The organism is Pseudomonas sp. FSL R10-1350 (assembly GCF_009600525.1).
GTDB lineage: Bacteria > Pseudomonadota > Gammaproteobacteria > Pseudomonadales > Pseudomonadaceae > Aquipseudomonas > Aquipseudomonas helleri.
This window is the reverse complement of the sequence record NZ_WIVR01000017.1, coordinates 1-56,346: the sequence shown is the minus strand read 5'-3', so window position 1 is coordinate 56,346 and position 56,346 is coordinate 1. Positions and strand designations below refer to the sequence as shown.

Here is a 56,346-nt window from a genome sequence, read left to right as displayed (position 1 = left end):
CAGATTGGAGGCCAGGTAACGCTTGAGCAGCCAAAACCACATCAGGTAGCTGAAAAAAGACACCACCAGGCCCTGAAACAAGACGCTGCCAATGGCCAGCCCGGTGAAGCTGAAGTGGGTGATCTGCCCTGTGGCAAGCGCAATCACCAGCAGGCCGATAAAGCCCACGATCAACTGGTAAAACAGGGTCAGCGTGACCGGTGCCTCAGAGAGCCTGGAGCCACGCACCACCACAGTGGTGACGCCCCAGGCCATGCCCGCCAGCACGCCGTAGGCATCGCCAAGCAAGACGTCGGGGTCCATGTCCGCGAACGACATGCCGCCGGCAAAGGAGAATGCAATGCCCAGGAATGCGAGAAAGATCCCCAGCCACTGCAGCGGCCGCAGACGCTCACTGGGCAACAGCCAGTTCACCCCCAGCGCAGTAAAGATCGGCGCGGTATAGAGGAACACCGACATGTGCGCCGCGCTGGTCAGGTGCAGCCCCTGCGCAATAAAGAAAAACTCCAGGCCAAACAGGCTGCCTGCGAGCAAGCCGCCGCGCCAGGTGTACGGCACCTGGTCCCAGCCACCCTTCCAGCAAATCACCAGCCCCACCAGCAACGCCGAGATCCCCGAGCGGGCCATGGCCTGCATGACCGGGGAAATATCAGGTGCAGCCACTTTGATCAGCACCTGCTGGACACCCCAGATCAGGCACAACCCCAGCATGACTTGCAGTGCAAAAGCATCCGTTGCTCGCCGCGAACCACTCATAGCCACACCCAAAAGATAAAAACAGCGCAGGCCGCTGGTTTAAACCAGTTCGATGCGGTCCGCGTGGATCACAATCTTGCCTTCCTTGTAGAGCGCACCAATGGCCTTCTTGAAGTTGCCCTTGCTGACGCCAAACAGGTTGCTGATCTGCTCGGGTGCACTTTTATCACTGACCGGCAGTACGCCATTGTTTTCACGCAACTTGCTGAGAATCTTCGAGTTCAGGCTGCTGGATGCCTCCTGACCGACTGGCTGCAAACTCAGGCTGATCTTGCCATCGGCACGAACTTCTTTGATATAGCCTTTCTCTTGCTTGCCCGCGCGCAGGAACTTGAACACTTCGTTCTTGTGGATCAAGCCCCAGTGCTTGTTGTTGATCACGGCTTTAAAGCCCATGTCCGTGGCCTCAGCCACCAGCAGATCAACTTCCTGGCCCACCTGGTAGTTGGCCGGGGTTTTGTCCAGGTAGCGGTCCAGGCGGGCTGTGGCGGTGATGCGGCGTGTGTGCTTGTCCAGGTAAACGTGCACAACCACATATTCGCCAGCGGTCATCTGGCGTTTTTCTTCGGAATACGGCAACAGCAAATCTTTCGGCAGGCCCCAATCAAGGAAAACACCGATGCTATTAATTTCGACAACTTTAAGACTGGCAAACTCACCGACTTGAACTTTTGGTTTTTCAGTGGTGGCAATTAACTTGTCAGCGCTGTCCAAATAAACAAATACGTTAAGCCAGTCTTCGTCTTCACTGGGAATATCTTTGGGAATATAGCGATTGGGCAACAGGATTTCCCCGTCGGCTCCGCCATCCAGATACAAACCAAAGTTAGTGTGTTTAACCACTTGCAAACTGTTGTAGCGACCGATTAAAGCCATGTCCAATACCCTCATTACGTGGGCAGCATTCTACCCGAGTTTGGCCCGGCAAATTGGAGCCGCGCAGCAAGGCTTTCACATTTTTTACAAAAGGCCTGATTTATCAAGGATTTTTGCCACGACCCAAGGACCACTCGTCAGCCCGGCGCGCCCTCAAGACCCTGCCGAATAGCCCAAACACAACCCGATGATATGAATTAAAACAGCGAGTTAGCGGGCGCTTAGAGTGTTGATTATGTGCAATGCCAAGGTACTTATAATATTTCAGGAGGATATTTAACAAGCAATTGTCAAGCATTTCAGTTACTATCGCTGGCCAAGTTATTTTCTACAGGTGAATAGCCGCCATGCGTGTAAAAGCATCCGCCAGCAAAGTAAAGCCAGCTCCCGCTGTTGAAACCAGTGATTCAATCAATGCGCAAATTGCCGCATTCTTGAAGTCCGGTGGCGAGATCCAGCAAATTGACAAAGGCGTCAGCGGCCAAACTTTCGGCGCATCCAAACAGATTTCGCTGGGTAAAAAGTAATACCCCCCGCTTTATAGTGGTCCTGATGCGCTTTGCCTTCCAAAGCGCTGGGACTCCTGAACCCCCTCCCCTCAAGAAATCGACGAACGGCCCCCATCTGCCGGCATACATCCGTATGCTTGAACCTGTCTAAACCAAGCCTTCGAGCCAATCACTGCATCCAGTTGTCAAGGGAGTGACCTATGCTCACACGAGCGTTACTGCTCACCGGCACATTGCTGTCCAGCGCAGCTGTCAACGCACAGGTGTTTTCACGCGAGCTGGGCGACTTCGACCTCAGAATGGGCACCCAGCCCAGCCGCAGCATGGCCCAAGGCCTGGTCAAGCCGACCAGCCCGGGTTCGACCTTCCATGGCGGCCTGGACCTCACGCACAACAGCGGCTGGTATGTCGGCCAATGGGCACCCACCATGGGCCTCAAGCCCGGCAGCAATCTGGAAGTCGACTCCTACCTCGGTTATAAACACCCGTTTGACCAGACTCTGAGCTATGAACTGGGGATGATTCATTACAGCTACCCCAAGGTCAGCCCGATGGACAGCCAGCAGTTTTATGCGGGGCTGACCGTGTTGGGCACGCGCTTTGGCGCAGCGTTCAGCAATGACCCGGATCGGCGCGACAGCACCGTGTTTGCCGATTTGGGCGCCAATCGCACGCTGGGCGTCGGGGTCAGCCTGAAATACACCACCCACCAACTGGGCACGCCGGTATCCATCGCCGATGGCGGCAGCGTGCGTACGTTCAATGATTGGTCGATCACCTTCTCACGGCCCTGGATGGGCGTGAACCTGAACGTGATCTACAGCGACTCCAGCCTCGATGGCGGTGATTGCTCAGCGTACTCGGGGCAAAACCCGCAATGCGATGGGTTACTGACGTTCAAGGCTGAACGTACGTTTTATTGAGAGAGGGGATTACAAAGCCGTCCCGTCTTCGACGCCGCGCTGTCGCGCATCAAACAGGCCACTGTAGTCGCTGACGAGGTACGAAGGCTGCGATCGGCCAGCGTGGTTTAACGGAGCCTCTTACGGCTTAGATCAAGATCAAAAGATCGCGAGCAAGCTCGCTCCTACAGGGTCTTATGAGCGAGCTTGCCTCGCGATCTTTTGCTCTTAAAAGACCGAGAGGCAAACCTTATCCGTAAACTTTACTCAGCAGCCGGAGCTTCTGGCTTGCGGCGCTTGAGCGGTGCCATGCCGTCCTTGCTGACCAGCGACAGGGCGTCGGTCTTTGGGCGGTTGGCGATTTTGCGCTTGGTCGGGGCCTTGGCGCCGGTCTTTTTCTTGTCGCCTTTGCCGTCAGTCTTTTTCTTCTTCACACCAACGGCTTTACCCGAAGCCTTGACCTTTTTCGGCCCGCTGTAGGTGCCTTTGACTTCTTTGATCACGCGACGCTCGAAGCTTTGCTTCAAGTAGCGCTCGATGCTGGACATAAGGTTCCAGTCACCGTGGCAGATCAGCGAGATCGCCAGACCGTCGTTACCGGCACGGCCAGTACGGCCAATGCGGTGAACGTATTCGTCGCCGCTGCGTGGCATGTCGAAGTTGATCACCAGATCCAGACCTTCAACGTCCAGACCACGGGCAGCCACGTCGGTAGCGACCAGAATTTTCACGCCGCCCTGCTTCAGGCGATCAATGGCCAGCTTGCGGTCTTTTTGGTCTTTCTCACCGTGCAAGACAAACGCCTTGTACTCCTGAGCCACCAGACGCCCGTAGATACGGTCAGCCATGGCGCGGGTGTTGGTGAAGACGATGGCTTTTTGATAAGTCTCATTGGCCAGCAACCAGTTCACGATTTGTTCTTTGTGCTGGTTGTGGTCAGCAGTGATCACTTGCTGACGCGTGGTAGCATTCAGCTGGCTGACCTGGTTGAGCTGCAAGTGCTCAGGGTTGTTCAAGACTTTACCGATCATGTCACGCAGGCCCGAACCACCGGTGGTGGCCGAGAACAACATGGTTTGCTGACGGTTCGGGCATTCGTCAACCAGACGCTGCACGTCTTCGGCGAAGCCCATGTCGAGCATGCGGTCAGCTTCGTCGAGCACCAGCACTTCAACTTCGTTGAGTTGCAGGTTGCCGGCGTTCAGTTGCTCAAGCAAACGGCCTGGCGTGCCGATCAGGATGTCAGGCACTTTGCGCAACATGGCGGCCTGTACTTTGAAGTCTTCACCGCCGGTAATCAGACCGGACTTGATGAACGTGAACTGCGCAAAGCGTTCAACTTCTTTCAAGGTTTGCTGCGCCAGCTCGCGGGTCGGCAGCAAAATCAACGCTTTGATGCTGACGCGGATTTTGGCTGGGCCAATCAGGCGATTGAGAATCGGCAGAACGAAAGCGGCGGTTTTGCCACTCCCGGTTTGAGCTGTAACCCGCAGGTCACGCCCCTCGAGCGCGAGCGGGATGGCCGCTGCTTGCACAGGCGTAGGCTCGACAAATTTAAGCTCGGCCACAGCTTTAAGCAGGCGTTCGTGCAGGGCGAAATCGGAAAACACGGGTGCTACCTCGAAGAAATGCGAAAAATCAGCGGCATAGAGTAACGGTTTCGAGCGCTCAGGCCGAGTTTCTTTGCACCAACGGCGCGAAACAAATGCTTTTTTAGGGTCTTTAGTCCAAAGACAGCCCCTAAATCGTCTTGAGATGGTCTAATCCCATGGCCATTTCTTTTGGGATAACGCTTTAACTTATGGATACTCAAACACTCTGGAGCGAATTTGAACGCCTTTGGGCCAACCTGGATCACTATCCTTGGCTGTCGTCCGTTCTGGGACTGATCGTATTGGTGAGCGTCGCCCTGCTCGCCGGTCACATTGCCCGCATCATTATCTTGCGCGTCACCAAGATGCTCGCCCGCCAGCCAGCCTTGCACTGGGTCAGCGATTTGCGCGAACACAAAGTGTTCCATCGCGTGGCGCAAATGACGCCGTCACTGATGATCCAGTTTGGCCGCAATTTGGTCCCGGACCTGAGCGACAACGGTCGCCAATTCCTCGGCAACCTGGCCCTGGCCATCACTATTTTTGTGTTGACGCGGGTCATCACCGCCCTGCTCGATGCCTTGCTCGACATCTACGCACGCACCAACTACGCCAAGACCCGGCCCATCAAGGGCTATATCCAGCTGGGCAAGATGCTGCTGTATGTGTTCTCGGCGATCATCATTGTCGCCACCCTGATCGACCGCTCGCCGATGCTCTTGCTCTCGGGTCTGGGCGCCATGTCTGCGGTGATTTTGTTGGTCTACAAAGACACCCTGCTGTCTTTTGTCGCCAGCGTTCAGTTGACCAGCAACGACCTGCTGCGAGTAGGCGACTGGATCGAAATGCCGCAAGTGGGTGCCGACGGCGACGTCATGGACATCACGCTGCACACCGTCAAAGTACAGAACTTCGACAAGACCATTGTCTCCATCCCGACCTGGCGCCTGATGTCCGAGTCGTTTAAAAACTGGCGCGGCATGCAGCAATCCGGCGGTCGACGGATCAAGCGCAGCCTGTTTATTGATGCCGCAGGCGTGGGGTTTCTGACCGACGAGCAGGAGCAGCGCCTGGAGCAAGTGCGCTTGCTGAGCGACTATCTGGCGCGCAAAAAAGCCGAACTCAAGAGCTGGAACGAAGCCCAGGGTAACGTCGCGGCGATGTCAGCCAACCGTCGACGCATGACCAACATAGGCACCTTCCGCGCCTACGCACTGGCCTACCTGCGAAGCCACGCGATGATCCAGCCCAACATGACCTGCATGGTGCGCCAGATGCAAGCCACACCCCAGGGCGTGCCACTTGAAATCTACTGCTTCACCCGCACCACGGTGTGGGACGAATACGAGCAAATCCAGGGCGATATTTTCGACTATCTGTTGTCGGTCTTGCCGGAGTTTGGCTTGAGCGTGTATCAACAGCCAAGTGGCAATGACTTGCGTCAGGGGCTGATGAACAAGATCAACCCGCCGCACATAGCAGCTGAAGACTGAGTCACGTGTAAGTCGCCGCAGCCAGTGATGACTGCGGCGACGTGGCAGCGTTAGCTGTGTTTGAACTGCGGGTCACCGCTCAGTTCGAACAACAACTCGATGCCTTCGGGCCAGTCACCCAGGCCACTCTCATGGTTGATGTGCCTGGCATTCTCCAACAGCTTTAATTCACTGCCCCACGCCTCACTGAAGGCTTTCGCACGCTCGACACTGACATAGGGATCATCCGTGCTGGCCACGGTTATCGAGTCAAAGGGCAGTTTCCCCAGGTGCATGGGTGCAAACCCTGACGTGCCTTGCGGATAACTCGGCGCTTCGGTGTCGCTGGGGGCTACCAGCAGCGCGCCACGAACACGGTTTTTGGCATCAGTGGGGTACTGCTGCGACCACGCCGCAATCAGGTTGCACGCCAGACTGTGCCCCACCAACACCACCGGTCGCTGGCTGGAAGTGACTTTGTCGTGTAATCGCTGAACCCATTCAGCGCACACCGGCGTGTTCCAATCGTCTTGCTTGACCCGTTTCAGACCGCTGTACTTCTTCTCCCAGCGCGTTTGCCAGTGATCGTCCCCCGAATTATTCAGGCCCGGCAAGATCAACACTTTAACTGTCATTCCCACTCCCCTTTGAGGCGTTAGATAGGGTCTGATGACGTTTCATTGCGGTCGCGACGAGACGTCAACAGACCTTGGGCCTTAAGGACCTTAGCCCCTGATAGCCTTGCGGTCTAGCCGGCTGATCCACACGGCCAGCAGAATCACCGTGCCGCCCAACATTAACCTGCCCAACGGTTCGTGCTGGTTCCAGATCAGCAGGTTCAGCAGCAAACCCACCGGTACATGCAGGTTGTTCATCACCGCCAGGGTGCCGCCGCTGACCAGGCACGCGCCTTTGTTCCACCAGTACATGCCCAGCGCCGTCGACACCAGGCCCAGAAACAGCAACACGCCCCACTGCAACGGTGCGTCGGGCAAAAAGTGCGCTTTGCCAAACAGCAGGAAAGCCGGCAACACCACAATCAGGGCGCCGACATAAAAGAACCCGAACCGCCGGTAGCCCGGCAGCTCACTCGGATAGCGCAGCACCAGACGCCGGTACAGCACCTGACCAGCGGCATACGTAAAGTTGGCCAGTTGCAGCAGCAGGAAGCCTTTGAAGAAGTCCGGGCTGATGCTGTCGAACCGAATCACCGCAGCCCCGCCAACGGCCACCAGCGCAGCCACTAGCGCCCATGGATTGAAGCGCCGGTTCAGCGCATCTTCAATCAGGGTGACGTGCAGCGGCGTAAGGATGGTGAACAGCAGCACCTCGGGCACCGTGAGCACGCGAAAGCTCAGGTACAGGCAGACGTAGGTGATACCAAACTGCAGGGCGCCAATCAGCAGCATGCCGCGCATAAAGCCGGGTTCGACCTGGCGCCAGCGTGTCAGCGGGATAAAGACCAGACCGGCCAGCACCACACGCACCAGCACGGCGAAGTAACTGTCGACGTGCCCCGCCAGATACTCGCCAATCAGGCTGAAGGAAAACGCCTGAATCAGCGTCACAACTAGCAAATAACCCATAAATCTCTCGCCCGGTATTGAGTGGACGCGACCTTAGCGGTTTTTCAGCACGCTGCGCTATCGGCCCGTAAACCGCAGGCAAAAAAAACCCGATCCAGCGTAGGGCTGATCGGGCGATAGCACTCAAAGAAAGTGCCAAGGGAGGTTCGATGCGCGAACCGCTTGCTTGAAGGAGCAGTGAAGCGAATTAAGCCATGCAACGATTATCTGTTGATTAACAGACCGGCTCAGGCCACATCTGAAAGCCTGGCTTTGGCTTGGTTCAACCCTTTTTCCTGGAAGTCGCCGCCCAGGTTCATGCCCTCGGCATGGATAAAGGTCACGTCATGAATGCCCACAAAGGCCAGTACTTGGCGCAGGTACGGTTCTTGGTGGTCTGCGGTGCTACCCGCATATATCCCGCCGCGTGCGGTGAGCACGTATGCTTTTTTCCCGGTGAGCAGACCCTGGGGGCCTGTCTCGGTGTATTTGAAGGTCAGGCCGGCGCGCAACACATGGTCCAGCCAGGCTTTGAGGGTGCTGGGGATGGCAAAGTTGTACATCGGCGCCGCCAGCACCAACACGTCAGCCGCCAGCAACTCGTCGGTCAGCTCATTGGAGCGCTGCAAAGAAGCCTGTTCAGCGGCGTTACGCTGCGCCTCGGGCTTCATCCAGCCTCCCAGCAAATCAGCATCCAGATGCGGCACCGGGTTCACAGCCACATCGCGAGTGGTCAGGCGATCAGCCGGATGAAGGGTTTTCCAGTGACTGATGAACTGCTGTGTCAGCTCGCGGGAAAATGAATCCTGTTGGCGAGCGCTGCTTTCGATGATCAGAACATTAGACATGGGCGGTAGGCTCCATCTGTGAAGGCTGTAAGGCGATGGAGTGAATCCTAGAGGGCATTTCATTGATGAAAAAGCGTAAATATCTGCTACAACCTATCTATAAATTTGTTTATTAATGAGTACCCTGTACATCAGGCTGCGGCCACACAACGACTCGTTACCAAAGGAATACAACGTGAAAGCGCCCCGCGTGACCCTTGACCAATGGCGCACGCTGCAAGCGGTGGTCGACCATGGCGGCTTTGCGCAAGCTGCTGAGGTGCTGCATCGCTCGCAGTCGTCTGTCAGTTACACCGTTGCTCGCATGCAAGACCAACTCGGCGTGCCGCTGTTACGCATCGACGGGCGCAAAGCCGTGCTCACCGAAGCCGGCGGCGTTTTATTACGGCGTTCGCGCCAGTTGGTCAAACAAGCCAGCCAGCTTGAAGACCTCGCCCACCACATGGAGCAAGGCTGGGAAGCCGAAGTGCGGCTGGTGGTTGATGCCGCCTACCCGAATGCACGGCTGGTGCGCGCCTTGACCGCTTTTATGCCGCAGAGCCGTGGCTGTCGTGTGCGGCTGCGCGAAGAAGTCCTGTCGGGCGTCGAAGAAGTGTTGCTGGAAGGCGTGGCCGACCTGGCCATCAGCAGTTTCAATATTCCGGGCTACCTGGGCACAGAACTGAGCACCGTCGAATTCATTGCCGTGGCCCATCCCGATCACGCCTTACATCGCATGCAACGGGTGCTGCACTTCCAGGACCTTGAAAGCCAGTTGCAAGTGGTGATTCGCGACTCGGGCCGCCAGCAACCCCGCGACGTAGGCTGGCTGGGCTCTGAGCAACGCTGGACGGTCGGCAGCCTGGCCACGGCCGCCGCCTTTGTGGGCAGTGGCCTGGGCTTTGCCTGGCTGCCCCGGCACATGATCGAGCGCGAACTCAAAGAGGGTGTGCTCAAAGCGTTGCCACTGGATCAGGGCGGTGACCGCCACCCGGTGTTTTACTTGTACGCCAACAAGGACAAACCGCTGGGCCCGGCGACACAAATACTGGTGGAGTTGTTGCGCACCTTTGATACCGCCCCCCTGGACGCAGCCTTTGCTGCCCCTGAGCAGGCATAAAGCAAAGATTGCAGCCATGACAGCGGTGGGCAGGAACATCGATCCCGAATATCCTGTCCAAGCTTCGCGGCTGGCCATTCATCAGTGCCAACCTCATCACATCACCTATTCAACACACAGCGCGTGCGTTCTCGGACGCAGCTGCTTCTACTTTTCAGGACTTTTGACTTATGTTGAAAAAAATTGCCTTTGCTGCCAGCGCCCTGCTCTTCGCCGCCAACCTGATGGCTGCAACGCCTGCGGCAAACAAAGCGACACCAGCGCAAAAAGCACCCCATGTACTGTTGGATACCAGCAACGGCCAGATTGAAATCGAACTGGACCCCGTCAAGGCACCGATCAGCACCAAAAATTTTCTGGATTACGTTGATAGCGGCTTTTACAACAACACTATTTTCCACCGTGTTATCCCCGGCTTCATGGTGCAAGGCGGCGGGTTCACCTCCCAGATGACGCAAAAAACAACCCGCGACCCAATCAAGAACGAAGCTGGCAACGGCCTGCACAATGTGCGCGGCACCTTGTCGATGGCACGTACCTCCAATCCGAACTCCGCGACCAGCCAGTTCTTTATCAATGTGGCTGACAATGCGAATCTCGATCAAGGCAGTAACGCTGGGTACGCGGTATTCGGCAAGGTGGTTAAAGGCATGGACGTGGTTGACGTAATCGTCAATTCGCAGACGACCACCAAAAGCGGTATGCAGAACGTGCCAATCGATCCTGTTTACATCAAGTCTGCCAAACGCATCGACTAAGCCTAATCGCTTCGCATGCTGCGGGGAGCTTGACCGGCCCAGGCCGGTCACACCACTAAAGGAGAGCCCGCTCAGCGGGCGTCAGTGACCATGCTTTATCGTCGTTTTGAACAACTGATCGATATTTTTCGCGAAGCCCCCAGCGCCGAACCGCCCAACACTGTTTGGGCGTTTTACATCTATTACCTGCGCCAGGTCTGGCCACTGTTTGCCGCCTTGCTGGTCGTCGGGCTGGTCGCCGCCTTGATTGAAGTCTCGCTGTTCAGTTACTTGAGCACCCTGATCGATCTGGCCCAGGGTACGCCCAACACTGAGTTTTTCAGCATTCACAGCGGTGAGCTGATCTGGATGGCCGTGGTGGCGCTGATCATTCGCCCGGTATTCTTCGGCCTGCATGATCTGCTTGTGCACCAGACCTTGAGCCCGAGCATGACCAGCATGATTCGCTGGCAAAACCACAGCTATGTGCTCAAGCAAAGCCTCAACTTTTTCCAGAACGATTTCGCCGGGCGTATTGCCCAGCGCATTATGCAAACCGGCAACTCGCTGCGTGACTCTGCGGTGCAGGCCGTCGATGCGTTGTGGCACGTGTTGATCTACGCCATCAGTTCGCTGGTGCTGTTTGCCGAAGCGGACTGGCGGCTGATGATCCCGCTGCTGACCTGGATCGTGCTCTACATCGGCGCGTTGTATTACTTCGTGCCACGGGTCAAGGAACGCTCGGTGGTGTCTTCGGATGCGCGCTCTAAATTGATGGGCCGGATCGTTGACGGTTACACCAACATCACCACCCTCAAGCTGTTTGCCCACACCAATTACGAGCAGCAGTACGCCCGCGAAGCGATCATCGAACAAACCGAAAAAACCCGGCTGGCAAGCCGCGTCGTGACCAGCATGGACGTGACCATCACCTCCATGAACGGCCTGCTGATTGTCAGCACCAGCGGCCTTGCGCTGTGGTTGTGGAGCCAGTCACTGATCAGCGTGGGCGCCATTGCGCTGGCCACTGGCCTGGTGATTCGTATCGTCAACATGTCTGGCTGGATCATGTGGGTGGTCAACGGCATTTTTGAAAACATCGGCATGGTCCAGGACGGTCTGCAGACCATCGCCCAACCCGTTACGGTCAAGGACAAGGACAACGCGCCACGCCTGAAGGTCGATCGCGGTGAAGTGCGTTTTGAACACGTGGACTTTCACTACGGCAAACAGAGCGGGATCATTAGCGACCTGAATCTGGTGATCAAACCCGGCGAAAAAATCGGCTTGATCGGACCGTCCGGGGCGGGCAAATCGACGCTGGTAAACCTGCTTTTGCGCCTGTATGACCTGCAAGGCGGGAAAATTCTGATAGACGGTCAGAATATCGCCGAAGTGACGCAAGAAAGCCTGCGCGAACAGATAGGAATGATCACTCAGGACACGTCTTTGCTGCACCGTTCGATCCGCGACAACTTGCTGTATGGCAAGCCGGACGCCACCGACGATGAACTCTGGGCAGCCGTGCGAAAAGCCCGTGCCGATGAGTTTATTCCTGCACTTTCCGATGCTCAGGGACGTACCGGTTTTGACGCCCATGTGGGCGAGCGCGGGGTCAAATTGTCAGGTGGTCAGCGCCAGCGCATCGCTATAGCACGGGTGTTACTGAAGAATGCGCCGATTCTGATCATGGACGAAGCGACCTCGGCGCTGGACTCCGAAGTCGAAGCCGCGATCCAGGAAAGTCTCGAAACCTTGATGCAAGGTAAAACCGTGATTGCCATCGCTCACCGGCTTTCAACCATCGCCCGCATGGACCGTTTGGTAGTCCTCGAAAAAGGTCAGATTGCCGAGTCCGGCACCCACGCCGAACTGCTCGCCCATGGCGGTTTGTATGCCCGCCTGTGGCAACACCAAACGGGTGGATTTGTCGGCCTCGATTAAATCCCCTGTTCGACACTCCACCTGCTGCCAAACCGGCGAGAATCAGGCCTGCCGGTATGGCAGCGCCGTTCTCGCCTCTTCGGCATAGGCCAGCACGCCCTCTCGCTCACGCGCCAGAAAATCACTGACAGCGGCTTTCAAGCCCTGATGGCGCAGGTAATGCCAAGAGTGCGTGATCACTGGTTCAAAGCCGCGTATCAGCTTGTGCTCGCCCTGAGCGCCGGCATCAAACCGCTGGATGCCGTGAGCAATGGCGTAATCCATGCCCTGGTAAAAACAGGTTTCGAAATGCAAACGGTCGAACTCGGCCAGACAGCCCCAGTAACGACCATACAAGCTGCCGCCCCCGATCAGGCTAAAAGCCATGGCTACCGGGGTTGAGCCTTGTTTGGCCAGGACCACGCGAATCGCTTCGGGCATGCGCTCGGCCAGCAAGCTGAAAAATTCACGGGCTAGGTACGGCGTCTGGCGTCGCACCGCATAGGTGTTGGCGTAACAGGCGTAGACAAAATCCCACTGCGCCTCGGTCACCTGCTGGCCCTCCAGCCATTCGAACTCGAACCCCTGCCCCGCCACTTGTTCGCGCTCTTTGCGCATTTGCTTGCGCTTGCGCGAACTCAGAACGTCGAGAAAATCCTGAAAATCGCGGTACTCGCGGTTTTGCCAATGGAACTGACAACCCAACCGTTGCAACCAACCGGGCTGTTGCGCCAACGCGGTATCCGCAAGCGCATCGGTGAAGTTGATGTGCGCGCTGGACAGCCCTTCGATCTCCAGATAACCGGGCAAAGCGGCCAATAATTCAAAACCGTCTTCAGGCCGTGCGGCCAGCAATCGCGGGCCACTGACCGGGCTGAAAGGCACTGCGGTCAGCAGTTTTGGGTAGTACTCGATCCCGGCCCGTTCACACGCATTGGCCCATTCGTGATCGAACACGTACTCGCCGTAGGAATGCCATTTTCGGTAACTGGGCAATGCCGCCAGCACGCGATCGTTTTCAACGTGCAGCAGGTGTTCAGACTGCCAGCCGGAATGCGGGCCCAGGCTGCCACTGTCCTCCAGCGCACTGAGGAATCCATGGCGAAGGAACGGTTGCGCCACCGGCACCAGCGCATCCCATTGCTCGGCCGAGATGGCGGACAGGCTGTCCAGACGTTGTAACGGCATTCAAAAGCCCCGGGCTATTGCGTTAGAACGGCGATGTTAGCACCCGCTTATGACACTGCGCCTTTTACATTTCAACACAATGGCTGGACCCGTTAGAAACCCACGCCTGCAGATGAGTCGATTCAGCTCGAGAGTGCGTTGTCACAGAGTTGCTATCACTGTGCCACTTTTCTGTCATATCCAATCGTGATACTGGCGCCGCTTCTTAGAAGTCGGGGTTATGAGTGAGCGCTTATCAACCCACGTAAACATCATATTAGCGAGCCCATAAGGGCCGAGTGTTTTTGGGGTGGCAACGTCCATCTCACTACTGGGAGATTCATATGCGTCTTGTTTCTACACGGATTGCGGCGGGACTGTGTGGCGGGCTGGTATTAGGCATGAGTGTTCCAGCAAGCGCTGGCGTTGATGCAAAACTACTGGAAATGCTCAAGGCAAACGGCTCTATTTCTGCGGCGCAGTACGCCGAACTGCAAACCGAGTTGACCAGCGAGAAACAAGCTCAACAAGAAGCCGCTGCAGACCAGGTTAAAAAATCTGACCTCAGCGCTTTCGAACAAAAAGTGGCCTGGGCTGCCAAAACCGAATTCAAGGGCGATGTTCGGGTCCGTCAGGAAACCGTCAAAATTGATGGCGAATCCGATGGCAAAAACCGTGACCGCCAACGTATTCGTGCTCGCCTGGGTGCTTACACCGAAATCAACCCGCAAGTGAACACCGGCATCCGTATCGCCACCGGCGGCAGCGACGACGCACGCTCCACCAACCAGGACCTGGACAACTACTTCGACAAGAAGCAGCTGTGGCTGGACATGGCTTACGTTGACTATCACCCGACAGCGATCAAAAACCTGCACCTGGTGGGCGGCAAGATGCCACAACAGTGGGTCAGCATGGGCGACGTGATCTGGGATAGCGACATCAACCCTGAAGGTGTGTCTGCCTCCTACAAAACCAACCTGGGCAGCAGCGGCGTCGAAGTGTTCGGCAGCACCGGCTACTACACCCTCAAAGACAACGTGAACGGCGATGGCGTGCAGTTCAAAAATGACTTGAGCATGTATGCCGGCCAGTTGGGTGCACGTTTCGCACCGACCGACAGCCTGAAAGTGACCCTGGGTGGTAGCGTTTACGGCTTCCACAACGACGAAGACAGCCGCTGCCCAACCACCGGCACCAAGACCACGCCGTGCGCCCTGGCCGTTAACGGCAACAGCACCAGCGAGTTCCGCCTGTGGGAAGGCTTCGGTCAGGTCGACATCGCCAACCTGCCGGTTCCGCTGTCGTTGTACGGCCAATACGTGCACAACTCCGAGACCGACAGCGATCAGGACGACGCCTGGTTGGTGGGTTTCAAGAGCAAGCTCAACGCCTTCAGCCTGGACTACAACTACCGCGACGTTCAGCGTAACGCTGTGGTCGGCGCCTTCACTGACTCTGACTTCGCCAACGGCACTACCGGCTCTCGCGGTCACAAGTTCAAAGTGGGTTACGAAATCGACAAGAACTTTGGTGTCGGCGTGACGTACTTCCTGACCAAGGCTGACTACGCAACCTCCACCCAGAAAGATGCCAGCACCAACACGCTGCAACTGGACGTAGAAGCCAAGTTCTAAACCGTTTCACGCAACAAACAAGCCGCTGAACGCTTTCACCGGCTTGTGTTAACCCGCAGTGCGCGAATGCCGTCGGTCCCCATCACATCCCCGACGGCATTCGCGCTTGCGCCTTACCGCTGACGCGATTGCTCGCTCAGCATCCGTTCAACCGTCGCGTCCAGGTCAATGGGCAGCGGTTCGGGCAGCGCCTTCAACGTGGCACTCATCAAGCGCATTTGCCGGATAAAGCGCCGACAATTGGGGCAAAACAGCAAATGATGGCGCATCTGCAAACGCTCACGAACACTCAACTGCCGGTCCATGTGGTCACTTGATCGCGCAACGTATTGCTTGCAGCTCAACATTCGCCGGTCTCCTCGAAATGCTCCACGGTCGCAAAGACTTTAAGCCGGGCACGATGCACCAGCACTCGGGCATTAGAGAGCGATATATCGAGAAGATTACAAATCTGCTCCAACTCCAGCCCCTGGCGTTCACGCAATACCAGCACCGAGCTTTGCAGTTGCGGCAGGCTGAGCAACGTGCGCTCAAGGCATTCACGCAACTCTTGTTCCGTGAGCAGCGCTTCCGGTGTGTCCTGATGCCAGGCATAAGGCCCCAACAACCAGTGGCCATCGCTGGCAAAACGCTCATCATCAACCGTACCGTGGGGTGACGGCAGGTCGTCGAGCAAGACTTCGCGACGATTGTGTTTAAGGCGGGTTTTGGCGGCGTTGGCGGTGATGGTCAACAGCCAGGTTTTGAGGCTGGAACGGCCTTCGAACCCGCGCAGGTTGCGCACCACTGACAACCAGGCGTCCTGAACGACTTCATCGGCATGCCGACTGCCGACAATCGCATAAGCCACGGCGAGCATGGCCCCTTGGTAGGTACTGACCAACTGCCGAAAAGCCTGTTGCTCACCGGCGAGCAGGCGCTGGAGTATTTCAGAGTCGTCAGCAGCAGCCATTAACGCTCCCGGGGCAGAATCAACCACCCTGGTGGGAGCGGGCTTGCTCGCGATGCAAACAACGCGGTGCTCAAGACAAACCGAGCTGCCTGAATCGCGAGCAAGCCCGCTCCCACAGGATGTGGCTTTGAGCGTGGATCAGCGTTTGCGCAGGATCACGCTGCCTATCGAGTAGCCGGCACCGAACGAGCTGAGTACCGCCAGCGAACCACTGGCCAGATCATCCTGGTAAGTGTGGAAGGCAATCACGGAACCGGCAGAACTGGTGTTGGCGTAGGTATCAAGGATCACCGGCGCTTCTTCAACCGACGCTTCGCGGCCCAGCAGGCGCTTGACGATCAGGTGGTTCATGCTCAGGTTGGCCTGGTGCAGCCAGAAGCGTTTGACGTCCGCCACTTCGACTTTGTTTTCTTCCAGGTGCTGGCCGATCAGCTCCGCCACCATCGGGCAGACATCACGGAATACCTTGCGGCCTTCCTGCACGAACAGCTTGTCCGGGCTGTCGGGGTTTTCGTCCGAAGCACGGTTGAGGAAGCCAAAGTTGTTGCGGATATTGTTCGAGAAGGTGGTCAGCAGTTTGGTGCTGACGATGTCGAATTGATGACTGGAAGTCGCCAGATCAGCGCGCTCAACCACAATGGCGGTGGCCGCATCGCCAAAAATAAAGTGGCTGTCGCGGTCACGGAAGTTCAAGTGACCGGTGCACACTTCCGGGCTTACAAGCAGCACCGCGCGAGCCTGACCCAGTTGCACGCTGTTGCTGGCCGTCTGCAGACCGAAGGTCGCTGACGAGCACGCCACGTTCATGTCAAAACCGAAACCCTGAATGCCCAACGCCTGTTGCACTTCGATGGCGATGGCCGGGTACGGGCGCTGCAGGTTTGAGCAGGCCACGATCACGCCGTCGATATCTGCGGCAGTCTTGCCGGCCCGCTCCAGCGCTTGCCTGGCGGCACCGACGGCCATTTCGCAGAGCACGGACATCTCGTCGTTGGAACGCTCAGGCAAACGCGGGCGCATACGTTGCGGGTCAAGGATGCCGTCCTTGTCCATCACAAAGCGGCTTTTGATACCTGAAGCTTTTTCGATAAAGGCAGCGCTGGACTCGGCCAGAGGCTCGATGTCACCGGCCTCGATAGCGTCAGCGTTGTCGGCGTTGAACTGTTGCACATACGCGTTGAAGGACTGCACCAACTCTTCGTTGGAAATGCTGTTGGCCGGGGTATACAGGCCGGTGCCGCTGATGACGACGTTATACACGGTCGTTCCTCTTATTCTGTTCAAGCCGAAAATAATCGTGTCAGGTAGTTATAGCCGCGAAGTTTGCCATAAATGGCAACATTTGGCCTGATTTGCCGAATTATGAAAACACCTCATCCGGCAGGATCGAGCTTAAGCGTCCACCAGACTCCATTGCTTGCTCAACCGCTTATCCGAAATCGGCACTTTGGTGCCCAGTTGCTGGCCAAACAGCGACACGCGATATTCCTCTAGCCACCAGCGATAGAACTCCAGTTGCGGGTCGCGCTTGCCTTCCTGAGCATGCTTGGCAGCACGCGCCTGGTACTGGGCCCACAAACCTGCCAGCTCAGCACTCCAGACCCGGTCTTTCTGCACCTGACCCGGCAGTTTTTCCAGGCGCATTTCAATGGCCTTGAGGTAGCGCGGCAGCTCTTTGAGCCACTGCGCCGGGGTTTCGCGCACAAAGCCCGGATACACCAAATGGCTCAGTTGCTGCTTGATGTCATTCAGGGCCACCGCCTGGGCCAGATCAATCTTGCCTTTGAAGCGCTTTTGCAGCCCGTGCCACAGCTTGAGAATGTCCAGCGTCAGTTTGGCCAGCTTCTCTGCGTGCTCGGTCAAGGCACCGCGCTTGCGCTCGGCCAACGACGCCAGCCCCGCACCATCACGCGGCAACGTCGCTTCGCCCTCAAGGATGCAGCTGTCGAGGCTGGCCAACAGGATGTCTTCGACCAGGCTCTCGACTCTGCCCAGCTCGCGGTACAACAGGCCCAGTTCGGTCTGGCCCGGCAACTTGCTGCGCAAGAACTTGGCAGGTTCAGCCAACTGCTGCATCAGCAAACGCTGCAAGGCCCGGCGGTGCTGATACTCAGCCTCGGCAGGCGTTGAGAAGCGCCCTTCCTTGACGGTATTGCCCTCTTCCACCAGCGCCGGGTAGACGGTCATCGACAGCCCGGCGATCTTTTGCTGGGTTTTCTCGGCCACAGGCGCAAAGACTTTGGCTTCGACAGGCTGCTGGCTTTTGGCTGTTTGCGGCACCGCCAAAGCAGCCTGACTGGCTTGTGCAAAGCGTGCCGTCAGTTCGGCAAGGTCACGACCTTCACCCAGGAACTTACCGTCGCCATCGACAATTTCGAGGTTCATCTTCAGATGACTCTCAACCTGCTGCGCGGCTTCGGCCCACGCTTCGTCAGTCACCCGTGCGCCGGTCATGCGCAACAGTTCACGGCCCAATGCCTGCGGCAGCGAACCTTCAGCAAAGGTCATGCGTTGCAGCGCGGCTTTGACGAAGTCCGGCACCGGGACGAAGTTTTTGCGCAAGGCCTTGGGCAAACTGCGCACCAGGGCAATGCATTTGGCTTCGATCATGCCCGGCACCAGCCACTCCAGGCGCTCTGGCGGCAAGACCGGCAACAAGGGCGCCGGCACTTTAACCGTCACCCCGTCACGCGGGTGATTGGGTTCAAAGTGGTAACTCAATTCGAGGGTCAAATCCCCCAAGTGCAGGGTGTTCGGGTAGTGCTTGGCAGTGATTTCGGTGGCTTCGCGAGCCAGCACGTCCTCTTCGCGCATGATCAGCAACTGCGGGTCTTTTTGGCTATTGACCCGGTACCAACTGTCAAACGTCGCGGTCTGGTGAATCTCGGCCGGCAGACGTGCGTCGTAAAACGCATAGAGGGTTTCTTCGTCAGCCAGAATGTCACGCCGCCGCGCCTTGGCTTCCAGCTCATCGAGCTGTTCGAGCAGTTTGGCGTTGGCGCTCAGGCACTTGGCCCGCGACTGAATCTCGCCGCGCACCAGCCCTTCTCGGATAAACAACTCACGTGACAGCACCGGATCAATCGGGCCGTAATGCACCGCGCGCCGACCGACCACAATCAACCCGTACAGGGTGATCTGCTCGTAGGCCACCACTTGCCCGCGTTTCTTTTCCCAATGCGGCTCAAAGTAGTTCTTTTTGATCAAGTGCCCCGCCAGCGGCTCGATCCAGTCAGGTTCAATCTTGGCCACCATTCGCGCATAGAGCTTGGTGGTTTCGACCAGCTCGGCAGTCATCAGCCATTGCGGGCGTTTTTTGCCCAGGCCCGACGACGGGTGGATCCAGAAGCGACGCTGACGCGCGCCCAAGTAATCGCCGTCTTCAGTTTTCTGCCCGATCTGGCTGAGCAAACCGGACAACACCGCTTTGTGCAGTTTTGGATAGTCGGCCGGCTCTTTATTGACGCTGAGCTGCATGTCGCGGCAGATCAAACTCAATTGGCGGTGCGAATCGCGCCACTCGCGCAGCCGCAGATAATTCAGGAAGTTCTTGCGGCACCAATTGCGCAGCGGGCTCGCGGTCAAGGCCTGGCGTTGCTCTTCAAAGCCGCGCCACACATTGATCAGCGCGGCAAAGTCCGAGTCCACGTCTTTCCACTGTGCGTGGGCCTGATCCGCAGCCTGCTGACGCTCGGGCGGGCGCTCACGCGGGTCTTGCACCGACATGGCACTGGCGACGATCAACACTTCCTGCAAGCTGCCCAGCTTGGCGGCTTCAAGCAACATGCGGCCCATGCGCGGGTCCACCGGCAAGCGCGCCAGTTGGCGGCCCAGGGGCGTCAGCTGGTTCTCGCGGTTAACCGCTGACAGCTCTTGCAGCAGGTTGAAACCGTCGGTAATGGCCTTGCCATCCGGCGGCTCGATAAACGGAAACGCGGTAATTTCGCCCAGACGCAGGTGCAGCATCTGCAAGATAACGGCTGCAAGGTTGGTCCGCAGAATCTCGGGATCGGTAAATTCCGGGCGACCGTTGAAGTCTTCCTCGGCGTACAGGCGCACGCAGATCCCCGGCTCGACCCGTCCGCAGCGGCCTTTACGCTGATTGGCGCTGGCTTGGGAAATAGCTTCGATCGGCAGGCGCTGCACCTTGGCCCGATAGCTGTAACGGCTGATGCGCGCGGTGCCGCTGTCAATCACATAGCGGATGCCCGGAACGGTCAACGAGGTTTCTGCAACGTTGGTCGCCAGCACCACGCGACGCCCCGGATGCGACTGGAATATCCGTTGTTGCTCGGCCGGAGACAGGCGCGCATACAAAGGCAGAATTTCGGTGTGCTTGAGTTGCGCCTTGCGCAGCATCTCGGCGGCATCGCGGATCTCGCGCTCGCCGGGCAAAAACACCAGCACGTCGCCGGGGCTTTTACGCTCGCTGCGCTCATGGGCGGCGATCTCATCGAGGGTGGCGATGATCGCCTGGTCGACACTCAAGTCCTCCTCGACACTGTTGCCCTCTTCGTCCTGCTCGGAGGTCAGCGGGCGGTACCAGGTTTCGACCGGGAAGGTACGGCCGGACACTTCAACAATCGGCGCATCGTTGAAGTGTTTGGAAAAACGCTCCAGGTCGATGGTGGCCGAGGTGATGATGACTTTGAGGTCCGGACGCCGTGGCAGCAGGATCTTCAGATAACCGAGCAAAAAGTCGATGTTCAGACTGCGCTCGTGGGCTTCGTCGACGATGATCGTGTCATAGCGCTCGAGGTAACGGTCGTGCTGGGTTTCGGCCAGCAGTATGCCGTCGGTCATCAGCTTGATCAGGGTGTTGGAATCACTCTGATCCTCAAACCGCACTTGATAGCCGACCAGCGCCCCCAGCGGCGTGCCCAGTTCTTCAGCGACCCGGCTGGCAACACTGCGCGCAGCAATCCGGCGAGGCTGGGTGTGACCGATCAAGCCGTGCTGGCCGCGGCCAATTTCGAGGCAGATTTTCGGCAATTGAGTGGTTTTACCCGAACCGGTTTCACCGGCCAGAATCAACACCTGATGCTTGAGCAACGCCGCCTTGATCTCGTCGCGCTTGGCTGCAATCGGCAGATTTTCGTCATAACGAACCAACGGCACGCTGGCTGCTCGCGCAGTGACCTGCGCGCATGAGGCCTGCACACGCTCGGCCCAGGCCGCCAGCTTGGCGTCATCAGGCTTCTTGCGCAGCTCATGCAACTGCCGACGCAACTTGTGGCGGTCGGCAATCATGGCGTGATCAAGGTTTTTCAACAGTTGGTTGATAGCAGGCGATTCGTCAGTCATCAGGTGCGCAAAAGTCTTGGTAAAGGCAGGCGGCGATTGTCGCAGATTTAAGCGGTTGTGCACGAATCTGTAGGAATTGCGCGCAACCATTGCCTTGCTGCCTGCATCCCCTACACTGCGCGGCTTAATCCTTGTAAGAGAAACCTTGTGAGATTCGCAGATTTTGTACGCATGCTGTCGTTGGCCGGCATTTGGGGCGCCAGTTTCCTGTTTATGCGAATCATCGCGCCAGTGCTCGGCTCTATTCCCACCGCATTTTTCAGGGTTTCGATTGCCGCTACCGGCTTGCTGGTGATGTTGGTGCTGATGCGCGTCAGCTGGAACTTCGGCGGCAAGTTGAAGGTGGTGTTGATCCTGGGTGTGATCAACTCCGGGTTGCCTGCCACGTTGTATTCGGTTGCGGCGCAAGTATTGCCCGCGGGGTATTCGGCCATCTTTAATGCGACCACGCCGCTGATGGGCGTATTGATTGGCGGACTGTTTTTCAGCGAACAACTCACCCTCACCAAGCTGGCCGGGGTATTTCTCGGGTTATTTGGCGTCGGGGTGTTGACCGGTGCCGGGCCGGTGGCCTTTGACCTGAACTTGCTGATGGGCGCCCTCGCCTGCCTGCTGGCGACGATCTGCTATGGCTTTGCGGGCTTTTTGGCGCGCCGCTGGCTGGACCAACAAGGCGGGCTTGACCCGCGCCTTTCGGCCATGGGCAGCATGCTCGGGGCGACCTTGTTTCTGCTGCCGTTGTTTGGTCTGAGCCTGCTCAATCAACCACCAGCCGATTGGGGCGGTGCACGGGTATGGTTGTCGTTGATGGGGCTTGGGCTGGTGTGCACAGCCTTTGCCTACATCTTGTTCTTCCGTTTGCTGACCAACATCGGCCCGGTCAAATCCATGACCGTGACCTTTATGACCCCGCCCTTCGGGATCTTGTGGGGCGCCTTGTTTCTGGGCGAACCGCTGTCAATCGCGCACCTGTACGGCGGACTGCTGATCGCCGCAGCGTTGTGGCTGGTGCTCAAGCCCAATAAAAATGCCCTGTAGGAGCGAGCTTGCCTCGCGATCTTTTAAAAGATCAAAAGATCGCGAGCAAGCTCGCTCCTACAGGGCGATGCGGGTTAACGGGTAGTTTTACGGAACACGAAGACCAGTCCGATGATGATCAAGGCCATGCCGAGCACACTCAGCAAGGCCAGTTTGTTGCCAAAGATCAGGTAGTCCATGACTGCTGTGACCGCAGGTACCAGGTAGAAAAGGCTGGTGACGTTCACCAGATTGCCCCGGGCGATCATCCGGTACAACAGCAAGGTCGCCAGCACCGACACCACCAAGCCCATCCACAACACCGGCACCACAAAGCCTGCGCCGTGTTCAAAGTGGAACGGTTGAAACGGCACAAACACCGCGCACAACAGCAACCCGGCCAAGTATTGCAACGGCAATGTACCCAGCGGGTTCTGGGTAATGCGTTTTTGCATCAAAGTGCCCGCCGTCATGCTCGCCAACGCCAACAACGCACAGAGCATTCCACCCCAGGACAAACCGGCCAGACCAATGTTTTGGTACACCACCAGAATCAAGCCAGTCAGCCCCAGCATGAGCCCCAACGAACGGCTAAAAGAGTGACGACGCTCCAGAATCACCGCCGTCAGGATCGGCTGCACACCCATCACCGTGGCCATGACGCCGGGCGTGACCTTGAGGTCCAGCGCCAGCAGATAAAAAATCTGATACGCGCCCAGCAGCACCGTCCCGGTGGCCAGTGCATAACCAATGGCTTTGGCGCCGCGTGGCATCTGCAGTTTCATCGACGGGATCAACAGCACCAGCGCCAGCAGAGCGATGGCAAAACGAATCAACAGAAAGGCAAAGGGCGAAGCATGGGCCAACCCCCACTTGGAGAAAATCGCACCGCTGCTCCACAGCAGTACAAACAGGCTCGTGGACGCCGCCGCAAACGCGGATTCTTTAGAAATCGAAAGCATGGGTAACACCTGTCATCAGACATAAAAAGCCAACACAGCCGAAGCTGAAGTTCAATGGTTTTTTAGACGGGTACGGGCAGCCGAAAGCTCTGCTTAGCCCGCAACACCAACACCCGGTGGCGAAACAACGACGTTCACCACGGTGCGGCTGACAGGAGGGGGATAGTGGCTGATCTGCACAGGCTGTTTGCCCCCGCACGGCATCACGCCAGCAAAGACTGCTGGAACGACAACGCTGTGAGTAAGGGAAACCGGCATGTGCTGATTCTTTTGAAGAGAGTGGTATGAGCCATTGGCTCAACGAGCGCTGACTATAACCAGCGCTCGACACTTATTGCAATGACTGAACAGATTTAAAACACGTCGGTGTCCAGTACAACAGTGCACTCCGCATCGACTCCCAGAATTCAGCAAAACCTATGCCCAAACCTAGAATCCGGCTCAAGCATCAATTATTGAAATCACAGGCCAGAGCCATCGCGCACTCAATTCTGGCAGAGTCAAATGTCACCAAGGATGGTGCTCTATGCATAGTCAGATTTGAGCCCATTGATAGCGAAGCGCTCGCTGCGCTCGTCGAATGGGGCGATAACGTCCATTTTTCCTGGGAGAAAATTCCAGAGTGGAAAGCTAGGGAGCCGTGGTCGTTGGACCTTTCAATATGGTCTGGAGCAGAATTGTGCGGGCTCTGTTTCGCTAACCCGAATCAAAGTCGACTGCGAACCAAAATCGTCAGACTCGAAGGCAAACCTGACAGCCATCACCCTCTGAAAAACCGCATAGCCGCATTGACTATGATTGCCGTTGAACAGTATGCAAGACTCATCGGCAGCGAATGGCTGGAAATTCAAGAGCCAGCACAAGGTGCGCTACCGGTATATCGCGACCTGGGGTTTCAATTCGATGCATTTAGCCGCCTTGTCGTACGCTTGGATTAGGACTAGTATCGATCTCGCTGATCAATAAACAACCAAAACGGTGGCAATATGCAAGCAATCAACCCGACACCGTCTCCACTAAAAACACGGCCCGACGGAAAATCAGAGGGGGCTACTGCTTCAAATCATCAGCAGCGCTTTCTACAGGTTGCGTTGAACGGCAGCAAAGCCAATGAGCCAACAGGTGTTTTAGCGGGCCGCTAATTTAATTTCTCCAATAAAAAACCGCTCATCTAGAGCGGTTTTTTATTGCGCGCCTCAAATCAACCGAACAACCAACGCCACAGCAGTACCAGCACGATCACGGCCAGCACCGGGCGGGCGATGCGGTAGAGCTTGGGGTTGCGGCGTTTCCATTGTTTGACTACGCCGCTGAAGCGGTCACTGAAGCTTTTGCTCCAGGCGTAGGCTTTGTTGATGCCGCCTACGCGTTCGTCGTCGAGATTTTGCGGGGCGGTGGCTTTGCCCAGTTGCGCACTGACCCAGCGATTGATGCGGGTCATCAGGCGGCTGGTCAACGGGCGCTCGACGTCGCAAAACAAGATCACGCGGGTGATGTCGGTTTCGTTTTTCACCCAGTGCACGTAGGTCTCGTCGAACATCACGTCTTCACCATCGCGCCAGGCGTATTCCTCGCCGTCAACGAAGATGCGGCACGCGTCGGAGTTCGGTGTCGACAACCCCAAGTGATAGCGCAAGGAACCTGCAAACGGGTCGCGGTGCGGGTTGAGATGGCTGCCACCCGGCAACAAGGCAAACATTGCGCCTTTGACGTTGGGGATGCTGTTGACCAGCTCTACGGTTTTAGGGCACAGCAGTTCGGCCGATGGCAGCGGTTTGTCGTACCACTTGAGGTAAAAACGCTTCCAGCCTTTTTTGAAGAATGAGCCAAAGCCGGCGTCGTTGTTCTTCTCGGCGGCGCGGATATAGCCTTCGTCGAACAAGTGCATGGCTTCTTCACGAATGGCTTGCCAGTTGTCTTTGAGTACGTCCAGCTCGGGGAATTTGCTGCGGTCCAGATAAGGCTTGGACGGCACGCCCGAGAATAAGTACATCAGCGCGTTGTAGGGCGCAAAGAATGCGGAGTGGTTGACGAACTGGCGTAACACCGGCAAACGCGCCTTGCCGCGCAAATGCACGTACAGGATGCTGCCGACAAACAGCAGTATGAGCCCTGCCTTGATGGCGAAGGATAAGGTCATGCAACAACTCCTCGAAAATACCGTGCGGCACCAAAAGCCCGCCGTGGCAGCCCGCCATGATAAACACTACCGACGCAGGACAAAACCCGCGCATTCCAACATTCAGTCTTAAGTACTACTCAATAACAGCGTAATTATGCATAAGCAGGTGTTTAGATCGTTTGATTTGAGTCATCAGTAACGAGTGGGAGCGGGCTTGCTCGCGATTCCGGCTATCGCGAGCAAGCCCGCTCCCACAGGACCTTCGGTGTTACTGCTGCAATTCCTGTTCGCTGAACAGGTCGCTGAACAAGAAGCTCGACAGGTAGCGCTCGCCCGAGTCCGGCAAGATCACAACGATGGTCTTGCCCTGCATTTCCGGGGTTTCAGCCAGGCGTGCGGCCACGGCCATGGCTGCACCGCCGGAGATCCCGCTCAAGATGCCTTCATCGTGCATCAGACGCAGGGCCATGGCCTTGGACTCGTCGTCGCCGACCAACTCAACTTTGTCGAGAATCGACAGGTCGAGGTTTTTCGGCACAAAACCTGCGCCAATGCCCTGAATTTTATGCGGCGAGGGCTTGATCTCCTCCCCGGCCAGCGCCTGGGTGATCACCGGCGACGTGATCGGCTCAACGGCGACCGACAGAATCGGTTTGCCCTGGGTGTGTTTGATGTAACGCGATACGCCGGTAATGGTGCCACCGGTGCCCACGCCCGCGACCAGCACATCCACATCGCCGTCTGTATCGTTCCAGATTTCCGGGCCGGTGGTTTTTTCGTGGATCGCCGGGTTGGCCGGGTTATCAAATTGCTGTGGCATAAAGTACTGCTCAGGGTTGCTGGCCTGAATTTCAGCAGCTTTATCAATGGCGCCCTTCATGCCCTTGGCCGGCTCGGTGAGTATCAGCTCAGCCCCCAGCGCCTTGAGCACTTTGCGCCGCTCAAGGCTCATCGAAGACGGCATGGTCAGCACCAATTTGTAACCCCGTGCAGCAGCCACGAAGGCCAGACCGATCCCGGTGTTGCCGGAAGTTGGCTCGATAATGGTCATGCCCGGCTTGAGCACGCCACGGCTCTCGGCGTCCCAGATCATGTTGGCGCCGATCCGGCATTTCACCGAATAGCCAGGGTTACGCCCTTCAATCTTGGCCAGAATGGTCACGCCACGCGGCGCAATTTTGTTGATCTGAATAAGAGGTGTGTTACCGATGGAGTGCGCGTTATCTGCAAAAATGCGGCTCATGGCGGGGTCCTTATGCACCTTTTGGGAAGGCCCCAAGGGTAGGCTTCACGGTTCATCGCGTCCAGTCGTGACGCCTCAGTCAGAGACTGAATAAGGCGTCTGCGTTCACCTGAGGCGGACGTCGCGTTATAGTCGGACATACTTTTTTGCCCCCCGCCCTGCCCTTGCAGGCCTGGATCATGGTTTGAGGAATTGCAGATGAAGTTTGAAGGCACCCGCGCCTACGTGGCCACTGATGACCTGAAACTGGCGGTCAACGCAGCGATCACCCTGGAGCGCCCGCTGCTGGTCAAGGGCGAACCCGGCACCGGTAAGACCATGCTCGCCGAGCAACTGGCCGAGTCCTTTGGTTGCAAGCTGATTACTTGGCACATCAAGTCCACCACCAAGGCCCATCAAGGCCTGTACGAGTACGACGCCGTAAGCCGCTTGCGCGATTCGCAACTGGGCGTGGACAAAGTGCACGATGTGCGCAATTACCTTAAAAAAGGCAAATTATGGGAAGCCTTTGAGGCCGAAGAGCGGGTCATCCTGCTGATCGACGAAATCGACAAGGCCGACATCGAGTTCCCCAACGACCTGCTGCAAGAACTCGACAAGATGGAGTTCTACGTTTACGAGACCGATGAAACCATCAAGGCCAAGGTCCGCCCGATCATCATCATTACCTCCAACAACGAAAAAGAATTGCCGGATGCGTTCCTGCGCCGCTGCTTCTTCCACTACATCAACTTCCCGGATCGCACCACGCTGCAGAAGATCGTCGACGTGCACTTCCCGGACATCAAGAAAGAGCTGGTCAGTGAAGCGCTGGACGTGTTCTTCGATGTCCGAAAAGTACCCGGTCTGAAGAAAAAGCCGTCGACGTCCGAACTGGTGGATTGGCTCAAGCTGCTGATGGCCGACAACATTGGCGAAGCGGTGCTGCGTGAGCGCGACCCGACCAAAGCGATCCCGCCACTGGCCGGCGCGCTGGTGAAAAACGAGCAAGACGTGCAATTGCTGGAGCGTCTGGCGTTTATGAGCCGTCGCGGCAATCGCTGATTTTTCAAGAAGGCGATAAGCATGCTGCTTAATCTGTTCAATGAAATGCGTGCGGCCAAGGTGCCGGTTTCAGTGCGCGAACTGCTGGACTTGATCAACGCGCTGAAAAACCGTGTGACATTCGCCGACATGCACGAGTTTTACTACCTGGCGCGTACGATCCTGGTGAAGGACGAGCGCCATTTCGACAAGTTTGACCGTGCCTTCGGCGCCTATTTCAACGGCCTGCAAAACCTCAATGAACACCTTGAGGCGCTGATCCCTGAGGACTGGTTGCGCAAAGAGTTTGAACGCTCGCTGAGTGACGAGGACCGGGCGCAATTGCAGTCGCTGGGCGGCCTGGACAAGCTGATCGAGGCGTTCAAACAGCGCCTTGAAGAGCAAAAGGAACGCCATGCCGGTGGCAACAAGTGGATCGGCACAGGCGGCACCAGCCCGTTTGGCTCGGGCGGTTATCACCCTGAAGGGATTCGAGTAGGCGATGCCGGGGCGCGTCAGGGCAAGGCGGCGAAAGTCTGGGAACAGCGTGAATACAAGAACCTCGATGATCAGGTCGAGTTGGGCACCCGCAATATCAAGGTAGCGTTGCGTCGCCTGCGCAAGTTTGCCCGCCAGGGCGCCGCCGATGAACTGGATATCGACGGCACCATCGACCACACGGCCCGCGATGCCGGGTTGTTGAATATCCAGATGCGGCCCGAGCGGCGCAACAACATCAAGCTGTTGTTGCTGTTCGATATTGGCGGCTCGATGGATTCCCACGTAAAAACCTGCGAGGAGTTGTTCTCGGCCTGCAAGACCGAGTTCAAGCATCTGGAGTACTACTACTTCCACAACTTTATTTATGAGTCGATGTGGAAAAACAACCAGCGTCGCCACGTCGAACGTATCGCCACACAAGATGTGCTCAACACCTACGGCGCCGATTACAAAGTGATTTTTATCGGTGACGCAGCGATGGGCCCGTATGAAATCACCCACGCCGGGGGCAGTGTCGAGCACTGGAACGAAGAGCCGGGCTACAAGTGGATGCAGCGTTTTATGGAGAAATATAAAAAGCTGATCTGGATTAACCCGTATCCTAAAGATACCTGGAAATACACGGCATCGACCGGGATTGTGCAGGACCTGGTTGAAGACCGGATGTACCCGCTGACCCTGGACGGGCTGGAAGAAGGGATGCGGTTTTTGGCTAAGTAATCCCGTTTTTTTTGTAGGAGCGAGCTTGCCTCGCGATCTTTTTAAAAGATCAAAAGATCGCGAGGCAAGCTCGCTCCTACGGGGTTCGGGGTTAGATGAAGCGTTGCATAAAAGCCTGGTGCTGGCGCTGTGCGGCTTCTTGGGTGACAGGCCGCAAGTAGACGGTCTCCCCCGGCACACATTGTGCCAAACGCGCCAGCGCCAAAGGGGTTAATGCCCCCAGGCGCGGGTAGCCGCCAATGGTCTGCCGGTCATTGAGCAAGACAATTGGCTGGCCATCGGGCGGTACCTGGATCGCGCCCAGCGGAATGCCTTCAGAGATCATCGGCGCGCCCTGATACTCCAGCGCCGGGCCCTGCAAGCGGATACCCATGCGGTCTGCGCGGCTGTCGAGGGTCCACGGCTGATTGAAGGCATCGAACGTGCTTTGCCCACTAAACGCGCCGATCTGCGCGCCCAGTACCACATCCAGCAAGGGGTTGGCAGTAAAGCCGGGGTGTTGCGCAAGGGGAATGTCACGTAGCGCAGACGGCTCTGCGGTGTAATTCAGCTCATCGCCAATGGCCAACGCACGACCGAAACCATCGGGGCCACCCAGTTGCTCACGCACCACCGTTGCACTGCTGCCCAGTACCTGCGGCGCGACAAACCCGCCGGGGGCTGCCAGATAGGCACGAGCGCCCAACAGTGGCTGGGTAAAGCTCAGGGTCTGGCCTTTTTTCAACTCGATAAACCGCCAGGGCTTTAGTGCTTTACCGTCGACGCTTGCCGCCAGATCGGCGCCCGCCAGCGCCAGGGTGCAATCGCTCTGGGCAATCAGGCTCATGCCGCCCAAGGTGATCTCAATGACCGCCGCGCCTGGCGCATTACCTAATAGCCAGTTGGCCCACGTCATCGACAACCAGTCTGCGGCTCCGCCTTGGGTCACGCCCAAATGCCGTACACCAAAACGTCCGGCATCTTGCAACAGACACATCGGGTTGCTGGCCTTGATCAGTAAACGGCTCATGCAAAAGCCTCCTGAGGCGTGTCGTCACCGCCTAAACGGATGAATTCTGCGTGGGAAACAGCCTCGAATTGCACGGTATCGCCGGGTTGCATCAAGCTGTAGCCCTCTCGATTGCGATCAAACAGAGCGCTCGGGGTGCGGCCGATAAGGTTCCAGCCACCGGGCGATTGCGCCGGGTAAGCCGCCGTTTGCCGCTCGGCAATGCCCACGCTGCCTGCGGCCACACGCTTGCGCGGTGTGTTCAGGCGTGGCGCGGCAAGGGCTTCTTCGACCAGCCCCATAAAGGCGAAACCGGGGGCGAAGCCCAAGGCGAACACTTGATATTCACGCTCGCTGTGGCGGCGAATCACCTCACTGACGGGGCCGCCAATGCGCGCGGCCAGCAGCGAAAGTTCCGGGCCGACACTGAGGTCGTACCACACCGGCAGCACATGGCGCTGGCCAAGGCGCTGTGTTTCGGGACGCAGGTCCGTGATGGCCTGGCCGATCATGTGCCGGGCCTCGGCCGGGGTCAGCGCCAAGCCGTCGTAATGCACCATCAAGGTGGTGTAGGACGGCACCAGGTCTATCAGATGGTCGGCAAATACAGCGCGCAGTCGCTCGCTGGCCGCCAGCATCCACGGCATGTTGCTTTCCGAGATTTCATCGAACAGACGCAGCATCAGGCAGTCGATGGCCACGACTTCAATCCGCGGCTTCATGGCTGCGCCTGCTGGTTCAGGGCTTCACGAATGCGCCGCACGGCCGCCACCGAGCTGGCGTTGTCGCCGTGTACACACAAGGTCGTGGCGTGCAGGTGCAAGGCGCTGCCGTCGCTGGCCGTCAAAGGCTGGCCTGCGGCAATCGTCAGCGCTTGCTGGACGATGACATCTGCTTGATGGTGCACGGCGCCGGGTAACTGGCGCGAGACCAAGTGCCCGGCGCTGTCGTAGGCACGGTCGGCAAAGGCTTCGAACCACAGGGTCAGACCAAACTCATCGCCAATGGCCTGGGCCGCGCTGTTGTCACGCGTGGCCATCAGCATCAGCGGCAAGCTGACATCGTAGGCGGCGACCGCCTGAACCACGGCGCGCAACTGCGCGGGGTTGGCCATCATGTCGTTGTACATCGCGCCATGGGGTTTGACGTAGCTGACGCGCGAGCCCTGGGCGCGGCAGATGCCATCCAGTGCGCCGATCTGATAATGCAGCAGGTCTTGCAGCTCTTGCGCCGAGTAGGCCATGGAGCGCCGACCGAAGCCCGCCAGGTCTTGATACGCCGGGTGCGCGCCGATCAGCACATTGTTCGCCAGCGCCAGGCCCACAGTTTTGCGCATGATGCCCGGATCACCGGCGTGAAAGCCGCATGCGATGTTTGCGCAATCAATAAATGGCATCACCTCGGCATCCAGGCCCAGGGTCCAGTTGCCAAAGCTTTCGCCAATGTCGCAATTCAATAACAGGCGGCTCACGGTGATGCTCCTGTGGTCTTTTTAGAAATTAGGTGCAGGCATTTTTCGACAGCAACAGGCGGTTAGTCCAACTAATAAAAGCAGGGTATGGGGATAAGAAAAGTTGATGGCTTGATGCTGCCTCGCGATTTTTTAAACATCAAAAGATCGCGAGACAAGCTCGCTCCTACAGCGGGGCGCGGGGTTTAGCTGTTGCGTTCGCGGCGGGCGATACGTTCGCGCTGGCGTTTGCCGCCCAACACGACCCAGTCCACCAGCCGGAAGAAGCCTTCGATGATGAAGGAAAACAGCAATGCACCGGCCATTGCCCAGCCAATGGCGGTGGGCGACAGCAGTACCTGGTAGGTGTAGGCGTTGAGCGTTTCCTGGCGGATGTCCGGGTCGGCCGCGTAGGCCACTTGCAGGGCGCGGATGTACCACGGGCCTTGCATGGCCTGGAACTGGTCGTCGAGCAGCCGTTGACGGTTGAGCAAGGTGCTCAGGCTGGTGGCATCGCTGCGAAACACCGGGTCGTCACTGGCCTGGTAATGCGCCACCAGGGCGTGCAGGTCGCCTTTGAAGAATTGGTTGGCGGTGTTCTGGAAACCGGCCAGCCCGGTCTGGGCTTCGATCAGGTGCGCTTCCACGCGGTTGGCGTAGTCGTTGATAAAGCCCGGCACTTGCACGCCCAGTAACAGGCCCAGCGTAAACAGCACCAACCGCAGGTAGCTCAGCCACATACACGCGTCCCTTAATCAGTTTTTCCGTGGCTGATGCGCTCACCGCGGCGCCACAGGCTCCAGTGGCCAGGCTCATAGCGCGTCCAGACTTCGTTCTCGGTCAAAGGCTCGGTGGCGATCACGGTCACGACGTCGTTAGGCGTTGTTTCTGACTGGAAGTCGACAATCACGTCGACATCTTTCAATCTGGCTGGGCCAAACGGGGCGCGTCGAGTGATGTGCACCAGTTTGGTTGAGCAGTAGCAAAACAGCCAATCACCATCACTGAGCATGCAGTTGAACACGCCTTTGCTGCGAAATTCGGCGCACGCCTGGGTCAGCACCGGGATCAGCTCTTCGACTTCAACCGGCTCCGGAAACGCTTCACGCACGCGGTTGAGCAAATCGCAGAAAGCCGCTTCGCTGTCGGTGTCGCCAATCGGCCGGTAGAAGCTGGCGCTCGGCGAGAAGTCAGCCAATTGGCCATTATGGGCAAAGCACCAGTTACGGCCCCATAACTCGCGGACAAACGGGTGGGTGTTGGACAAGCAGACTTTACCGACGTTGGCCTGACGGATATGGCCAATCACCACTTCGCTTTTGATCGGATAACGCTGCACCAGCAACGCGACTTCAGAGTCGCAACTGGCGGCCGGGTCCTGGAACAAACGCAGACCGCGACCTTCATAAAAGGCAATACCCCAGCCATCACGATGCGGGCCGGTACGCCCGCCACGCTGCATCAAGCCGGTAAAACTGAACACAATATCAGTCGGGACATTGGCGCTCATGCCCAATAATTCACACACGCTCGCACACTCGCATTCAAGCTCAACGAAAAGAAATCAGACCCGCGGTTCAACCCGGTTCGAGCCTGCCGGACGCGGCGCTGGCGGGCGACCGTAACGGTCATCACCGGCCGAGCCGAATGGCTGGTCATCTTCAGGGTCAATGCTGCGGTTTTGCTCAACGGCTGCGCTTTGTGCCTGACGCGCCTTGCGGGCACGCTCGATTGGCCAGCGAATAAACACAAACACCGCGTACAGGCAAAACGCAAACAGGGTGTACATCAACAAGTCAGACGCCGCACGCCAGACGTTGTCACCCACCTTGAACGCCAGGTCCAGGGCCGAGATGGCCACCGCCGGGGCGAATTGATCTTTGACCGGGTCAATGATGGTCGGGCTGAACAGCAGCACCGCCATCAGGATGCGTAATGGCTCACGTAACCAGCGCCACATAAAGCGGGTCAGGCGGCACCATACGAGCAGGCAGCCTAAAGCGGCGAAGGCGTATAAGCCCCAGGCGATCAGATAGTCGTTCTCGGTCATGGTATCCATGGTCGGCAGGCAATGAAGCGCTATGATAACGGCTTTTCGAGAGTGCGGCTGCACCGCCGTCAGCGTCACTTCTATTCATTCAGATTTCAGAGAACGCTCAATGACCGAATCAGCCTACGCAAACAGCGCACCAATCGCACATAAGGTCGAGGGTTCTGACCCCTACGCATGGTTACAAAATCGCGATAGCAAAGAGGTTTTGGACTACCTGATAGCGGAAAACAACTACCAGGAAGCGCAACTGGCCGACCAGGCCGAATTGCGCGAAACGCTGTTTCAAGAGATCAAGGGACGGATTCGCGAGACAGATTTGTCGCTCCCCTCCCCTTGGGGCCCGTATCTGTATTACACCCGCACCCAGGCCGGTGACGAATACGCCCGCCACTACCGCTGCCCGCGCCCGGCCGATGACAGCCAACAGGTCGACGAAAACGCCGAGCAGTTGCTGCTGGACCCGAACGCCCTGGCCAATGGCGGGTTTATTTCATTGGGTGCGTTCAGTATCAGCCCGGACCATCAGCGCCTGGCTTATAGCCTGGACACCAGCGGCGAAGAAACCTATCGCCTGTTCGTCAAAGAGCTGGCCACTGGTGCAGTCACTGAACTGCCCTTTGAAGACTGCGATGGCAGCATGACCTGGGCCAATGACAGCCAGACCCTGTTTTTCGCTGAGCTGGACGACACCCATCGCCCGCACAAGCTGTGGCGTCATACCTTGGGTGAAACCGGGGCTCATGAGGTGTTTCATGAAGCGGACGGGCGATTTTTCCTGCATTGCTACCGCTCAAGCTCCGAACGCCAACTGATTCTGTTGCTCAACAGCAAAACCACCAGTGAGACCTGGGTGCTGGACGCCGAGCAGCCGCAGCAGGCATTTCGCTGCCTGGCGCCACGGGTTGAAGGCCACGATTACAGTGTCGATCATGGCCTGCACGAAGACCAATGGGCGTGGTTTATCCGCACCAATCAGGACGGGATCAACTTTGCGCTGTATTACGCGCTGGGTGACGCCCCGCAGCGCAGTGAGTGGCAACGCCTGATCGCCCATGACGACCAAGTCATGCTTGAAGGCCTGACGCTGAATGCCAAGGCGCTGTGCCTGAGCCTGCGCGAAGGCGGCCTACCGATTATTGAGATCCGTCCGAACGGTTTGCCGTCATACCGCGTGCAACTACCAGACGCAGCCTACAGCCTGTATGTCCAAGACAGCCTTGAGTTCCAGGGTGCGCACATCCGTTTGCGTTACGAGTCGCTGAATCGCCCGGCGCAAGTCCGCCAACTGACACTGACCGATGGCGAACAAAAGGTCCTCAAGGAAACGCCGGTACTCGGGCCGTTCAATGCCGATGACTACGTCAGCCAACGTTTGTGGGCCACGGCGCCGGATGGCACTCAGGTGCCCATCAGCCTGGTGGTAAAACGTGATGCGCTGGGCAAACCGACACCGCTGTATCTGTATGGTTACGGCGCCTATGGCGAAAGCCTTGACCCGTGGTTTTCCCATGCACGCCTGAGTTTGCTTGAGCGCGGCGTGGCGTTTGCCATTGCCCATGTGCGCGGCGGCGGCGAGCTGGGCGAAGCGTGGTATCGCGCGGGCAAGCAGGAACACAAACACAACACGTTCAGCGACTTTATTGCCTGTGCCGAACATTTGATTGACCAAGGGCTGACCCGCAGCGAGCAATTGGTGATCAGTGGCGGCAGCGCGGGCGGCCTGTTGATCGGGGCAGTGCTCAATCAGCGCCCGGAACTGTTCAAGGCGGCGATTGCTGAAGTGCCGTTTGTTGATGTGCTCAACACCATGCTCGACCCGGATTTACCGCTGACGGTGACCGAATACGACGAGTGGGGCAACCCGCAAGAACCTGAGATCTACGACCGCATCAAGGCCTACGCGCCTTATGAAAATGTGGCGGCGCAGGCGTACCCGGCGATGCTGGTGATTGCCGGGTACAACGACAGCCGTGTGCAGTATTGGGAGGCGGCCAAATGGGTGGCCAAGCTGCGCGCCACCAAGACCGACGACCATTTGCTACTGCTTAAAACTGAGCTGGAAGCCGGCCATGGCGGCATGAGCGGCCGCTATCAGGGCCTGCGCGACGTCGCGCTGGAGTATGCGTTTGTGTTTAAGGTGTTGGGGATTTAAGCCTTTGCGGTTGTCGGCCTGCAAGCAACGGGTTGCGCTGCAACCCTTCGCAGCCTGCGGCAGCGACTACGGCGTTCAGTCCGCCGGGATCTTGGCTTTCGGGTCTTTGGCTTCAAGCCCGGGTATCGGCTGATCTTTGGGCGGTGGCTGCGGCAGGTCTATCGGCGGCAGCGGCACCAGACTGCTGTTGCCGGGGGCAGGCTTGGGCGCTGCACGCGGGGTGACCTGCGGGTATGGCGTAGGTGTAGCAGTGCCCGGCGAACCCGGTGCGGGTGTCACCGGGACACTCGGAATGGGAGTTAACTCCGCTGCCTGAGCCGCACTTATCGAGAGCGCGCCCCACACAATGGCCGTTAGAATAGTGCGTTTCATCAATGACTCCGTTGCCAGACCAGCTTGTATGCCGTCAGGCTACTCGCAACCAGCTGATTTTGTCCTCTTCTATGAGACTTCCATGAAACGTTTTGTTTTGCTCGACACCACCCCGATCCCCGAAAATGGCGGCGCCTTGTGCCTGTTTGAGTATGGTGAAGACTTCGTTATCAAGATTCAGGGGGGTGACGGCGGCCAGTTGATGAACACCCGCATGCATGGTTCTGAAGATGCTTTGGCTGAGATCCCTTGCCGTAAAGTGGCCGGTCGCACGAACTCACGGGTGCTGATTGGCGGCCTGGGCATGGGCTTCACCCTGGCTGCGGCCCTCAAACATTTGGGCAAGACTGCCGAAGTGGTGGTCGCGGAACTGGTGCCGGGCGTTGTGGAATGGAACCGCGGCCCGCTCGGCGAGAAAGCCGGCAACCCCTTGCAGGACCCGCGTGCGGTGATTCGTGTCGAGGACGTGGCCAAGGTGTTGCAAGCCGAACCCAACGGCTTTGACGCGATCATGCTCGACGTCGATAACGGCCCCGAAGGCCTGACCCAAAAAGCCAATAGCTGGCTGTACTCGGCCGGTGGCTTGAGTGCTTGTGCCAAGGCATTGCGCCCCAAAGGCGTGCTGGCCGTCTGGTCGGCAAGCGCCGACAAGCAGTTTTCGGACAAGCTGCGCAAAGCAGGCTTCAAATCCGAGGAAGTGCAAGTCTTCGCCCACGGCAACAAGGGCACGCGCCACACAATCTGGATTGCGGAAAAAATCAAAGGCTGATCAACAGCTAAACTTCACGACATAACCGTCATTCGTCTTAAGGTGAACCCCATGAGTTCAGCAAACCCACCCTCCCACACCGCCAAGCTGGACCGCATCCTGGCCGATGCCCAGCGTGACCGTGAAATGGGCTATCGCGACAAAGCCCTGAAAATGTACCCCCACGTGTGCGGCCGCTGCACCCGTGAGTTCTCTGGCAAGCGCCTGAGCGAGTTGACGGTTCATCACCGCGACCACAACCATGACAACAACCCGCAGGACGGCTCCAACTGGGAGCTGCTGTGCTTGTACTGCCATGACAACGAACACTCGCGCTACACCGACCAGCAGTACTTTTCGGACAGCTCACTCAGCACCCCTAAAGTTGCCAAGGCCACTCATAACCCGTTTGCGGCGTTGGCCGGGCTGATGAAAAAAGACGAGTAAGGGCTTCTTGTCGCCGGGTGTTGGGGCCGGTGGGCGGGCCATGTGCTGGTATACTCGCGTCTTTTTTCAGAAAGGCACCGGCACGTGGCAGACAAACGGTACAGCTGCATTGGTTTGTATAACCCCAAATCACCGGAAAACGTCGGCTCGGTGATGCGTGCGGCTGGTTGCTACAACGTGGCTTCGGTGTTTTACACCGGCAAACGTTATGAGCGCGCCCGCGATTTCATCACCGATACCAAGAAGATCCATCAGGATATTCCGCTGATTGGCATCGACGACCTCAAAAAAATCATCCCGCTGGGCTGCATCCCGGTCGCTGTTGAGCTGGTCGAGGGCGCACGCTCTTTGCCCGAGTACACGCACCCGGACCGGGCGATTTACATCTTTGGCCCCGAAGACGGCTCGCTGGATAAAGAGGTGCTGGACTGGTGTGAGGATGTGATTTACATCCCGACCAATGGCTGCATGAACCTTGCAGCCACGGTCAATGTGGTGTTGTACGACCGCCTGGCCAAGGGCAAGAACACGCGTTCTGGCCCCAAGTTCGGTTAAGGTTTTTTACCGTACTGCTGGCCGGTGCTCCAATCGACCAGCAGGCTGTAAGCAATCGCCAACAAGGTCGGCCCGATAAACAGGCCGATAAAGCCGAAGGCGATCAACCCGCCAAAGACTCCCAGCAATACGATCACCAACGGCAAGTTGCCGCCCCGGCTGATCAGGTAGGGTTTAAGCACGTTGTCGACACCGCTGATGATCAGCGTGCCCCAGATACCCAGGAATATCGCCATGCCATACTCGCCCTTCCAGGCCAGCCAGGCGGTGGCCGGGATCCAGACCAAGGGCGGGCCCATGGGGATCAGGCTGAGCAGGAAGGTGGCCAAACCGAGTACCAGCGCCCCCGGTACACCGGCGATCAAAAAGCCGATCAGCGCCAGCAAGGCCTGGGCTGCTGCAGTGCCAATCACCCCGTTAACCACCCGCTGCACGGTGCCTGCCACCAATTCCTGATAGTAATCTGCGCGCTCGCCGATCAGCCGCACCAGCAGGCTATGGACGAACATCGCCAGGCGCGGGCCGTCCCGGTAGAAAAAGAACACGAAGACAATGCTCAGGGTCAGCTCAAGAATCCCGCCGCCGATTTGCGCACTGCGCGCCAGCAGCCAGTTACCCACCTGCCCCAGGTAAGGTTTGACCGCCACGATCATGGCCGCACCTTGCTGATCGATGGTGTTCCACATGCCGACCAGCCGCTCACCGACCAGCGGAATGCCAGCAAGCCAGGTCGGCGCTTCGGGCAAGCCTTCAAGCTGTACATCTTTGACAAACGTGGTGGCGTCACGCACGTGGTCTGCCAGGTTAAAGCCCAACCACACCAGCGGCCCGGCCACCAGCAGCATCCAGCCAACGGTCAGGATGCTGGCGGCCAATGTCTCGCGACCGTTGAGCCAGCGCGTTAAAAGACGCATCAAGGGCCAACTGGCGAATGCCAGCACCGCCCCCCAGAACAAAGCCGACCAAAACGGTGCCATCACCCACAGGCTGGCGCCGAACAGCACCACGAGCAGGATCTGCACCAACAGGCGATCGTTATTGAGCATGTAGGTTCCGCAGACAATTGAGGTTTCGAATAGAAGCGACGACTACCAGAGTGTAGCCGCCGTTTTGCAGGGTTTAGCGCAACAACTCCAGATGCAGGCCCTTGGCCGGTTTGGTCCCCAGGTCCATGCGAGCGGCGCGTACACCGCCTTTGATCAAGGCATCACGCCAGGCCGCTGCGTTGGCGCCGGTCAAACTGACCCGGGAGGTGACATCAAGGTTCAATGCCCGGGCGATCAGGGTGACCCATTGTGCGTCCGGCTCACCGGTCAGTTTCGGGAAGTCCAGCTCGCCTGTGCTTTTCAACTGGCGTTGCAAGGTCGCTGAGGTGGGCAGCAGGTCGCCCAGATCGGCGCTGGCCTGGAGTTGCTCGACGTGCAGATAAGCTTTGCGCCCGCCCCGATTGATGCCATACAAGGCGACCAGCTGATTCTGCTCTGGCGCGGCCCGGCGCATCAACAGGTAGGACTGTTGATCATCCGCCCCCACGAGTTTGGAGTTGCCGAACACTTCATTGGCCCACAGGCTGCTTTCACCGCAGTCGCGGCCCTGACACCAGAACAGCAGCTCGGCGCCTTCTTTTTGCAAGGCTTCACGGGCTGCCGTAAAGGCTTCAGAGCCCGTATGCTCGGCGGGCAGTTCGTACGTCACGGCGGTGGTTTGACCACGGCTGTTGACCTGCCCTTCAAAACGCAGACGGCCACTGATTTTGCGGATTGAGCCCATGGGGTAAATGCGTTCGATGTCGGGCTTTACGCTGTAATCGACAATTTGCGCGTCGGCCAGCCGGGGCAGACCTTGCAGGTCGTGGCTGCCTGGCACATCCGCAGCCCATGCCCAAGTACTCAGGCAACTCAGGCCCAGCGCCCAGATAAAACGAGTGGGTATGTTCATCGGCGTCTCACGGTTGAGAGCGGATGGCCTTTGCAGGGCGCAGCGGTGTAGTGATCCATGATGGTTGTCTCCCCTTTCAAGCCGCCAAGCCTCGACAGTTGGCCTGCGCAAGTCAAGGAGTGACGAAGAACCGATTGAAACAGTCTGCAACAAGGGTTGCCCCGGCCTCGTCATTCAGGTGCAAATGATGACCGCCGGCTAACCGTTCCAAGGTAAAGGGTAGACGATCCAACAGCTCAGGGTGGCTGGCCAGCATGCCCTCTTCGGCTACCACCAAGGTGGTCGGGCACGTGACCCGGCGCACGAACGACATGGCCTGTGCATCGGTCAGTCGAAGCGGTGACGGCAACGTCAAGCGGCTGTCACTGCGCCAGCTGTAGCCTCCAGGCACGGGCATCAAGCCACGCTGGGCAAGCAGTTCGGCCGCTTCGCGACTGACAGCCACCATGCCCTTCATGCGCGCTTCAATGGCTCGATCAAGGGTGGGGTGTACCGATTTGCGCTTGTGCCCATGGGCCAGTTGCGCCTCAAGGGCCTTGCCCATGTTCTCGGCCGCGTCAATGTCGGGGCCGCTGCGCAGGACGATGCCGTCGATCAAGGCCAACCGGGTGACCCGCTCGGGGAACGAGCCCGCGATGATCACCGAGACAATCGCGCCCAGCGAATGCCCCAACAGGGCAAACTGCTTCCAGCCCAGTTGCTCGGCGACACACAGCACGTCAAACGCGTAATCGGCCAGCGCATAACCCGCCCCACGCGGGCGGTGATCCGAGTGGCCGTGACCGGCGAAGTCCACTGCCACGATGCGCAAGCCTGAGAGTTTGGGCGCCAGCCGGGCAAAGCTGTTGGCGTTGTCCAGCCAGCCATGCAGGGCGATGACCGGCAGCCCGTCTTGCGGGCCAAATATATGCGCTGCCAGTTCGATATGCGGCAGGCTCAGACGGATTTCTTCAACCACAGGGCTCATGCAGGGTGCTCTTTAGAGGCCGGGTTGACGCAGTTCCCAGCGGGCAAAAATGTGTTTGAGCAGGTGGGCGGTTTCTTGCGGCTGCTCCAGCGGGAACATGTGCCCGCCCGGCACGCTCAGCGACTCACCGAGAGGCAAACGCGCCACGCCGCGGGCATGATGGCGCATGACCACGCGGCTGTCTTGCCCCCGCACCACGGTTAAAGGCACCTGCAATTGCAGGATACGTCCGGGACTGGTGTGGGGAACACCGCGGTAGATGTTGATTTCAGTGGCCGGATCAAAGCTCAGGCGCAAGCGGTCATCAACGGCTTGCAGGCCATGCTCGAGGTAGGCATCAAAACAATCGGGGTCGAAGCTGCGAAACAACGCCTTGCCCGCGAAGTATTCCCGTGCAGCTGCGCGGTCAGCAAACTCTTCACGGCGCCCCAGGGTACGACCTGCCAGGGTGAGGCGGTCGATAAAGCCAAAACGCTTGGCGGCACGAATCATCCATTGGTCGGCTACTGTCAGCACCGGCGAATCCAGCATGACCACGCCTTTGTACAAATGCGGGCAGCGTAACGCGGCGTGCAGGTGCAACATGCCGCCCAGCGAATGGCCGACGCCGAGCACCGGCTCGTCTTGTTGTTGCAGGTGATAAATCAGCTCATCGACCAGATTGCGCCAGTTGTTGTCCACCGGGAACCGCGGGTCGTGCCCGTGCTGCGGCAAACGGGCAACGCTGAAGTCCGGCGCCAGGGCGTCAAACAATTTGCCGTAGGTGCCTGAAGGGAATCCATTGGCATGGGCGAAGAAAATCTGCCGAGACATACAAGGCGTCCATACATAGGAAGTACGCCTTATTGTCTGTAGGAATATTCCTCACAACAACGACCGTATGCGCCATGAAAGGCGACACAACGGCCATTACCGTGCCGAATCAGCGCGCTGGGGGTGTTTCGCCCAGCGGGACGACGGCGATGGTCAGTCGCGAAATGCAATTAAGTTTGCCGTTGTCTTCGGTCAGGCGAATATCCCAGACATGGGTGGTGCGCCCCATATGAACCGGCTTTGCCACCGCACTCACCCGCCCGCTACGCACGCCGCGCAGGTGGTTGGCGTTGACCTCCAGACCTACGCAATAGAACTTTTTGGTGTCTATGCACAGGTAGCTGGCCATCGAACCGAGGGTTTCGGCCAGTACCACCGAAGCCCCGCCATGCAACAAACCGAACGGCTGATGAGTGCGGTGATCCACCACCATACTCGCGGTGATCGACTGGTCATCGTAGGCATCAAAGGTAATGTCGAGCACGTCGCAGATGGTGTTTTTACGCATCTCGTTAAGGTGCGCGAGGTCCGGCTGGGTGGTCCACAAACTCATGGGTCATTCCTTGCTCTGTGAGTGATGGCTGTCATTTTGTCGTAGGATTTTTCGACAACCTGAGCCCAACTATCTTTCACACGGACCTGATTCTGCAACTGTTGCTACAACGGGGGTTTGCCTACCGGGGGTTATGCACACTCAGCAAGGTCATGCAGCCGGCCAGCGGCCACTCCCCTTCGAGCTCCGCCAGGCTGGCGGTGTGCATCGGCTGCGGCTGACGCACATGACCGTGCTGCAACAGGCTGATCAGCTCACCCACGAAAGGCTGATGGCTGACCAACAATACATTGCCACTGTCTGGCAGCTTGCTGGCGGCGAACTTGGGCTCGCTTTCTGGGGTCAGCCACGGCACGGTGATGAACTCACCGGTAAACCCCAGGGCCTCGCGCACCAACTCAGCGGTTTGCTGAGCCCGTACATACGGGCTGACCAAAATGCGCTCCAGGGGTTTGCCTATCAAGTGTGCGGCGCTGTAGAGCACTTGATCACGACCATGGGCCGTGAGTTCGCGCTCGGCATCACGTCGGGCGTGAGGCTGAGCTTCGCCGTGACGCAAAATCCACAGCTTCATGGCTTGGTCTCGGTGCCGTTCGAAGGAGCGACGTAAGGGGCTTCACCTTCTGGCGCACGCGGTGCTGGCCAGTCAGCAAAAGGCCAGGGCTTTTGCTCGGTGTGAAAGCTGCCAAAGCGCCCGATCTGGGCGAGATAAAGGCTCAGGCTGTCACCAAAGTTCATCAGACAGCCATTGGGGGCGCCGTACACCAGGCGATAAATCAATTGCACCAGCACCAGGCCGCCGAGCACCAATTGCGCGACTTGCCAGACCAATAGAAAAACCAGCATCCACAGCACGCGTATCACGATGGATTCGTACTTGGGGGCGTTATTGCTGTCACTCATGTGCTGCTCCTGTGTTGCTCAGTTGAAACCACTGGTGGAGATAAAGTCGACATCGGTCTTGGGTTCTGCGCGCATCAACAGCTCGATCACCTGGTTGAGCGTACGGCCTTCAAACAGAATGGCATGCAGCCCGGCCACCAACGGCATGTAAACGTTCAGTTCCTGCGCTTTGGCCTTGAGCACCTTGAGGGTATTCACGCCCTCGGCCACTTCGCCCAAACGGGCGACCGCGTCTTCCAGGCTCAGCCCCTGCCCCAACGCATACCCGACCTGATAGTTACGGCTTTTGGGCGATGAACAGGTCACGATCAAATCGCCTACACCCGCCAAGCCGAGAAAAGTCATCGGATTAGCGCCTTGGCTGACAGCAAAACGAGTCATTTCTGCCAACGCGCGGGTAATCAACATACTTTTGGTGTTTTCCCCCATGCCCAGCGCCACCGCCATGCCGGCGATGATGGCGTAGACGTTTTTCAACGCCCCGCCCAGCTCTACACCGAAGCGGTCGGCGCTGGCATACACGCGGAAGGTACGCCCGTGCAAGGCACTCTGCACCTGGGTGCAGAGTGCTTCATCAGCGCTGGCCACCACGGTGGCGGTTAGTGCATGTTCTGCCACTTCACGGGCCAGGTTGGGGCCGGACAACACGCCGATGCGGGCCTGAGGGGCGATCTCTTCGAGGATTTCGCTCATCAGTTTAAAACTGTGGGCTTCGATGCCCTTGGTCAGGCTTACCAGCATTTTGCCGCTCAAACGCTCGGCGTGGGGCGCCAGCACGCTGCGCAACGCGCTGGAAGGCAGCGCCACAAAGCACAACTGGCAGCTCTGCAGCGTGGCTTGCAGGTCGGTGACCGGCTCAACACCCGGATGAATTTTGATGCCTTTGAGGTAGCGCGGGTTTTCTCGATTGAGGCGCATCGCCTCGGCTTGCTCGGGGTCGCGCATCCACTGGTGCACACGATGACCGTTTTCTGCCAGCAAGTTGGCCACGGCGGTGCCAAAACTACCGCCTCCCAAGACCGCAATAGCGTGCTGTTCAGTCATATGCAATCCCGTCTTCCATCTAGCAGTGGCAATGCTCGCATTATACGGGCCGCCAGCCCTGCGACCAGCCCCATAGCGCATCGCTCTGGCACCGTTGCTTTGAAGCGCACCCTGCCGGTCGTTTTGCACACTTAAAGCCCGATAAATAGGCGGCCCTGACTGTCAAAGTGTGACAGCTCAGTTACCATGCCGCTCTGAAGGTAGCTGAGAAGCACAACTGAAGGGATTCATCATTCATGACGACACGTAGTCGCTGGGATATTCACACCCGCACGCAGATGATGAGTCTGGGCCCAGCTTTATTGATCACCTTGTTGCTGATCAGTTTTTTCACCTGTGTACGGATCCAGGACTTGCGCCAGGAGCTGAACTACACCGGTCAGTTGATTGCCAACCAATTGGCCCCGGCCAGTGAATACGGGGTCATTACCGGTAATGCGGTGATCCTGCAAAGCCTGATCACCGCCTCGCTGAACACCCCCCACGTCGAATTTGTGCAGATCCAGGACAGTGCCGGCAAGACGCTGGCTCGCGCTGAAAAAGCGGCGTTTTCCCCATCGCAAGGGGCCAAATTTGAGGTTTTTCAGGCGCCAGTGCGCTGGCAGAGAGGCCACTCAGGCGATGTGTTTTTACGCAACAACCTGCAAGCCTCTGCGCCAGAAGAGGATTACCTGGGCCGCGTGATGGTGGGTATGTCCAACGATGCATTCAGCAAGCGCCAACAAGAGATCCTGCTCAAAGCGGTGATTCTTGCGCTCTTCGCCCTGGGTTTTACCTTCCTCTTGGCACGGCGCCTGGCGGCGAACCTGTCCAAACCCATCAGCGACATGAGCAAAACCGTCAAGGCCATCCAGCACGGTGATTACAAGGCTCCCCTGCCGGTGGTTGACGATGGCGAACTGGGCAGCCTGGCCCAACATATCAATAATCTGGCTTCGGGCCTTGAACAGGCGAGCCGTGAGCAGCAGACGGCTATAACGCAATTGACTCAGGCGCGCGAAGAAGCCGAGAGCGCCAACCGCGCTAAAACTGAATTTTTGGCGATGATGAGCCATGAGTTGCGCACGCCCATGAATGGCGTGCTGGGAATGCTGCAACTGCTCGAAACCACCGAGATGACTGAAGAGCAAAAGGAGTACGCAGACCTTGCCTCGGCGTCTACTGAGCACTTGTTGAAGGTGATCAATGACATTCTCGACTTCTCGAGGATCGAACGCTCGACGCTGGAACTTGAGCACATTGCGTTCAACTTGCTGGATTTGATCGATAACTGCGCACAAACGTTCCAGTTCAGTGCAGGCCAGCGGGGTTTGCTGCTGCAACTGGCATTGCCTGAAGGCTTGTCGGCCTTGCACGTCCTTGGCGATCCGACCCGGATACGGCAAATTCTGGTCAACCTGATTGGCAATGCCTTGAAATTTACCGAGCGCGGCAACGTCAGCATTGAAGCTAAATGGCAGCCGCTGGATCACCAGTTGATTTGGTTTACCTGCACGGTGCGCGATAGCGGAATCGGGATCAGCAACGAAAAACTTGAATCCATGTTTGACGCCTTTCAGCAAGCGGACAGTTCGATATCCCGGCGTTATGGCGGCACCGGCCTGGGCCTGCCCATCGCCCGCACGCTGGCTGAGCGCATGGGCGGTACGTTGCGCGCCAAGAGTGAGGAAGGCCAGGGTTCGGTGTTCACCCTGGAAATTCCGCTGGAGCTGCACCAACCCGTGACCCTGAACCAACCGCCGGCGCTGGCTGCACAACCGCCCACGGGCCAGGGCGGCAAAGTGCTGTTGGTGGAGGATAATCCGGTCAATCAGACGGTCATTGAAGCCACCCTGCGAAGCCTTGGCTACGAAGTGTGCGTGGTCAGTGATGGTGCACAAGCCATTCACCAGGCCAATACCGAAGACTATGTGGCGATCCTGATGGATTGCCGTCTTCCCATCATTGATGGCTATGAGGCCACCCGGCAAATTCGCCAATTGGCAGGCTGCAGGACGGTGCCCATTATCGCGTTGACCGCCAACGCCTTGCAGGGAGACAGGGAAAACTGCCTGCAAGCCGGTATGAACGATTACCTTGCAAAGCCGTTCAAACGAACCGATCTGGAACAAATTCTGCAGTGCTGGGTCCAGTAACTTGTGGCTAAAGAGCCACCTGCGACTGGCGTAAAATGCAAAAGTGCGGCAGTCTTAGGCACCCGAATGGGCCCCTGAACCGGCCCGATTTAAATTTTCAGTGCACAAGTGTACATTCCTGTCCTTTGCGCTGTGACTTTCACTACAACGCAATAGTCTATGTGTAGGCTGGCGAACTGAGACAACATGTTTCGGTTGGTCGGGAAGATTTGCCCCACCCTGCCGCATGGGATTATTGAGGAGCTCGCATGACCAAACAAAACGCCTTTACTCGGGAAGATCTGCTGCGCTGTAGCCGCGGCGAACTGTTCGGCCCAGGTAACGCGCAACTGCCCGCCCCTAACATGCTGATGGTGGATCGCATTACCCATATCAGTGAAGAAGGCGGCAAGTACGGCAAAGGTGAATTGGTCGCCGAGCTGGATATCACTCCAGACCTGTGGTTTTTTGCCTGCCACTTTGAAGGCGATCCAGTGATGCCGGGCTGCCTGGGCCTCGACGCCATGTGGCAGCTGGTTGGCTTTTACCTGGGCTGGCAGGGTTTGCCGGGCCGCGGTCGTGCCCTGGGTTCGGGCGAAGTGAAGTTCTTTGGCCAGGTTTTGCCGACCGCCAAGAAAGTCACCTACAACATTCACATCAAACGCGTCCTCAAGGGCAAGCTGAACCTGGCCATTGCCGATGGTTCGGTGACTGTCGACGGTCGCGAGATTTATACCGCTGAAGGCCTTCGGGTCGGCGTGTTCACTTCAACTGACAACTTTTAAGGGTTATCCGCATGCGCCGCGTCGTTATCACTGGTCTGGGCATTGTTTCGTGCCTGGGCAATGACAAAGAGACCGTCTCCGCTAACCTGCGTGCTAGTCGCCCTGGCATCCGCTTCAACCCGGAATACGCCGAAATGGGTCTGCGTAGCCAGGTTTCCGGCTCCATCGACCTGAACCTCGAAGAGCTGATCGATCGCAAGATTTATCGCTTTGTTGGTCATGCAGCGGCTTACGCCTACCTGGCCATGAAAGACGCCATCACTGATTCGGGCCTGACCGAGGAGCAAGTCTCCAACCCGCGTACTGGCCTGATCGCCGGTTCCGGCGGTGCGTCGACCCTGAACCAAATGGAAGCGCTGGACATCCTGCGCGAAAAAGGCGTTAAACGTGTCGGCCCATACCGTGTAACGCGGACCATGAGCAGCACCGTGTCCGCTTGCCTGGCGACACCGTTCAAGATCAAGGGCCTGAACTACTCCATCGCTTCTGCCTGCGCCACCAGTGCTCACTGCATCGGTCACGCCATGGAACAGATCCAGATGGGCAAGCAGGACATCGTTTTCGCCGGTGGCGGTGAAGAGGAGCACTGGAGCCAGTCGTTCCTGTTCGACGCAATGGGCGCGCTGTCCAGCAAGCGCAATGACACTCCTGAACAAGCTTCCCGTGCCTACGACGCCGACCGTGACGGTTTCGTCATCGCTGGCGGTGGCGGTATGGTCGTGGTCGAAGAGCTGGAACACGCTCTGGCCCGTGGCGCCAAGATCTACGCTGAAATCGTTGGCTACGGCGCAACGTCTGACGGCTATGACATGGTTGCTCCGAGCGGCGAAGGCGCTATCCGCTGCATGCAGATGGCAATGTCGACGGTCGATGCACCGATCGACTACATCAACACCCACGGCACATCGACTCCGGTTGGCGATGTGGCAGAGATGAAAGGCATTCGCGAAGTTTTCGCAGACAAGGCACCGCCGATCAGCTCGACCAAGAGCCTGTCGGGTCACTCCTTGGGCGCCGCAGGCGTTCACGAAGCGATCTACTGCATGCTGATGATGGAAGGCAACTTCATTGCGGGCTCCGCCAACATTGATGAACTGGACCCGGCGGTTGCCGACATGCCAGTGCTGACCAAAACCCGTGAAGATGCAACGATCAACACCGTGATGAGCAACAGCTTCGGCTTCGGCGGCACTAACGCCACTCTGGTTCTGAAGCGCTGGGAAGGCAAGTAAGCCCTCCCCCCGCTCACTGAAAATGCCCCGACCTGGTCGGGGCATTTTTTTTGCCCGATGGAACGTACAACCCGGTGCAGTGCTCTATAAAGATCAGGACCTTTATCACTCCACTCTGAGGTTTGCCATGACCGTTACCGTCAACACCGTGTCCCACGAAGGTTTTCGTCACAGCATTAAAATCGACGATTACGAAGTGTTTACTGATGTTCCCAAAGCGATCGGTGGAGAGGGTTCAGCCCCGTCTCCGCACGATTATTTCGACGCCGCGCTGGGCGCCTGCAAAGCATTGACGCTCAAGCTCTATGCGCAAAAGAAAGACATTCCGCTTACCGGGGTGACTGTTGAGGTCAAGCACGATGCCAGCGAAGAGCAACAAGGCAAATACGCGCTGCACGTGAAACTGACCCTCAAGGGCGTATTAACCGACCAACAGCGCGAAGAGCTGCATAAGGTCGCCGACAAGTGCCCGGTGCACAAGCTGATGACCACCGCTGACGTCACCATCGAAACGCACTTGTCAGAAGGCGCTTTCAGTCAGTAATGCGGGCTTGGCGAGCGTTGGGTTATGCTCAACGCTCCCTTTACAGCCTGGACGGGCCCATGCCGACATTCACCGTGATTCAACCGCGCGCCGAAGACGTCGAGGGCCAGCCGATCTTGCGCCCGCTGCCTTCAGCCAAAAGCCGCAGTGTCGGGCCGTTTGTTTTTTTCGATCACATGTTGGTGACCAATTACCCGCCTGGGTACGGCATGAATATCCAACAGCATCCGCACATTGGCCTTTCGACCCTGACTTACCTGTTTGAAGGCCAATTGCAGCACAAAGACAGTTTGGGCTCAGACCAGTTGGTCGGGCCTGGCGAAGTCAGCTGGATGACCGCAGGCGCCGCGATTGCCCATATTGAGCGTACCCCCGCCCCGCTACGCGAGCAGGGCTCGACCTTGCACGGCCTGCAAGTGTGGCTGGCGTCGCCTAAAGAACACGAGCAAGGCGCAGGTTCGTATAGCCATCACCCGGCCGACAGCCTGCCCGTGAGCGATAGCCTGGGGGTCCGCGTGCGAATGATTGCCGGAACAGGCTTTTGCCTGGAGTCGCCGGTGCCGGTGCTTTCACCGACGGTGTATGCCGAAATCCATATGCACACAGCCACCACCCTGTTGATCCCTGATGAACATCAGGAGCGGGCGCTGTATGTGTTGCAAGGCGACATGCAGCTGGAAGGCCAAACACTGGAGCCACACAGCCTGGTACTGCTGCCGGCGGGTGAAGCACTGACCCTGAGCGTAGACAGCGATTGCCACGCAGTGCTGATTGGCGGCGCGCCGCTCGATGGGCCGCGACGCATGAACTGGAATTTCGTTGCCAGCGACCGCGAGTTGATTGAGCGGGCTAGAGCCCGCTGGGCGGCAGGCGATTGGCCGACCGTCCCTTTCGAGAGCGGCCGGATTGAGTTGCCCTGAAGGCCTGAGACGGCCTTAGAGGATCATCGCTGCGGCCCAGCCGAAGGCCAGCAGTGGCAGGTTGTAGTGCAAAAAGGTCGGCACCACGGTGTCCCAGATGTGGTGATGCTGGCCGTCGATGTTCAAACCGGAGGTCGGGCCCAAGGTTGAGTCCGACGCTGGCGAGCCTGCATCCCCCAACGCGCCTGCCGTACCGACGATGCACACAATCGCCATCGGGCTAAAACCCAGTTGCACGCAAAGCGGTACGAAGATCGCGGCCAGAATAGGCACCGTCGAAAATGAAGAACCAATCCCCATGGTCACCAGCAACCCGACCAGCAGCATGAGCAACGCGCCTACGCCCTGGCTGTGATTGATCCAGCCCGCCGAGGCTTCAACCAGTGATTTCACCTCGCCCGTGGCTTTCATGACTTCTGCAAAGCCTGAGGCGGCGATCATGATGAAACCGATCATGGCCATCATTTTCATGCCTTCGGTGAACAGGTCGTCGGTCTCGCGCCAACGCACAATCCCCGACACCGAGAAAATCAGAAAACCGACCAGGGCGCCGATAATCATCGAACCCAGCCACAGCTGAATGATGAACGCGGACGCAATCGCGACCCCGGCCACCAGCAGGGTCAACGGGTTGTAGTTGATCGCGGTCTGTTCAACCTGCTCGATCTTGGCCAGGTCATATTCACGCTTTTTGCGGTAGCTGATGAACACCGCCACCAGCAGGCCAACCAGCATGCCCAGCGCAGGGATAGCCATGGCGTGGGTGACATTGACCTGGCTGATGTCAACGCCACTTTTGCTGACGTTGGCGAGCAGAATCTGGTTGAGGAAAATATTGCCAAAACCAACCGGCAGGAACATGTACGGCGTGATCAAACCAAAGGTCATGACACAGGCAACCAAGCGGCGGTCGATCTTCAGTTTGGTCAGCACATACAGCAAAGGCGGAACCAACAGCGGGATGAAAGCGATATGAATCGGCAAGATGTTCTGCGAGCAAATCGCAACCACCAGCAGTAACCCGATCAATAGCCATTTGACCCTATTGCCGCCGACAGCCTGCTGCTTGTTGACCATCGCCAAGGCTCTGTCGGCCAGGGCATGAGCCAGCCCGGACTTGGCGATCGCGACTGCGAAAGCGCCCAGCAAGGCGTAAGACAACGCCACAGTGGCTCCGCCGCCCAAGCCGCTGTTGAACGCCTCGAGCGTGGCCTCGATGCTCAGGCCGCCCACCAACCCGCCTACCACCGCACCCACAATCAGTGCGATGACCACATGCACACGGGACAGACTGAGCACCAACATGATGCCGACCGCGGCAATTACTGCATTCATAGTTACAACCTCATAGTACGCACCACGATAAAAACACCGTAAAGCGGAAAACTCCGGGCAATAGACTGCTGTTCCAGTCGCCGGATTTGGAAAGGAGGGCTTATTTGAGGGCGCACACTTTGCAGGAGCATCGGCGCCTTGTCAAAGCGCAGGCCAGAAGCGATCGCCAGACCACTGAAAAAGCAATTTATCCCTAGTATTTACAAGGCTTTAGCGCAATTTTTTTAACATGAAATTTCGCTTTTTGTCGTAAAGAAATGTGTCAAATGGCCGCTAAGGGTAAAAGCCTCTTTTTAGGATGTCTCCATGTCGCTCAGACAGCTTTCCATACAGTGGAAAATCACCCTGCTCGCCGGGCTTTGCCTTGTGGGTATTGTTGCCCTGCTGGTAGGGCTTTCTCTCTACCGCATGGAGTACACCTCCAGCCTGGTAGAAGCCTCAAGCGCAAAAATGCTCAATGAGTCAGCCCAAGCGCGTATTGAAGCTCAGGGTGAGGCGCAGGCCCAGGCCATTAGCCGTCAATTCATGGACGCCTACCAATACGGAAACGGCTTTGCCCGCCAAGTCCTGTTTTTGCGTGAGCAATCTGAAAAGCGCTTTCTGGATGCCTTCGACCTGCGTGAGGACCTGACTCACCAAGTAAAAGCGGCGTTGCAGGCCAACCCTGACTTACTCGGCCTGTCGTTGGTGTTTGAAGCCAACGCACTGGATGGCAAAGACAAGTTGTTTGAGCATCAACCCGTACTGGGCAGCAACGACAAAGGCCGCTTTGCCCTTTATTGGTCACAGCCGACACCCGGCAAGCTGACCTCAATGGCGCTGCCTGAAACCGATATGTCCGACACCAGTATCGGACCGAGCGGTCAGGCCAATAACTCATGGTTTACCTGCCCACGTGCGACGCTAAAGCCGTGCATTATCGAACCATACTTTTATGACATTGACGGGCAACGGGTGCTGATGACCAGCATCGTTTTCCCGCTGATGGTCGATGGCAAGGTGATCGCTTCGCTCTCCGTTGATATCAACCTCAACAGCCTGCAAGCCATGAGTGTGCAGGCCAGTAAAAAACTGTACGACGGGCAAACCAACGTCGGCATCATCACCTCGGCAGGCTTGCTGTCGGGTTTCAGCGCGGATGCCAGCAAGCTAAGCCTGCGCCTGAATCAGGTCGACCCTAATGACGGTGCCAAACTGACAGAGTTGATGAACAGCGCGGGTCAGACCGAGAGCATCCGCAACCATCAACGTTTGAAAGTGCTGACACCGTTTTTCCCGATTCCTGGCAGCAAACCTTGGGGGGTCTTGCTCGATGTGCCTGAAAAGGTACTGGTAGGACCGGCACAAGTGCTTCAGGCCGACCTGGAGGCGCGTAATACCGCTGGCACCCTGATTGAGTTGGGGCTGGGTTCGCTGGCGGCGATCATCGGTTTACTGTTGGTATGGCTGATGGCGCGCAGCGTGACTCGCCCGATACTGGGTGTTGCGCGCATGCTGGAGGACATTGCCAGCGGCGAAGGTGACCTGACGCGCCGTCTGGAGTACGACAAGAAAGATGAGCTTGGGCAATTGGCGGGCTGGTTCAACCGCTTCCTCGACAAACTGCAACCGATCATTGCCGAAGTTAAACGCTCCGTGCAGGACGCTCGCAGCACCGCTGACCAGTCGGCGGCGATTGCGACCCAGACCAGCGCAGGCATGGAGCAGCAATATCGCCAGGTGGATCAGGTGGCCACAGCGTCTCATGAAATGAGCGCAACGGCTCAGGACGTCGCTCGCAGTGCTGCACAGGCCGCTCAAGCCGCACGTGACGCCGATCAGGCTACGCGCCAGGGCCTGACCATCATTGACCGCACAACCAACAGCATTGATCACTTGGCCGCTGACATGAGCGAGGCGATGGTGCAAGTGGAAGGATTGGCGGCCAACAGCGAGAAAATTGGTTCTGTACTGGAAGTGATCCGCGCCATTGCCGAGCAAACCAACTTGCTCGCCCTGAATGCAGCGATTGAAGCAGCACGTGCCGGTGAAGCCGGCCGTGGATTTGCCGTAGTGGCGGACGAAGTGCGTAACCTGGCGCGACGCACTCAGGAGTCGGTCGAAGAAACTCGCCAAGTGATCGAGCAACTTCAAGTGGGCACCCAAGAAGTCGTGTCGTCCATGGGCAACAGTCATCGTCAGGCTCAGGGCAGTGTCGAGCAAGTAGGACAAGCGGTCACTGCCCTGCAGCAAATCGGCGAGGCGGTGACAGTCATTACTGACATGAACTTGCAGATTGCCAGTGCCGCAGAAGAACAAAGTGCCGTGGCCGAAGAGATTAACCACAACGTGGCCACGATTCGTGATGTCACCGAGTCGTTGTCCGGGCAGGCCAATGAGTCGGCACGGGTAAGCCAGTCGCTGAACTCGCTGGCGAATCAGCAACAAAACCTGATGGATCAGTTCCGCGTGTGACGTGACAGCCAAGAGGCGCCTGTTGGCCTGAGCCGCTGGCGCCTCTTAACGTTTACGCTTGTGCAGTTCGATGATCACTGACAAGCCGCCCAGCGGGCCGGTTTCAAGCCTCATCTCCCCTCCCCATGCCTCCACAATATCGCGCACGATGCCCAAGCCCAGGCCATGGCCGCTGACTTGTTCGTCCAAACGAGCGCCACGGCTGAAGACCTGATCACGCTCGGACTCAGGAATACCGGGACCATCGTCCTGGACCTCTATGACAAATCCATTCGGATTTTGCTGAACACTCAGTTCAACCTGGGAGTCGGCCCATTTACAGGCGTTATCCAATAAGTTGCCTAGCAGTTCGAGCATGTCTTCACGGTCCCAAGGCATCTGCAGCCCGGGCGAGGCATTTAGACCCAAGTGCAGGTGATCGCCATGAATCATGCCCAGCGTGGACATTAAGGCAGGCAGTTCTGCATCGCCGTCAAACTGGGCACCCGGCAAGGCATCACCGGCCAGCCGGGCACGATTAAGCTCACGAGTCATCCGCTGTTGAATATGCTCCAGTTGCTCGCGCAGGCTTTGTTGCAACTGAGGGTAGTGCTCAAATTGCGGGTCATTGACCAAGCTGTATAAGACCGCCAGAGGCGTTTTTAAGGCATGCCCCAAGTTGCCCAGGGCATTTCGCGAGCGCTTCAAGGTGTCTTCAGTGTGGCTCAACAGGTGGTTTATCTGTGTGACCAAAGGCTCAAGTTCAAGGGGAACCTGGGTGTCCAGCTGTGAGCGTTGACCTGATTGCAATTGCACGATTTGTTTGCGCGCGGTTTCCAGTGGCCGCAGTGCTCGACGGACGGTGAGCCGCTGCATGAGCAAGATGACCATGAGCGCAACGATGCCAATGCCCAGACCAATTCTCTGCACTTGCTTGAAGCTTTCTCGTATCGGCGTGTAGTCCTGAGCCACTGTGATGGAAACAGGCTGGCCAAAGCGCAGGTAATCGCTGCGCAGGAGCAGCAACATCTGGCCTTCCGGGCCGGGTTGAAGCGTGCTGTCCAGGCCGGGCTGCTTGGGTCTGGGTAATTGCGCGTCCCACAGTGAGCGCGAGCGCCAATGAGTGTCGCCAAATTCGATACTGAAATAATGCCCTGAAAACGGACGCTGATAAGCGGGCGACAGGCGTCGCTCATCCAGCTGTAAGCCTAGAGGACCACGGCTCAGCGCGACTAACAGGTTTTCGCTGTCAATCTGCAGGCCAGACTCTAAATATCGCTGAAGGCCATTTTCAAATAGCCAGAGGCTGACCTGGCTCACCACCAGGCCCGATAGCAATAAGACACTGATCAGGCCAATGCTCAAGCGCCGCTGAATGGACTTCACTGATCACCAGACCCGAAGATATAGCCCTGCCCGCGACGGGTTTCTATGACAGATCGGCCGAGCTTGCGCCGCAAATGGTTCACATGAACCTCAAGCACATTGGAGTCGCGTTCTGTTTCACCGTCGTAGAGATGCTCAGCCAAATGGCTTTTGGAGAGGATCTGTTGGGGGTGGAGCATAAAGTAGCGCAACAGGCGAAACTCGGCAGCGGTCAGTTGTACCTCACTCTCGCCGTGGGTAACAGATTGGCGCGACTCGTCCAAGTGCAACCCTGCGGATTTAAGCAGCGGCTGGTTCGACTGACCATGAGAGCGGCGCAGCAGCGCTTGTACACGCAGTTGCAGCTCTTCAGGGTGGAAGGGTTTGGTTACGTAATCATCGGCTCCGGCCTTGAGCCCTTCAATCCGCTCAGACCATGAGCTGCGGGCGGTCAGGATCAGCACCGGCGTGGCAAGCCCCTGTGTGCGCCATTGTTTAAGGACGTCGATACCGGGAACACCCGGCAAACCCAGATCGAGAATAATCAAATCGTACGGCTCACTTTGCCCCTGATACAGGGCATCACGGCCGTCTGCCAGCCAATCCACTGCATACCCCAAGCGCGTTAGCCCGGTTATCAATTCGTCAGCCAAGGGAACATGGTCTTCAACCAGCAACAACCGCATTAATCATCTACCTCATCTTTGAGTAGCTGGCCATCTGCGGCATTCAGCTTGAGTTCACGGACGACACCGTCCTGAGTCAGCAACTCAACTTCGTAAACATACATGTCATCATCCTCTTCCAGCTCCGCTTCGAGCAGCTTGGCCTTAGGGTGATATTCGAATGCCTTTTGAAGCAGTTGCTCCAGGGGCAAGATGACGCCTTTTTCTCGCAAACGCAGCGCTTCGTCCTGATCCAGGTCCCGGGAGAAGACCAAACAGGAAAACGTAATAAGCAGCAGTGCAACACAGCCTCGAACGTACTGATTCACGGTGATCACTTACCTCCGATGCATGCCACGTTAAAAATGCGGACTATAGCGTTGTTGGCTTAATTGAAACTGAATATGCAGGTCTGTCTGCCCGTTGGCCTGGAGCTTGATTGTCGTTAGCCGTGCGTTAACTGCTAAACTGCCGCCCTGCATTCATCGCCCAAGCGATAGCCACCTTTCAGAGCTATAAACACTGTGGAAATTTTTAAAGAGTTTACCTTCGAATCCGCGCATCGGTTGCCTTACGTCCCTGAAGGCCATAAATGCGGTCGTTTGCATGGGCATTCATTCAAGGTTGCAATCCATTTGAGTGGCGACATTGATCCTGCAACCGGCTGGATCCGCGACTTCTCGGAAATCAAAGCGATTTTCAAGCCGCTGTATGAGCAACTCGACCATAACTACTTGAACGATATTCCTGGCTTGGAAAATCCAACCAGCGAAGTATTGGCCAAGTGGATTTGGCAACAGCTCAAGCCCTTGCTTCCAGAACTGTCAGCCATTCGAATTCACGAAACGTGCACCAGCGGCTGCATTTATTACGGCGACTGAACGCCTGGGTATAAAGAAACCACCTTAGCGGTGGTTTTTTTATGTCTGGAATTTGAACTGCAAGCTGCAAGCTGCAAGCTGCAAGGTAAGCGTCCGGGCATCCCGTCTTGCGCAACTAAGCCGGTTGCCATCGATGCGGCAACAACTCCCCAATCTCACTCG

At 57.7% G+C, this 56,346-nt stretch carries 55 protein-coding genes and 1 pseudogene (1 of these 56 only partly in view); 23 read left to right on the top strand and 33 right to left on the bottom strand.

Going from position 1 to position 56,346, the window contains the following annotated elements:
* Together GHO25_RS10535 and GHO25_RS10530 are read right to left on the bottom strand one after the other, a co-directional pair.
* Nucleotides 1–756, bottom strand: partial view of a DMT family transporter gene (locus tag GHO25_RS10535; RefSeq protein ID WP_048386128.1) — the 5' portion only. The gene continues 174 nt to the left of window position 1, outside the view; 756 of the gene's 930 nt are visible here — the first part of the coding sequence; its start codon is at nt 754–756; its stop codon lies beyond the left edge, outside the window.
* A gap of 39 nt (nt 757–795) precedes the next feature.
* Nucleotides 796–1,632, bottom strand: coding sequence for a S1 RNA-binding domain-containing protein (locus tag GHO25_RS10530; RefSeq protein WP_048371524.1), 837 nt, complete (start codon nt 1,630–1,632; stop codon nt 796–798).
* 347 nt (nt 1,633–1,979) lie between these two features.
* Between GHO25_RS10530 and GHO25_RS10525 the strand changes: the two genes are divergently transcribed.
* A complete protein-coding gene (locus tag GHO25_RS10525; protein WP_048371526.1) occupies nt 1,980–2,159 on the top strand; it encodes a hypothetical protein in 180 nt (59 codons plus the stop codon).
* A 182-nt stretch (nt 2,160–2,341) separates the two neighbouring features.
* Nucleotides 2,342–3,064: a TorF family putative porin gene (locus GHO25_RS10520; RefSeq protein ID WP_048371529.1), complete on the top strand. Its 723-nt coding sequence runs from the start codon at nt 2,342–2,344 to the stop codon at nt 3,062–3,064.
* Nucleotides 3,065–3,306: 242 nt separating this feature from the next.
* Here the strand turns inward: GHO25_RS10520 and GHO25_RS10515 are convergent, their stop codons facing one another.
* Nucleotides 3,307–4,653, bottom strand: a complete 1,347-nt coding sequence (locus tag GHO25_RS10515) for a DEAD/DEAH box helicase (RefSeq protein ID WP_178110054.1) — start codon at nt 4,651–4,653, stop codon at nt 3,307–3,309.
* A gap of 191 nt (nt 4,654–4,844) precedes the next feature.
* On the opposite strand from GHO25_RS10515, the gene GHO25_RS10510 reads away from it, so the two are divergent.
* The gene (locus tag GHO25_RS10510) at nt 4,845–6,128 is read left to right on the top strand and encodes a mechanosensitive ion channel family protein (protein ID WP_153390745.1); all 1,284 of its coding nucleotides are present in this window, start codon (nt 4,845–4,847) and stop codon (nt 6,126–6,128) included.
* A gap of 50 nt (nt 6,129–6,178) precedes the next feature.
* Here GHO25_RS10510 and GHO25_RS10505 read toward each other — a convergent pair whose 3' ends face one another.
* The 3 genes from GHO25_RS10505 to GHO25_RS10495 all read right to left on the bottom strand — a co-directional run bounded on the left by GHO25_RS10505 (nt 6,179) and on the right by GHO25_RS10495 (nt 8,520).
* Nucleotides 6,179–6,742, bottom strand: coding sequence for an alpha/beta hydrolase (locus GHO25_RS10505; RefSeq protein WP_153390744.1), 564 nt, complete (start codon nt 6,740–6,742; stop codon nt 6,179–6,181).
* 90 nt (nt 6,743–6,832) lie between these two features.
* Nucleotides 6,833–7,693, bottom strand: a complete 861-nt coding sequence (locus tag GHO25_RS10500; RefSeq protein WP_153329318.1) for a carboxylate/amino acid/amine transporter — start codon at nt 7,691–7,693, stop codon at nt 6,833–6,835.
* A gap of 227 nt (nt 7,694–7,920) precedes the next feature.
* Nucleotides 7,921–8,520: an FMN-dependent NADH-azoreductase gene (locus GHO25_RS10495; RefSeq protein ID WP_153390743.1), complete on the bottom strand. Its 600-nt coding sequence runs from the start codon at nt 8,518–8,520 to the stop codon at nt 7,921–7,923.
* A 175-nt stretch (nt 8,521–8,695) separates the two neighbouring features.
* Between GHO25_RS10495 and GHO25_RS10490 the strand changes: the two genes are divergently transcribed.
* The 3 genes from GHO25_RS10490 (at nt 8,696) to GHO25_RS10480 (ending at nt 12,300) form a co-directional block, all read left to right on the top strand.
* On the top strand, nt 8,696–9,619 hold the full coding sequence (locus GHO25_RS10490; protein ID WP_048371541.1) for a LysR family transcriptional regulator: 924 nt from the start codon (nt 8,696–8,698) through the stop codon (nt 9,617–9,619).
* Nucleotides 9,620–9,789: 170 nt separating this feature from the next.
* Complete coding sequence (locus GHO25_RS10485; RefSeq protein WP_153390741.1) at nt 9,790–10,377, top strand: peptidylprolyl isomerase; 588 nt, start codon at nt 9,790–9,792, stop codon at nt 10,375–10,377.
* Between the two features lie 90 nt (nt 10,378–10,467).
* Nucleotides 10,468–12,300, top strand: a complete 1,833-nt coding sequence (locus tag GHO25_RS10480; RefSeq protein ID WP_153390740.1) for an ABC transporter ATP-binding protein — start codon at nt 10,468–10,470, stop codon at nt 12,298–12,300.
* 42 nt (nt 12,301–12,342) lie between these two features.
* Here the strand turns inward: GHO25_RS10480 and GHO25_RS10475 are convergent, their stop codons facing one another.
* On the bottom strand, nt 12,343–13,467 hold the full coding sequence (locus GHO25_RS10475) for a GNAT family N-acetyltransferase (protein WP_153390739.1): 1,125 nt from the start codon (nt 13,465–13,467) through the stop codon (nt 12,343–12,345).
* Nucleotides 13,468–13,790: 323 nt separating this feature from the next.
* On the opposite strand from GHO25_RS10475, the gene GHO25_RS10470 reads away from it, so the two are divergent.
* Nucleotides 13,791–15,083, top strand: coding sequence for a putative porin (locus GHO25_RS10470; protein ID WP_048371551.1), 1,293 nt, complete (start codon nt 13,791–13,793; stop codon nt 15,081–15,083).
* Nucleotides 15,084–15,196: 113 nt separating this feature from the next.
* Here the strand turns inward: GHO25_RS10470 and GHO25_RS10465 are convergent, their stop codons facing one another.
* From GHO25_RS10465 to hrpA, 4 genes are all read right to left on the bottom strand, one after another.
* Nucleotides 15,197–15,430 carry an anti-sigma factor gene (locus tag GHO25_RS10465; protein ID WP_153390738.1) on the bottom strand — a complete coding sequence of 78 codons (234 nt, stop codon included), beginning with the start codon at nt 15,428–15,430 and terminating at the stop codon, nt 15,197–15,199.
* On the bottom strand, nt 15,424–16,035 hold the full coding sequence (locus GHO25_RS10460) for an RNA polymerase sigma factor (RefSeq protein ID WP_153390737.1): 612 nt from the start codon (nt 16,033–16,035) through the stop codon (nt 15,424–15,426). The genes GHO25_RS10465 and GHO25_RS10460 overlap by 7 nt, the downstream gene beginning before the upstream one ends.
* A gap of 138 nt (nt 16,036–16,173) precedes the next feature.
* Complete coding sequence (locus GHO25_RS10455) at nt 16,174–17,295, bottom strand: beta-ketoacyl-ACP synthase III (RefSeq protein ID WP_178110053.1); 1,122 nt, start codon at nt 17,293–17,295, stop codon at nt 16,174–16,176.
* A gap of 132 nt (nt 17,296–17,427) precedes the next feature.
* Nucleotides 17,428–21,339, bottom strand: a complete 3,912-nt coding sequence (gene hrpA, locus GHO25_RS10450; protein WP_153390736.1) for an ATP-dependent RNA helicase HrpA — start codon at nt 21,337–21,339, stop codon at nt 17,428–17,430.
* A gap of 171 nt (nt 21,340–21,510) precedes the next feature.
* On the opposite strand from hrpA, the gene GHO25_RS10445 reads away from it, so the two are divergent.
* The gene (locus GHO25_RS10445) at nt 21,511–22,377 is read left to right on the top strand and encodes a DMT family transporter (protein WP_153390757.1); all 867 of its coding nucleotides are present in this window, start codon (nt 21,511–21,513) and stop codon (nt 22,375–22,377) included.
* A 74-nt stretch (nt 22,378–22,451) separates the two neighbouring features.
* Here GHO25_RS10445 and GHO25_RS10440 read toward each other — a convergent pair whose 3' ends face one another.
* Nucleotides 22,452–23,318 (bottom strand): DMT family transporter, encoded by an 867-nt coding sequence (locus GHO25_RS10440; RefSeq protein WP_153329298.1) that lies wholly within the window; start codon nt 23,316–23,318, stop codon nt 22,452–22,454.
* Nucleotides 23,319–23,737: 419 nt separating this feature from the next.
* Between GHO25_RS10440 and GHO25_RS10435 the strand changes: the two genes are divergently transcribed.
* A complete protein-coding gene (locus tag GHO25_RS10435; RefSeq protein WP_153329296.1) occupies nt 23,738–24,256 on the top strand; it encodes a hypothetical protein in 519 nt (172 codons plus the stop codon).
* Nucleotides 24,257–24,519: 263 nt separating this feature from the next.
* Here GHO25_RS10435 and GHO25_RS10430 read toward each other — a convergent pair whose 3' ends face one another.
* Nucleotides 24,520–25,458, bottom strand: coding sequence for an aspartyl/asparaginyl beta-hydroxylase domain-containing protein (locus GHO25_RS10430; RefSeq protein WP_048371563.1), 939 nt, complete (start codon nt 25,456–25,458; stop codon nt 24,520–24,522).
* A gap of 250 nt (nt 25,459–25,708) precedes the next feature.
* Entirely contained in the window at nt 25,709–26,683 is a 975-nt protein-coding gene (gene cysK / locus GHO25_RS10425; RefSeq protein WP_048371564.1) for a cysteine synthase A, read from the bottom strand.
* Between the two features lie 198 nt (nt 26,684–26,881).
* Here cysK and GHO25_RS10420 point away from each other — a divergent pair, with 198 nt between their 5' ends.
* Both GHO25_RS10420 and GHO25_RS10415 read left to right on the top strand, forming a co-directional pair.
* Entirely contained in the window at nt 26,882–27,727 is an 846-nt protein-coding gene (locus GHO25_RS10420; protein ID WP_048371566.1) for a MoxR family ATPase, read from the top strand.
* A gap of 21 nt (nt 27,728–27,748) precedes the next feature.
* The gene (locus tag GHO25_RS10415; protein WP_048371568.1) at nt 27,749–28,927 is read left to right on the top strand and encodes a VWA domain-containing protein; all 1,179 of its coding nucleotides are present in this window, start codon (nt 27,749–27,751) and stop codon (nt 28,925–28,927) included.
* 91 nt (nt 28,928–29,018) lie between these two features.
* Here the strand turns inward: GHO25_RS10415 and GHO25_RS10410 are convergent, their stop codons facing one another.
* From GHO25_RS10410 to GHO25_RS10385, 6 genes are all read right to left on the bottom strand, one after another.
* Nucleotides 29,019–29,936: a biotin-dependent carboxyltransferase family protein gene (locus GHO25_RS10410; protein WP_048371570.1), complete on the bottom strand. Its 918-nt coding sequence runs from the start codon at nt 29,934–29,936 to the stop codon at nt 29,019–29,021.
* Nucleotides 29,933–30,637 (bottom strand): allophanate hydrolase subunit 1, encoded by a 705-nt coding sequence (locus GHO25_RS10405; RefSeq protein WP_048371571.1) that lies wholly within the window; start codon nt 30,635–30,637, stop codon nt 29,933–29,935. Before GHO25_RS10405 ends, GHO25_RS10410 begins: the two co-directional genes overlap by 4 nt.
* Nucleotides 30,634–31,386 carry a 5-oxoprolinase subunit PxpA gene (locus tag GHO25_RS10400; protein ID WP_048371573.1) on the bottom strand — a complete coding sequence of 251 codons (753 nt, stop codon included), beginning with the start codon at nt 31,384–31,386 and terminating at the stop codon, nt 30,634–30,636. The genes GHO25_RS10405 and GHO25_RS10400 overlap by 4 nt, the downstream gene beginning before the upstream one ends.
* A 185-nt stretch (nt 31,387–31,571) precedes the next feature.
* Entirely contained in the window at nt 31,572–32,105 is a 534-nt protein-coding gene (locus GHO25_RS10395; RefSeq protein ID WP_048371575.1) for a DUF2937 family protein, read from the bottom strand.
* A gap of 11 nt (nt 32,106–32,116) precedes the next feature.
* Nucleotides 32,117–32,893 (bottom strand): class II glutamine amidotransferase, encoded by a 777-nt coding sequence (locus tag GHO25_RS10390; protein WP_048371577.1) that lies wholly within the window; start codon nt 32,891–32,893, stop codon nt 32,117–32,119.
* A gap of 36 nt (nt 32,894–32,929) precedes the next feature.
* Complete coding sequence (locus tag GHO25_RS10385; protein WP_153390735.1) at nt 32,930–33,424, bottom strand: MFS transporter; 495 nt, start codon at nt 33,422–33,424, stop codon at nt 32,930–32,932.
* Nucleotides 33,425–33,524: 100 nt separating this feature from the next.
* On the opposite strand from GHO25_RS10385, the gene GHO25_RS10380 reads away from it, so the two are divergent.
* Nucleotides 33,525–35,570: a S9 family peptidase gene (locus GHO25_RS10380; RefSeq protein WP_153390734.1), complete on the top strand. Its 2,046-nt coding sequence runs from the start codon at nt 33,525–33,527 to the stop codon at nt 35,568–35,570.
* Nucleotides 35,571–35,645: 75 nt separating this feature from the next.
* Here GHO25_RS10380 and GHO25_RS10375 read toward each other — a convergent pair whose 3' ends face one another.
* On the bottom strand, nt 35,646–35,942 hold the full coding sequence (locus GHO25_RS10375) for a hypothetical protein (RefSeq protein ID WP_048386172.1): 297 nt from the start codon (nt 35,940–35,942) through the stop codon (nt 35,646–35,648).
* 82 nt (nt 35,943–36,024) lie between these two features.
* Here GHO25_RS10375 and GHO25_RS10370 point away from each other — a divergent pair, with 82 nt between their 5' ends.
* The 3 genes from GHO25_RS10370 to GHO25_RS10360 all read left to right on the top strand — a co-directional run bounded on the left by GHO25_RS10370 (nt 36,025) and on the right by GHO25_RS10360 (nt 37,692).
* A complete protein-coding gene (locus GHO25_RS10370) occupies nt 36,025–36,711 on the top strand; it encodes a spermidine synthase (protein WP_048371582.1) in 687 nt (228 codons plus the stop codon).
* A 51-nt stretch (nt 36,712–36,762) separates the two neighbouring features.
* Complete coding sequence (locus tag GHO25_RS10365; protein ID WP_048386174.1) at nt 36,763–37,137, top strand: YajD family HNH nuclease; 375 nt, start codon at nt 36,763–36,765, stop codon at nt 37,135–37,137.
* Between the two features lie 84 nt (nt 37,138–37,221).
* Nucleotides 37,222–37,692 (top strand): RNA methyltransferase, encoded by a 471-nt coding sequence (locus tag GHO25_RS10360; protein WP_048371586.1) that lies wholly within the window; start codon nt 37,222–37,224, stop codon nt 37,690–37,692.
* On the opposite strand, the gene GHO25_RS10355 is transcribed toward GHO25_RS10360, so the two are convergent.
* The 8 genes from GHO25_RS10355 to GHO25_RS10320 form a co-directional block, all read right to left on the bottom strand.
* Nucleotides 37,689–38,738, bottom strand: a complete 1,050-nt coding sequence (locus GHO25_RS10355) for an AI-2E family transporter (RefSeq protein ID WP_048371588.1) — start codon at nt 38,736–38,738, stop codon at nt 37,689–37,691. The genes GHO25_RS10360 and GHO25_RS10355 overlap by 4 nt on opposite strands.
* Nucleotides 38,739–38,811: 73 nt before the next feature.
* On the bottom strand, nt 38,812–39,630 hold the full coding sequence (locus tag GHO25_RS10350) for a DUF4892 domain-containing protein (protein ID WP_153390733.1): 819 nt from the start codon (nt 39,628–39,630) through the stop codon (nt 38,812–38,814).
* A 112-nt stretch (nt 39,631–39,742) separates the two neighbouring features.
* Nucleotides 39,743–40,597, bottom strand: a complete 855-nt coding sequence (locus tag GHO25_RS10345) for an alpha/beta hydrolase (protein ID WP_123751978.1) — start codon at nt 40,595–40,597, stop codon at nt 39,743–39,745.
* A gap of 12 nt (nt 40,598–40,609) precedes the next feature.
* A complete protein-coding gene (locus GHO25_RS10340) occupies nt 40,610–41,410 on the bottom strand; it encodes an alpha/beta fold hydrolase (RefSeq protein ID WP_153390732.1) in 801 nt (266 codons plus the stop codon).
* 109 nt (nt 41,411–41,519) lie between these two features.
* The gene (locus GHO25_RS10335; protein ID WP_153390731.1) at nt 41,520–41,963 is read right to left on the bottom strand and encodes a hotdog fold thioesterase; all 444 of its coding nucleotides are present in this window, start codon (nt 41,961–41,963) and stop codon (nt 41,520–41,522) included.
* A gap of 121 nt (nt 41,964–42,084) precedes the next feature.
* A complete protein-coding gene (gene sixA / locus GHO25_RS10330; protein ID WP_153390730.1) occupies nt 42,085–42,537 on the bottom strand; it encodes a phosphohistidine phosphatase SixA in 453 nt (150 codons plus the stop codon).
* Entirely contained in the window at nt 42,534–42,866 is a 333-nt protein-coding gene (locus GHO25_RS10325; protein ID WP_048371599.1) for a DUF4389 domain-containing protein, read from the bottom strand. Before GHO25_RS10325 ends, sixA begins: the two co-directional genes overlap by 4 nt.
* An 18-nt stretch (nt 42,867–42,884) precedes the next feature.
* Entirely contained in the window at nt 42,885–43,910 is a 1,026-nt protein-coding gene (locus tag GHO25_RS10320) for an NAD(P)H-dependent glycerol-3-phosphate dehydrogenase (protein ID WP_048371600.1), read from the bottom strand.
* 236 nt (nt 43,911–44,146) lie between these two features.
* Between GHO25_RS10320 and GHO25_RS10315 the strand changes: the two genes are divergently transcribed.
* The 5 genes from GHO25_RS10315 to GHO25_RS10295 all read left to right on the top strand — a co-directional run bounded on the left by GHO25_RS10315 (nt 44,147) and on the right by GHO25_RS10295 (nt 49,505).
* A complete protein-coding gene (locus GHO25_RS10315; RefSeq protein ID WP_153390729.1) occupies nt 44,147–46,045 on the top strand; it encodes an ATP-binding protein in 1,899 nt (632 codons plus the stop codon).
* A gap of 248 nt (nt 46,046–46,293) precedes the next feature.
* The gene (gene fabA, locus GHO25_RS10310; protein WP_032859207.1) at nt 46,294–46,809 is read left to right on the top strand and encodes a 3-hydroxyacyl-[acyl-carrier-protein] dehydratase FabA; all 516 of its coding nucleotides are present in this window, start codon (nt 46,294–46,296) and stop codon (nt 46,807–46,809) included.
* Between the two features lie 11 nt (nt 46,810–46,820).
* On the top strand, nt 46,821–48,041 hold the full coding sequence (gene fabB / locus GHO25_RS10305) for a beta-ketoacyl-ACP synthase I (protein ID WP_048371603.1): 1,221 nt from the start codon (nt 46,821–46,823) through the stop codon (nt 48,039–48,041).
* 127 nt (nt 48,042–48,168) lie between these two features.
* Nucleotides 48,169–48,585 (top strand): OsmC family protein, encoded by a 417-nt coding sequence (locus GHO25_RS10300; RefSeq protein ID WP_048371605.1) that lies wholly within the window; start codon nt 48,169–48,171, stop codon nt 48,583–48,585.
* 59 nt (nt 48,586–48,644) lie between these two features.
* Nucleotides 48,645–49,505 carry a pirin family protein gene (locus GHO25_RS10295; RefSeq protein ID WP_153390728.1) on the top strand — a complete coding sequence of 287 codons (861 nt, stop codon included), beginning with the start codon at nt 48,645–48,647 and terminating at the stop codon, nt 49,503–49,505.
* A 15-nt stretch (nt 49,506–49,520) separates the two neighbouring features.
* Here GHO25_RS10295 and GHO25_RS10290 read toward each other — a convergent pair whose 3' ends face one another.
* Nucleotides 49,521–50,840 (bottom strand): Na+/H+ antiporter family protein, encoded by a 1,320-nt coding sequence (locus tag GHO25_RS10290; protein ID WP_048371609.1) that lies wholly within the window; start codon nt 50,838–50,840, stop codon nt 49,521–49,523.
* A gap of 306 nt (nt 50,841–51,146) precedes the next feature.
* Between GHO25_RS10290 and GHO25_RS26890 the strand changes: the two are divergent.
* Nucleotides 51,147–52,436, top strand: a pseudogene (locus GHO25_RS26890) (HAMP domain-containing protein); the annotation flags it as partial.
* 102 nt (nt 52,437–52,538) lie between these two features.
* A complete protein-coding gene (locus tag GHO25_RS26885) occupies nt 52,539–53,294 on the top strand; it encodes a methyl-accepting chemotaxis protein (protein WP_372240933.1) in 756 nt (251 codons plus the stop codon).
* A 45-nt stretch (nt 53,295–53,339) separates the two neighbouring features.
* On the opposite strand, the gene GHO25_RS10280 is transcribed toward GHO25_RS26885, so the two are convergent.
* From GHO25_RS10280 to GHO25_RS10270, 3 genes are read right to left on the bottom strand one after another with little or no spacing between them, the layout of a single operon-like run.
* Entirely contained in the window at nt 53,340–54,659 is a 1,320-nt protein-coding gene (locus tag GHO25_RS10280; protein ID WP_178110052.1) for a sensor histidine kinase, read from the bottom strand.
* Nucleotides 54,656–55,324: a response regulator transcription factor gene (locus GHO25_RS10275; protein WP_048371615.1), complete on the bottom strand. Its 669-nt coding sequence runs from the start codon at nt 55,322–55,324 to the stop codon at nt 54,656–54,658. Before GHO25_RS10275 ends, GHO25_RS10280 begins: the two co-directional genes overlap by 4 nt.
* Nucleotides 55,324–55,641 (bottom strand): PepSY domain-containing protein, encoded by a 318-nt coding sequence (locus tag GHO25_RS10270; RefSeq protein WP_372240932.1) that lies wholly within the window; start codon nt 55,639–55,641, stop codon nt 55,324–55,326. Before GHO25_RS10270 ends, GHO25_RS10275 begins: the two co-directional genes overlap by 1 nt.
* Before the next feature lie 186 nt (nt 55,642–55,827).
* On the opposite strand from GHO25_RS10270, the gene queD reads away from it, so the two are divergent.
* A complete protein-coding gene (gene queD, locus GHO25_RS10265; RefSeq protein WP_048386287.1) occupies nt 55,828–56,184 on the top strand; it encodes a 6-carboxytetrahydropterin synthase QueD in 357 nt (118 codons plus the stop codon).
* The last annotated feature ends 162 nt before the right edge of the window (nt 56,185–56,346 follow it).

Bases quoted from the DNA above. Each gene is read 5' to 3' on its own strand.
- GHO25_RS10380 (WP_153390734.1), top strand. From the start codon at position 33,525: ATGACCGAATCAGCCTACGCAAACAGCGCACCAATCGCACATAAGGTC.
- sixA (WP_153390730.1), bottom strand. From the start codon at position 42,537: ATGAAGCTGTGGATTTTGCGTCACGGCGAAGCTCAGCCTCACGCCCGA.
- GHO25_RS10470 (WP_048371551.1), top strand. From the start codon at position 13,791: ATGCGTCTTGTTTCTACACGGATTGCGGCGGGACTGTGTGGCGGGCTG.
- GHO25_RS10350 (WP_153390733.1), bottom strand. From the start codon at position 39,630: ATGAACATACCCACTCGTTTTATCTGGGCGCTGGGCCTGAGTTGCCTG.
- GHO25_RS10510 (WP_153390745.1), top strand. From the start codon at position 4,845: ATGGATACTCAAACACTCTGGAGCGAATTTGAACGCCTTTGGGCCAAC.
- GHO25_RS10295 (WP_153390728.1), top strand. From the start codon at position 48,645: ATGCCGACATTCACCGTGATTCAACCGCGCGCCGAAGACGTCGAGGGC.
- GHO25_RS10415 (WP_048371568.1), top strand. From the start codon at position 27,749: ATGCTGCTTAATCTGTTCAATGAAATGCGTGCGGCCAAGGTGCCGGTT.
- GHO25_RS10315 (WP_153390729.1), top strand. From the start codon at position 44,147: ATGACGACACGTAGTCGCTGGGATATTCACACCCGCACGCAGATGATG.
- GHO25_RS10530 (WP_048371524.1), bottom strand. From the start codon at position 1,632: ATGGCTTTAATCGGTCGCTACAACAGTTTGCAAGTGGTTAAACACACT.
- GHO25_RS10365 (WP_048386174.1), top strand. From the start codon at position 36,763: ATGAGTTCAGCAAACCCACCCTCCCACACCGCCAAGCTGGACCGCATC.
- GHO25_RS10460 (WP_153390737.1), bottom strand. From the start codon at position 16,035: ATGGCTGCTGCTGACGACTCTGAAATACTCCAGCGCCTGCTCGCCGGT.
- GHO25_RS10445 (WP_153390757.1), top strand. From the start codon at position 21,511: ATGCTGTCGTTGGCCGGCATTTGGGGCGCCAGTTTCCTGTTTATGCGA.
- GHO25_RS10325 (WP_048371599.1), bottom strand. From the start codon at position 42,866: ATGAGTGACAGCAATAACGCCCCCAAGTACGAATCCATCGTGATACGC.
- GHO25_RS10505 (WP_153390744.1), bottom strand. From the start codon at position 6,742: ATGACAGTTAAAGTGTTGATCTTGCCGGGCCTGAATAATTCGGGGGAC.
- GHO25_RS10485 (WP_153390741.1), top strand. From the start codon at position 9,790: ATGTTGAAAAAAATTGCCTTTGCTGCCAGCGCCCTGCTCTTCGCCGCC.
- GHO25_RS10385 (WP_153390735.1), bottom strand. From the start codon at position 33,424: ATGGATACCATGACCGAGAACGACTATCTGATCGCCTGGGGCTTATAC.
- fabB (WP_048371603.1), top strand. From the start codon at position 46,821: ATGCGCCGCGTCGTTATCACTGGTCTGGGCATTGTTTCGTGCCTGGGC.
- GHO25_RS10475 (WP_153390739.1), bottom strand. From the start codon at position 13,467: ATGCCGTTACAACGTCTGGACAGCCTGTCCGCCATCTCGGCCGAGCAA.
- GHO25_RS10320 (WP_048371600.1), bottom strand. From the start codon at position 43,910: ATGACTGAACAGCACGCTATTGCGGTCTTGGGAGGCGGTAGTTTTGGC.
- GHO25_RS10495 (WP_153390743.1), bottom strand. From the start codon at position 8,520: ATGTCTAATGTTCTGATCATCGAAAGCAGCGCTCGCCAACAGGATTCA.
- GHO25_RS10520 (WP_048371529.1), top strand. From the start codon at position 2,342: ATGCTCACACGAGCGTTACTGCTCACCGGCACATTGCTGTCCAGCGCA.
- GHO25_RS10355 (WP_048371588.1), bottom strand. From the start codon at position 38,738: ATGCTCAATAACGATCGCCTGTTGGTGCAGATCCTGCTCGTGGTGCTG.
- cysK (WP_048371564.1), bottom strand. From the start codon at position 26,683: ATGAGCCGCATTTTTGCAGATAACGCGCACTCCATCGGTAACACACCT.
- GHO25_RS10525 (WP_048371526.1), top strand. From the start codon at position 1,980: ATGCGTGTAAAAGCATCCGCCAGCAAAGTAAAGCCAGCTCCCGCTGTT.
- GHO25_RS10370 (WP_048371582.1), top strand. From the start codon at position 36,025: ATGAAACGTTTTGTTTTGCTCGACACCACCCCGATCCCCGAAAATGGC.
- GHO25_RS10275 (WP_048371615.1), bottom strand. From the start codon at position 55,324: ATGCGGTTGTTGCTGGTTGAAGACCATGTTCCCTTGGCTGACGAATTG.
- GHO25_RS10430 (WP_048371563.1), bottom strand. From the start codon at position 25,458: ATGACCTTATCCTTCGCCATCAAGGCAGGGCTCATACTGCTGTTTGTC.
- GHO25_RS10410 (WP_048371570.1), bottom strand. From the start codon at position 29,936: ATGAGCCGTTTACTGATCAAGGCCAGCAACCCGATGTGTCTGTTGCAA.
- GHO25_RS10500 (WP_153329318.1), bottom strand. From the start codon at position 7,693: ATGGGTTATTTGCTAGTTGTGACGCTGATTCAGGCGTTTTCCTTCAGC.
- GHO25_RS10405 (WP_048371571.1), bottom strand. From the start codon at position 30,637: ATGAAGCCGCGGATTGAAGTCGTGGCCATCGACTGCCTGATGCTGCGT.
- GHO25_RS10420 (WP_048371566.1), top strand. From the start codon at position 26,882: ATGAAGTTTGAAGGCACCCGCGCCTACGTGGCCACTGATGACCTGAAA.
- GHO25_RS10440 (WP_153329298.1), bottom strand. From the start codon at position 23,318: ATGCTTTCGATTTCTAAAGAATCCGCGTTTGCGGCGGCGTCCACGAGC.
- fabA (WP_032859207.1), top strand. From the start codon at position 46,294: ATGACCAAACAAAACGCCTTTACTCGGGAAGATCTGCTGCGCTGTAGC.
- GHO25_RS10345 (WP_123751978.1), bottom strand. From the start codon at position 40,597: ATGAGCCCTGTGGTTGAAGAAATCCGTCTGAGCCTGCCGCATATCGAA.
- GHO25_RS10290 (WP_048371609.1), bottom strand. From the start codon at position 50,840: ATGAATGCAGTAATTGCCGCGGTCGGCATCATGTTGGTGCTCAGTCTG.
- GHO25_RS10335 (WP_153390731.1), bottom strand. From the start codon at position 41,963: ATGAGTTTGTGGACCACCCAGCCGGACCTCGCGCACCTTAACGAGATG.
- GHO25_RS10435 (WP_153329296.1), top strand. From the start codon at position 23,738: ATGCCCAAACCTAGAATCCGGCTCAAGCATCAATTATTGAAATCACAG.
- GHO25_RS10340 (WP_153390732.1), bottom strand. From the start codon at position 41,410: ATGTCTCGGCAGATTTTCTTCGCCCATGCCAATGGATTCCCTTCAGGC.
- hrpA (WP_153390736.1), bottom strand. From the start codon at position 21,339: ATGACTGACGAATCGCCTGCTATCAACCAACTGTTGAAAAACCTTGAT.
- GHO25_RS10465 (WP_153390738.1), bottom strand. From the start codon at position 15,430: ATGTTGAGCTGCAAGCAATACGTTGCGCGATCAAGTGACCACATGGAC.
- GHO25_RS10300 (WP_048371605.1), top strand. From the start codon at position 48,169: ATGACCGTTACCGTCAACACCGTGTCCCACGAAGGTTTTCGTCACAGC.
- GHO25_RS10480 (WP_153390740.1), top strand. From the start codon at position 10,468: ATGCTTTATCGTCGTTTTGAACAACTGATCGATATTTTTCGCGAAGCC.
- GHO25_RS26885 (WP_372240933.1), top strand. From the start codon at position 52,539: ATGGAGCAGCAATATCGCCAGGTGGATCAGGTGGCCACAGCGTCTCAT.
- GHO25_RS10395 (WP_048371575.1), bottom strand. From the start codon at position 32,105: ATGTGGCTGAGCTACCTGCGGTTGGTGCTGTTTACGCTGGGCCTGTTA.
- GHO25_RS10375 (WP_048386172.1), bottom strand. From the start codon at position 35,942: ATGAAACGCACTATTCTAACGGCCATTGTGTGGGGCGCGCTCTCGATA.